This is a genomic window from Flavobacterium muglaense, assembly GCF_014305155.1.
Lineage (GTDB): Bacteria > Bacteroidota > Bacteroidia > Flavobacteriales > Flavobacteriaceae > Flavobacterium > Flavobacterium muglaense.
In genome coordinates this window covers 1-53701 of sequence record NZ_JACRUK010000023.1, presented here as the reverse complement: position 1 = coordinate 53701, position 53701 = coordinate 1, and the positions used below count along the sequence as shown (strand labels likewise).

The window sequence follows — 53701 nt, the reverse complement described above, 5'->3', positions numbered from 1 at the left end:
CCTAATTATTAAGATGATGAAGCATAAACACATTGGATTACAAATAATTAAAATAAGTACATAACTTTACACCTCTATAAATAATTAAAAATGAGATTTAGTAAGAGATCGACGAATTTTGGATTAAAGTACTTTTTTTGAAAAAAAATTAGTCCACCTACTACTCTGGACGCAGTTCCGAAGGTAGTTTTTCATGCTTTTTCTTGAAAGCAGCACTAAATTTACTAGGACTATCATAACCCACTTGGAGGGCAATTTGCTTGACTTGCATGCCTGTGTTCTCTAATAATTGCAAGGCAAGTTCCATTTTTTTATCGATAATGTATTGTAAAATGGAAGTACCGTAAACCGATTTGAAGTCGGTTTTTAATTTGGAAGTCGAGATATGGAGTTGCTCGGCTAGCGCATCGATACCCATAAAAGGTTTGGATAAATTCGTGGTGATTAGCAATTCACATTTTGCTATTTTTTTATAATCAACAGATCCTTTTTCCTGATAATCATCATCACGATTGTCTGCAAAAACATGTTTAAAAAAAGAAGTCAACAAACTCAAAGACTGTGCTTTCAAAACTGTTTTATTTAAAATATCAGTACCAAACGTTTTAAAAGTGTCTAAAATTTCTTGAGATAATTTCACTGCGTTGGGAACAATGTCTTGATAAGAAACGAAGCCTTTATCTGAATCTAAAAACTTCTTAAACGGAAGATTCCTATCTAATTGATTTAGTGGGATATGCTCTTGAAGCCAACTTGGACTTATGTAGTAAATATAAAACAGGCATTTAGAACCCTTATAAAAACAGGCTCCTACATCAACCCCAGGTTTTTTAAAAGCCCAAAATTTATTCTGGAAAGGCATTTTATCAATAAACACATTGTTCAACTGTACTTCACTCTCAAAAACAGAAAAGGTTACAGAGTAATGATCGCTAGGAATATCGGGTGCGTAAACTGACTTAATCACACTATCATGCTTAAACTCTACATTAGTTATTGTGAGCCATAAGCCTTCGTCAATTTTACGGTAACGCATAGACCCTTTGATAAAAGGATTATTTCGCACCACTAGCTGTTCCTTAGCAATATGTTTACTTCCTGGACTTTTTATTGTAGACTCAATGAATAATTCGGGCGTGTTTGCGACAAAGGGGAATTCAAAAAAGCCGTCCCGGTAGAACTTAAAATTAGGAGCAATAAATTGAAACCACTTTGATAAAATCATGATAAAAATTAAAAAAACATTCTTTCACACATTCCTAATACTGCTACAACTAACGCTTGAACCTTAAAAACGAGGCGTTAAATACTTCATTATAAACAAATGAGCAGGTTACAAATAAACAAAAAAATACTAATACAAAAAAAACCGATTCAAGATCAAAACAGGATTTTCATGCCAGGACAAACGTAGTTATCAACAAAAAGGAACGAATACAAAGCCGAAAAAACCTTAACGTACTTAAAATCATGTTGTTAAAAATCAACATCATTAAAACAGCTATTGATAAGATTTAAAACAGACCGATCCTGTTTAACCTTCAGAAAAAACCAAAATGAAAAAGAAATTCCCTTGCTCTTAATTATTTGAACGTCGTAATATTTGAGCAAAAAAAAATAATTCGAAAACAACTTTAAAAAACATTTTTCAACAAAAAAAACCACATATAGAGAAATAAAACCAGAAGGATAAAAGATCAGTATCTAATTAATTCGCAAACAAACAGATAAAACACTTTTTAAACACTAATAAAAAATACAAAAAATACTATAAAATTAAATTATTCTTAAAAAACACTAAAAACCAAATCAAAACATCTAACTGCCACTGCTAGTTAAATAAAAACCGCTCCTATACAAGTTAGAAAACTCATTATAGAAAAACTGAACTACATAACCGAACAAATAAATTTTGGGTATCGTATAAAATCGAATATTGGAATTGACTAATTAGAACCATTTTTTAATTTTGCTGTCCTATTATAATTGACCACAATTATTGGCATTATAAAATTACACTTAAAAAATATTAAAATGAGTACTACATTATTCGACAAAGTATGGGATTCGCACGTGGTGCGTAAAATTGAAGATGGACCAGACGTGTTTTTTATTGACCGCCATTTCATTCATGAAGTGACTAGTCCTGTTGCTTTTTTAGGTTTAAAAGAAAGAGGAATTACAGTTTTATACCCAGAGCGTACTTTTGCTACTGCAGATCACAATACACCAACTATTAACCAACACTTACCAGTTGAAGATGCTTTATCAGCAAATCAATTGAAAGCCTTAGAAGACAATGCTGCTGAATACGGTATATCACACTGGGGATTGGGTCATGCCAAAAACGGAATTGTACACGTAGTAGGTCCTGAAAACGGAATTACTTTACCGGGTGCTACCATTGTTTGTGGAGATTCACACACTTCAACTCACGGTGCTTTTGGAGCGATTGCTTTTGGAATCGGAACTTCTGAGGTAGAGATGGTGCTTTCTACACAATGCATCATGCAACCAAAACCAAAGAAAATGCGTATCAACGTAAACGGAACTTTGAGTAAAGGTGTAGGACCAAAAGACGTTGCGCTTTATATTATTGCTCAATTGACTACTTCTGGAGGAACAGGTTATTTTGCTGAGTACGCTGGAAATGTTTTTGAAGAAATGTCTATGGAAGGCCGTATGACGGTTTGTAACCTTTCTATCGAAATGGGTGCTCGTGGTGGTATGATTGCTCCTGACCAAAAAACATTCGATTTCCTTGAAGGTAGATTATATGCTCCAAAAGGAGAAGCTTGGACAAAAGCAGTTGAATATTGGAAAACGCTAAAAACTGATGCTGATGCCATTTTTGATGCCGAATTAAACATCGACGCAGCAGATATCGAACCAATGATTACTTATGGTACAAATCCAGGTATGGGAATTGGTATTTCTAAAAGCATCCCCAATGCAAGCCAAGTGCAAGGCGGAGCTGAAACTTACAAAAAATCATTAGCCTATATGGGTTTCAATGAAGATGACGTAATGATAGGGAAACCTATTGATTTTGTTTTCTTAGGAAGTTGTACTAATGGACGTATTGAAGATTTTAGAGCCTTTACTGAAATTGTAAAAGGACGTAAAAAGGCAGATAACGTTACAGCTTGGTTAGTCCCAGGTTCACATGTTGTAGAAGCACAAATCAAAGAAGAAGGATTGTTAGATATTCTTACTGAAGCTGGTTTTGTATTGCGTCAACCAGGATGTTCAGCTTGTTTAGCAATGAACGATGACAAAGTACCTGCTGGAAAATATGCAGTAAGTACGTCAAACAGAAACTTTGAAGGGCGTCAAGGTCCAGGTTCAAGAACATTGCTAGCGTCTCCAATTATGGCAGCAGCAGCAGCCGTTACTGGAAAATTGACAGATCCAAGAGAGCTTTTTTAGAAAGGCTATTAGCTTTTGGCTTTTAGCAATTGGCAATTGGCAAAACCAGATAGTTAAGAACCAAAAACTATAAAATGAGAGACTATAAAAATTACACTGTTTGGCAAGATGGACATCAGTTAACAATGATAATTTATAATCTCACTAAGCATTTTCCAAAAGAGGAATTATTCGGATTAACAAGTCAACTGAGAAGAGCCACAAGTTCTGTTCCAACAAATATAGCCGAAGGTTGTGGAAGAGAATCGGATGCAGATTTTAGAAGATTTCTCATCATGGCACACGGATCAGCGACTGAAGTAGAATACTTATTATTTTTAAGTTTTGAATTAGAGTATACTTCAAAAGAAGCTTACGAAGATTTTACAGAGAAAATAGTTGTTCTTAGAAAACAGTTACGAAAATTAATAGAAAAATTAAAATAACCCGCAAACGCTCAATGCAATAACTCCGTTTTTCAACGGACCAAATGCTAAAAGCAAATGCAATAAAATAACCGGCAAACGTTTAATGCAAAGACTCCGTTTTTCAACGAGCCAAAAGCTAAAAGCCAAAAGCCAAAAGCAATAAAAACATGGCATACGATAAATTTAACATCCTTACTAGTAGTGCAGTGCCACTACCGATAGAAAACGTAGATACGGATCAAATCATCCCCGCTCGTTTCTTGAAAGCTACAAAACGTGAAGGTTTTGGAGACAACCTTTTTAGAGACTGGAGATACAATGGAGACGATACTCCAAAAGCTGATTTCGTTTTGAATGATGCAACTTACTCAGGTAAAATCCTTGTTGGAGGAAAAAACTTCGGTTCAGGTTCTTCTCGTGAGCACGCTGCTTGGGCGGTGTACGATTACGGATTCCGTGCAGTAGTTTCTTCTTTCTTTGCAGATATCTTCAAAGGAAACTGTTTGAACATTGGTGTTTTACCTGTTCAAGTAAGCCCTGAATTTGCTGATGCAATCTTCAAAGCTATTGAAGCAGATCCTAAAACAGAATTAGAAATCAACTTGCCAGAGCAAACGATTACTTTGAAAGCTACTGGACAAAAAGAATCTTTTGATATCAATGGATACAAAAAGAACAACATGATCAATGGTTTTGATGATATTGATTACCTACAAAGCATGAAGTCTGAGGTGGTAACATTTGCTGACAAGCTTCCTTACTAAAAAACAACATTTATAATGCAGTTACCCTAGCTCCACTTCATTGTTGCATACGGTAACTGCTTTTATAATTTTACAAAATACCATTACACCATTCTATTCTAGTAGAAAATTCGTGTAAGCATCAAATTTAAAAATGGAAAAAAGAAAAATTGAAATAATGGATACAACACTCCGCGACGGTGAACAAACCTCGGGAGTATCTTTTTCTGCTGCAGAAAAATTAACCATTGCCCAATTATTACTGGAAGAATTAAATATTGATCGAATAGAAATTGCTTCGGCTCGTGTGAGCGAAGGAGAATTTCAAGGCGTAAAAGGCATTATGGCTTGGGCCAAAGAAAAAGGATATACCAACCGCATCGAAGTTTTAACCTTTGTTGATGGCGGATTATCTATTGAATGGATGAATAAAGCAGGTGCCAAAGTTCAAAATTTATTGACCAAAGGTTCAATGAATCATTTGAAGCACCAGTTAAAAAAAACACCTGAACAGCATTTTAGCGAAATTGCACAAACAATAGCGCTTGCCAAAGAAAATAATATTGCGACTAACGTTTACCTAGAAGACTGGAGTAACGGGATGCGCAACTCACCTGACTATGTTTTTCAGTTTTTAGATTTCCTAGTAACACAAGGGGTGAAACGCATTTTACTTCCGGATACTTTAGGAGTTTTGATTCCGTCAGACACTTATAATTTTGTTGCTCAAATAACAGCAAAATATCCAAATATTCATTTTGATTTTCATGCTCACAATGATTACGACTTGAGTATTGCCAATGTGATGGAAGCATTGAAAGCAGGAATAAAAGGACTACACGTGACCGTAAACGGAATGGGGGAACGCGCTGGAAACGCACCTCTTGAAAGTACCGTTGCGGTAATCAATGACTTTATGCCTGAGATTGAAATCAATGTAAAAGAATCGTCATTATACACCGTGAGTAAATTAGTCGAAACATTTACTGGCTATAGAATCCCAGCCAACAAACCTATTGTAGGCGATAATGTTTTTACGCAAACTGCAGGTATTCACGCCGACGGTGATAATAAAAATAACTTGTATTTTAATGATTTGCTTCCGGAACGTTTTGGAAGAAAAAGACAATATGCTTTAGGAAAAACATCTGGTAAAGCTAATATTGAAAAAAATCTGCAAGAACTTGGATTACAACTTAATCAAGAAGATTTAAAGTTAGTTACCCAACGTATCATTGAATTAGGTGACAAGAAAGAAACAGTAACCAAGGAGGATTTGCCTTATATCATTTCAGATGTATTGCACAGTCAGATCTTTGAAGAAAAAATAGTAGTTGAATCGTACATTTTATCTCATGCCAAAGGAATGCGTCCTTCAACAACTCTATCCTTAAGAATCGATGGAGAACTAATTGAAGAGCACGCCCAAGGCGACGGACAATTTGATGCTTTTATGAACGCTCTAGGCAAAATTTACAAAAGCAAAAACTTACAACTACCAAAGCTGATCGATTACGCGGTACGAATTCCACCAGGAAGTAGCTCAGATGCATTATGCGAAACAGTGATTACTTGGACAAATAACGGAAAAGAATTCAAAACAAGAGGATTAGATTCAGATCAAACTGTTGCAGCAATAATTGCTACACAAAAAATGTTGAATGTGGAGTAATCCCCACCCCAGCCCTCCCCCAAGGGGAGGGAGACATTATGAATAAAAAAGTTTAGAACGCACTCCATAATTGCTTTGTATTTCTTCAAAGGAAGAAATACAAAGCAACAAAGAGGGGAATTACAAAATAAAAAAAATATAACCCAATCCAATAACCATCCAGTCTCCCCCTCCTTCGGAGGGGGTCGGGGGGGGAGGAAAACAAAACAATTATGAAATACACTATCGCCCTTTTAGCCGGAGACGGAATCGGACCAGAAGTAATCAATGAAGCAGTAAAAGTTTCGGATGCCATTGCAAAAAAATTCAATCATGAAATCACTTGGACACCAGCACTTACTGGAGCTTGTGCCATTGATGCGGTAGGCGTTCCTTACCCTGATGAAACACACGAAATATGTATGGCTGCTGATGCTGTTTTATTTGGCGCTATTGGTCACCCAAAATACGACAACGACCCAACTGCTCCGGTGAGACCAGAACAAGGATTATTGTTAATGCGTAAAAAACTAGGTTTGTTTGCCAATGTGCGACCTACCTTTACCTTCCCTTCTTTGATTGACAATTCTCCTTTAAAAAGAGAACGCATTGAAGGAACTGATTTAGTATTCTTAAGAGAATTAACTGGCGGAATCTACTTTGGAGAAAAAGGAAGAAGAGACGGTGGAGAAACTGCTTTTGATAATTGTGTGTACACAAGAGCCGAAGTACAACGTTTAGCTAAAAAAGGGTTTGAACTAGCCATGACAAGATCTAAAAAACTATGTTGTGTAGACAAAGCTAACGTATTAGAAACATCTCGTTTATGGAGAGAAACTGTACAAGCTATGGAAAAAGACTATCCAGAAGTAACAGTTAGCTACGAATTTGTAGATGCTGTTGCGATGCGATTAGTACAATGGCCAAACTCATATGATGTATTGATTACTGAGAATTTATTTGGAGACATTTTAACGGATGAAGCTTCGGTAATTTCAGGATCTATGGGATTAATGCCATCTGCATCTGTAGGTGAACATACTTCATTATACGAACCAATACACGGTTCTTACCCACAAGCAACTGGTTTGAATATCGCAAACCCATTGGCTACTGTACTATCTGCAGCAATGATGTTTGAAGACGCTTTTGGTTTAACCGAAGAAGCAGCTGCAATTAGAGCCGTAGTAAACAAATCATTAGAACAAGGAATTGTAACCGAAGATTTAGTTGCTAAAGGCGCTACAGCTTACAAAACAAGCGATGTAGGAGACTGGTTAGTAGCTAACCTATAATTTATGCTCTAGTATATACTTGAACCATAAAACAGCATATGAATCATTAAAAAAAGCGATCAATTGATCGCTTTTTTTAATTTATAATATCAAGAAAACAACTCCTTTTTCACCACCTCATAATAACTATCGCTCACCGGAATAATAACATCTGAGAGTATTAGATCACGACCTTTAAGACCTGTAACCTTGCTTTTATTCACAATAAAAGAACGGTGCACTCTAATAAATTGCGAAGGATCTAATGTTCTTTCTAAAGATTTTAAGGTTTGATAGCTCATGATCTTTTTTCGATTGGCATAAAAAACAACATATTCACTATCGCTTTCGATATGGGTAATCTCGTCTATTTTTACTTTAAAAAAATCATACCCAGATTTAATGGTTAGAGTATCAGGATAAATAGGCGTGTCTGTTTTTATTTTTTGAACAGCCTTCAAAAATCGCTGAAAAGCAATAGGCTTCAACAAATAATCAGCTGCATCGAGTTCAAAACCTTCCAAAGCGTACTCAGAATATGCTGTTGTAAAAATAATCTTTGCCGTTGAAGGGACCAACTTGGCAAACTCTGTTCCTTTAATCTCTGGCATTTGAATATCTAAAAAAACGATTTTAATATCTTCTTTTTTTAAGATCGTCATGGCATCCAAGGGATTTTCAAACGAGCCCACCAACTCCAAAAAATCAACTTTTTCTACGTGATTTTTCAGCAATTCTCTACCTAGTTCTTCATCGTCGATTATAATACATTTATACATTCACCTTCATTTTTAATTCTACTTTAAAGGTATTATTATTTTCTACAATTACAACATTATGTGTATCAGGATAAAGTAATGATAGTCGTTTTTTTACATTTCGAATACCAATACCTCCTACTTTATCTTTATTAACAGGTCCTTTTTTAAAGCTATTCTCCACAACAAAAACAATGGAGTCGTTAGTAGAATGCAAGTTTATTGTAATAAAACCTTCCCCAATGTTTTGAATATTACTGTGTTTAAAAGCGTTTTCAACAAATGGAATCAGGAGCATTGGCGCTACTTGCAACTTCGGGTCATCTACTGTAAATGAAGTAGTAATAGCATACTTTTTACTACTTTTTAAAACATACAACTGTATAAAATCTTCAATATAAGCCACCTCTTTTTCTATAGGCACTAGGGGTTTTTCACAATCGTACAAAACATAACGCAGCATTTCGGACAGGTACAGAATACTTTCCTGAGCCTTAGACGCATCAATGATTGACAGCGCGTATATATTGTTTAAGGAGTTAAATAAAAAATGTGGATTTATTTGTGACTTTAAAAACTTGAGTTCATTCTCTATTGTTTCAGACCTACTTAAAATCAAGGCTTCTTCCTTTCTTTGAGCAAAAGAGAACGTTTCCAGAAAAGTAGCAAAAACATAGGAAACGCTAATCAATAACAGATTGATGAATATAGGTCCTGGGAGATTATTTCGACGCAGTCCAGGTGGTGGCAAATTGTTTTGTCGCAATCCATCTGGTATCGGACCTTCAGCCCCAACATGTCCTCGTATCATTAATGACGAAAGAAATGCACCTACTAAGATCATCACAATCGAAAAAAACACAAACTGTACATATTTCTTTTTGAAGAGAAAATGCGGTGCCAAAAAGTAAATAAGCCCAATAATTAAAACTGCTTGACAAATATAAGCAGCTAAATTTTCGTGTATAAAACGCATGATATTATCTTGGTTTAAACCAATAATAATCATAACTAAAAGCCATAAAACAAGCTGAAAGACAGCTCTAGTAAATTTATTCATGATGCAAATAAATAAAATAAAAATTAACTCAACGGGTAAAACACTACTAAATATCAGACTAAAAAGGTACAGCCATATAGCAAATAATAGCGTTTACTAAAAACATAAGTTCATTCACTGAATACTACTCACTATAAAGTACTTAAAAACACCACACCCCTATCAAGAACAATTCAAAAATTTAATGCCACAATAAAAGACAACTACAATAAAAAACCAAAAAACACAAACAAAAACCTACCCGGCAAGTAAATTACAACTTCCTCTCTTATACAAACTATGTCCAAGATGGATTAAAAGCACGGAACCCACTAGCAACAATCAAACAAAAGCACTTTTACATTTTAAAACTCCTTAAAACCTTATTTACTGAAAACATCAAGCCATTGACTGAAAACTAAAATTTCATATATAAAAATTCCTCAAATTTGTACTCGATAACAACTTAAAGATACAAATACCATGAAAAACAAGATCACTTATACAGCATTTGCAATTTTAGCAACAATAACTTTTAGTTATGCGCAACCGCCTCAAGGACAAGAAGGAAGAAAACAACCAACACCAGCAGAGCTAATTAAAGAATTAGACACTGATAAAGACGGACAATTATCTAAGACAGAAGTCAAAGGGCCTTTAAAAGACGATTTTAGTAAAATAGACACCGACAAAGATGGCTATATCACACTTGAAGAGCTAAAGAAAGCACCTAAACCAAAAGCTAAGAAACAAAGAGATTAATTTTTATTTCACCCACCCAAATCACATAATTTAAATCACCAAAAAAATGAAAAAAGCAAATTTAATTCTAACGGGAATAAGCGCTATAGCAGTGACAATGATGACGTATTCATGCAGTAGCACAGACTCTGAAGAAACTACGACGGAAACATCAGGAACACTTGATCCTGCTTACGCCGCATTTGATACTACGCAAACCGACATTTATTTAAACGGAACAAATGTAGTAATTGAAACTACAGGAAGACCTAATCATAAAAGTACATACTGGGGTACAACAAACGCTTTGTATCTAAGTGAACCAACTGTAGATATGACAGCTGGCGGAGCTACTTTGATCACAGGTTATGATGCATCAGGATCTCTAACTGTTCCTCAAAACCCAACAAATGCAAGTAAAACTACGGCTACATCACTTAACCATGTAGGTATTGCCGTGAGTGGTGCTGCTATCTTTAATGATTCCGAAGGGAATGGTCCATTATCATCTGCAGCAGGTAGTTTAGACTGGTGTGGCGCACACATCGGGCCATCGGTTTACCACTATCATTTAGAACCAAAAGCTTTTTCTTATGATGACAGTAATTTGGTTGGAGTTATTGCTGATGGTTATTTTATCTACGGTAGAAAGTGTAGTTCTACAGGAACTTATCCTACTGATTTAGATGCTTCACACGGGCACACTTCAACAACTCCATACTCTACGACTGCAAAATACCACTACCATATTAGTAGCACTTTGTATTCTACTACAGGAAGCTATGTTGTTTTTGCAGGACCGTATAAAGGAACACCAAGTAGTTTTGTTAAATAAATCATTGATAATAGTACTGATTTTTTGTTTTTTTGGTTGTAAAGACGGCGGTAACGCATCCGTTTCTTACAATCAAAAAGACAAAAATTTGGTGCATAATACTGTAGAGAAAAGCAAACTGGATTTGCACTCAAATGAAGGAAAATGGTATTATAAAGGAAAACCCTTTACCGGAGATGCGGTTAGTTATTATTCTGATAAAAAGAAAAAAGAAGTAGTTCCGTTTTTTGAAGGGCAAAAAAATGGCTTAAGCCAAAAATGGTTTGCTAACGGAAAACTTCAAAAACAAACTTTTTACAAAAATAACAAATTAGAAGGCGAAGGGAAATCATGGTGGGAAGACGGTAAACAAGCCACAAAATCATTTTACATCAACGGAGTTGGAAATGGAGTTCAAAAAGAATGGCACCCTAACGGTAAAATGTCTAAATTAACTACCCTGAAAAACGGAGTTGAAGAAGGATTGCAACAAGCTTGGCTTGAGAATGGTAAAATTTATGTGAACTGCGAAATGAAAAATGGTCGCGCTTTTGGACTCAAAAAAGCGATTTTGTGTTATGAATTGAAAAAAGAAGAAGTGCAATATGAAAAATAGTTTATACCTCCTTGTTAGCCTACTCCTATTGATTGGGTGTAAAAATACAACAGAAGAAAAAGTTGTATCTAGAGTAGATACTTTGCCTTTTTATGAAGACCCAACCTTTACGCCTAAATGGATTTCAAAAGACAGCGATTCATTGAAAAACTTTCATGCAATTGCAAATTTTTCATTGACTGATCAAGAAGGAAGCACGATTACGAATGCTACTTTTGCGAATAAGATTTATATCACCAATTTCTTTTTTACAACTTGTCCTGGTATTTGCCCAAAAATGGCCACTAGCATGACGACCTTGCAAAAAGAATTTCTAAACAACGATGGGGTAGAATTACTATCTCATACAGTTACACCTGAAACGGATTCTGTATCTGTTTTGAAAAGTTATGCTACAGACAACGGAGTGGTTTCATCAAAATGGCATTTAGTCACTGGGACCCGAAAAGAAATATATGCTTTGGGGCGTAAGTCCTATTTTGTTGAAGAAGATTTAGGGAAGAAAAAATCGGATGATGATTTTTTACATACCGAAAATTTTGTGCTAATTGATAAAAATAGACATATTCGCGGGATCTACAACGGATTAAATCCCACGTCAATGCAAGAACTTATTGCAGATGTGAAGCTACTTCAAAAAGAATAATTAAAAAACTGTTATGGTTTTTAAAAAAGGCTGTTCGAAATTAAATCCGAACGGCCTTTTTTATTAAGCTTCTAGATTCGAACAACCTAACAAAACCAATTTAGAGCCTCTGACCCAGATTTTGACACCCAATACAAACCGTTTACTGAAAATAAAACACCTTCTACTGAAAACGTAATGAACATACCAACATATTTATGATATTTGACAACCCTAAAGAATTTCAAATTCATGAAAAAAAATACTCATTATACCGCGTTTGCACTTTTTGGAGCAGTCCTTTTTAGTTATGCACAACCACCTCAAGGACAAGAGGACAGAAAAAGGCCAACCATCGAGCAATTATTCAAACAGATGGACGCCAACAAAGACAGTAAACTTTCAAAAAAAGAAATCAAGGGACCATTAAAAAACGATTTTGATCAAATTGACCTTAACAAGGATGGCTTTATTACGAAAGAAGAATTAAAGAAAGCGCCCAGACCTGAAAGACCTAGACCTGATAACGATAACTAAAAGAAATAAAATGAAAAATTCAAATAAAAAATTTATTGCTATAGTAGGACTTGTGTTGTTAACGACCGTTGCTTGCAGCAGTAGCGACTCAAGCACTGAAGACACTACTACAACTACAGGGACAACTACCACTACAGGTAGCACAACCGTGCCTACAGTATTTACTACTAATTACAAAACAGCAGTAACCTTGTCATCTGATGGTACTTCGGTAACAATGAAGTCAAACGGAACTCCAGATCACGTAACTCCATATTGGGGAACTGGAAATGCTTTGTACGAAGCACAAACAACAGGACAAACTGTAAATCCAGGAAACCTACAGTCGCAAGTTTTTGTAATGACTATTCCTATCAACCCTGTTGCTGCAACATCTAAAGAAGAAACCTCACTTGGACCAATTGGTATGGCGCTAAACGGTGTAGCAATCTACAACGATCGTGAAGGAGGAAACGTACCTGTTGATTCAGGAACATTAAAATCATTTGATAGAGCTGGAGCCCATAGTGGACCTGGAGGATTATACCATTATCACTTTAATGGTGATTTCACATCTGATGATGACGCTAAATTAATTGGTTGGTTAAGAGATGGTTTCCCTATTTACGGTCGTAAAGACAAAGACGGTACTTACCCATCTACATTAGACACAAATGGCGGACATACGGGAGCAACAGCAGATTATCCTAACGGAATTTACCATTACCATTGTTCCAACGTGAATTATATGGATTCAGGATTTTATGTATTAAAAGCAGGAAGTTATAATGGTACAAAAGGAACGTTTACTTTTTAAAACATATTGTTTCATCATTTTTGCAATCGTTTTTTCTAGCTGTAAAAAAACAACCAAGCTAGCAGACATTAATACTGCTACCTTGGTTGTTGATATCTCAAAAATACCACACGACACCATTTCATCTGAAGATAAAAACTTAAAATTAGACAATGGCGTGGTCTATTTAAATAACACAGTGTTTTCAGGATTTGTCAAAGAAAAACACAGCCCCACAAAAGTTAAAGCGGTTTTTTGTTTTTTAAATGGAAAACAACATGGCGAAACCAAAAGCTATTTTTCAAATGGAAAACTAAAGGACTCGCGCACCTACAAAGAGGGCAAGTCCTATGGTAGACAATACGGATATTGGGAAAACGGACATCAAAAATTTGATTTCATTTACATCAATGACAAGCGTGAGGGCCTGCAAAAACAATGGTACGAAAGCGGACAAAAATATGCGTTTTTAACCTTTAAAAATGACCAAGAAGACGGCATGCAAAAAGCGTGGCGTGAAAACGGGAAGCCTTATATTAACTACGAAGCTAAAGAAGGTCATCGATACGGTTTACAAAAATCAAATTATTGTTATACGTTAAAGGATCAAAAAATAAAATTATCAGGAAAATGAGAGCAAAATTTATACTATTTTTTATAGGGTTGTCAGTACTATCTTGCAAGGACGAAACTAGAAAACTTCCGTATTACAACACCTCAGACTACACACCAGTTTGGGAGCTTCCAGATACCGATAATTTTCATAAAATACCTCCATTCCAACTAACAGATCAAGAAGGAAAAATGTTTTCTGAGGAAAGCTTGAAAGGCAAGATTGCTGTCGTTAATTTCTTCTTTACTACTTGCCCAGGTATTTGCCCAAAGATGGCCAATAGCATGTCACTACTACAAAAGGATTTTTTAAATGATAATGCGGTCCTTTTAGTATCACATTCGGTTACACCAGACCAAGACAGCGTTGCTATACTGGCTAAATATGCAAAAAAGAACAAAGTAGTATACAACAAATGGAAGCTGCTCACAGGGCCTAAAGAAGAAATCTATAATCTAGGCCGTAAGTTTTATTTTGTCGAAGAAGATCTAGGCGAAAACAAGGAGAGCTCTATCTTTTTGCATACTGAAAATTTTGTTTTAATAGATAAAAATAGAATGATTCGCGGCATCTACAACAGTCTTGACCCCACTAGTATGGCTTCTTTGAATGAAGACATTAAAGTACTAGAAAAAGAGTAAACGAATTTCTCCTATTTCAATTAAACAAAGAAAAAATGAAAAAAGTAAGCTTATTATTTCTAGCAGCACTTCAGGTTGCGTGCAGTGGCACAGACTCTAGCGATGCAAATGGCTCGACTACTAGTGGGACCGTAGATATAACCACAGTAGTGCAATCCAAATTTTTCAATAGCGCTGTCGTATCTACAAGCGGAACCAGTATTCTAATTAAGAGCAATGGACTTCCGCAACATAAAACGCCCTATTGGGGAGTTGGAAACGATTTATACGAAGACTTTCCAGACGGTTATCATACGAATGTTAACACTAGTATATCGGCACAAAATTATTCCATGACTATTCCAGCAAAGCCTGTTGCATCTACAACACACGAGGAAACGACCTTAGGCGCTATCGGATTAGCATTGAACGGCGTACCCATTTACAATGACAGAGAAGGTGGTAATGTAGCACTTGACGCCTTAACCATAACCACCTTTGACTATTCTGGAGCGCATCCTGGACCAAGCAAAGATTACCATTATCACACAACAGGAAGATACACCACGACAGATGATACCAACCTAGTTGGATTCCTTAGAGATGGTTTCCCTATTTACGGCCGTAAAGACAATAGCGGAACTTATCCTTCGGACCTAGACACTTATGGTGGACATACGGGTGCTACTGCTGATTTTCCCGACGGAATATACCATTATCACGCAAGCAATGTAAACTACCTCAATACCGGCTACTACATCCTAAAAGCAGGGTCTTATTACGGGTCGAAAGGTACATTTACACAATAATAAATCATGTTTTTAAAATTGGGTTAGTAAGCAATTAAAAACAGAAAAACCGTCTCAAAAATCATTTTGAGGCGGTTTAATTTTGCACATCCTTTACTTTGGAAGTTAAAGAAAACAGACTAAATATAGTTAAATAGAAATGCACTGTAACACTAAATTCGAAAATACAAATTGTTATAAACACAAAAAAGGGGACAATTTACATTGTCCCCTTTCTTTATACTTGTAAAAAAGAATATTAATATCCTCCTCTGTTTCCACCACCACGGTTATCTCCACCACGGCTGTTTCCACCATAACCACCACGAGAGTCTCCTCCACGGTTGTTATTAAAACTTCTTCTTTCTCCTTCTGGTTTTGGTTCAGATTTGTTAACCACAATTGCACGTCCTTGAACAGTAGCTCCGTTCAATTCGTCAATCGCTTTTTGAGCGTCGTCATCATTTGGCATCTCAACAAAACCAAATCCTTTACTTCTTCCTGTAAATTTATCAGTGATAATTTTAACTGAATCAACTGCTCCGTAAGCCTCGAAAGACTCTCTTAAATCTGCTTCCTCAATACTGAATGGAAGACTTCCAACAAAAATATTCATATGTACTTATTTATAATAATTGCAACAAATGTAGTCTAAATATTTTCTAATTAACTATAAATTAGCTTATTTATGATTTTATTTTAATTTAAAAAAGAAACAACCACACAAATAAAAAACAATAATCAACTAGAAACCACTGATCACGCCTGATAAATAAATTACTTAGCAGTAACTGGAATCTTGTAAAAAATACCTTGCTGAAAGTTTAAAGTTGCGTCGTCCAACGAATTAGCGTCTGTATTCTTAGCATTAAACTTAAAATTCCCCGAGATGGTTTTATTCACTTGATCATATTCTGTAACAATAATCTGCCCGTCGCCCATATCTAATCCTGTTTCGTACGTAAGCACTCCTGTCAAATCTGTTTTAACATAACTCACCTTGTTCACCACTCCCGTACCTAATATATAGGTATTAGGCAAGGCATTTCCTGTAACAAAATGAACCACTTCATTCCCAGTGTAAGCATCAATATTCAAAACCCCGCTGGCTTGTACCGTAGCTTTCGTTTGAACCGCACGCCAAAAAATATTGTCTTTCAAACCTTGAAAAGACGGATTATTAAACTTAATATCCTCTTCGCAAGACGACAAACCAAAAAGAACTACCAGAAGTAAAAAATATTTTTTCATAAATTATAGCATTGTTACAAACAAAAGTAAAATAATAAAGCCAAAAAACGAGAATTTACAAACTAAAAAGCCCTAAATCATTATCCTTCAAAATAATATACAGCTATTAGTTATTTCAAAAAAATAGTATATCTTTGCACCCTTAATTAACAGAGGTCGAGTACCTCAAAATTTAATCATACAAGATTATGTCAGTAAAAATTAGATTACAAAGACACGGTAAAAAACAAAAACCTTTTTACTGGGTTGTAGCAGCAGATGCTCGCTCAAAAAGAGATGGTAAATACCTAGAAAAAATAGGTACTTACAATCCAAACACAAACCCAGCAACTATCGAGTTAAACCTTGATAGCGCAGTAAAATGGTTGCACAATGGTGCACAACCAACTGATACTGCTAAAGCTATTCTTTCTTACAAAGGTGCTTTATTGAAACACCACCTTGATGGAGGTATTCGCAAAGGAGCTTTGACGCAAGAGCAAGCTGATGCAAAATTAGCTGCTTGGTTAGAAGCTAAAAACGGAACAGTAGACGCTAAGAAAGATGGTTTATCAAAAGCGCAAGCTGATGTTAAAGCTAAAGCATTCAAAGCAGAACAAGAAGTTAACGCTAAACGTTTAGCTGCAGCTGCTCAAGCAGAAGCTGACGCTATCGCTGCTGCAAACCCAGTTGCTGAAGAAGTAGCTGAAGTTGAAGCTTCAACTGAAGAAGCTCCTGCTGCAGAAGAAAACAACGAAGAAACTCAAGCATAATTTACAAGCGACGATGCGCAAAGAAGATTGTTTCTACTTAGGCAAAATCGCCAAAAAATTTAGCTTTAAAGGCGAAGTTCTGATCTATTTAGATACAGACGAACCTGAGTTATACGAAAACTTGGAATCAGTGTTTGTTGAAAACAACAAACACTTGGTTCCTTTTTTTATTGAAAATAGCTCTTTACATAAAAACGACTTTCTAAGAGTTCGTTTTGAAGATGTGAGTACCGAAGAAGAAGCCGAAGCCTTGCTAGGATGCGACTTATACCTTCCTTTAAAAATGCTACCAAAACTTAGTGGTAACAAATTCTATTTTCATGAAGTAATAGGTTTTGAAGTGGAAGACCAACGTCTAGGCGTAGTTGGAAAAATCGAATCTATCAACGATAGCACCGCACAACCTTTATTTGAGGTTTTGAATGGCGAAGTTGAAATTTTAATCCCAATGATTGACCATTTCTTGGTCCAAATTGACCGAGAAAACAAAAAGGTAATCATGGATTTACCAGAAGGTTTAATCGAGATGTACCTTTAATTTATATTTTGAACCATTAAGAAATTAAGGTTCATTAAGTCTTTTTTCTTAACTCCGTTAACTTCTTAAAGGTTTAATCTTTAAAATTTTCGTTTTGTCTAAATTCCAATTCAAACAATTTACCGTAGAACAAGATCGCTCTGCCATGAAAATTGGAACTGACGGTGTATTATTAGGTGCTTGGACTCCAACAGACAACAACCCGTATAGTATATTAGACATCGGAACAGGTACAGGAGTCATTGCATTAATGCTTGCCCAACGAAGTAATGCCGAACAAATTGACGCCTTAGAAATTGACGAACAAGCTTACGAGCAAGCAGTTGACAACTTTGAAAACTCCCCTTGGAGCGATCGCCTATTTTGTTTTCATGCCGGTTTAGATGAATTTATAGACGAGCCCGAAGAAGAATACGACTTGATAGTATCCAATCCTCCTTTTTACAGCGAAGATTACAAAACAGAAAATGAACAGCGAGACCTCGCACGTTTCCAAGACGCCATGCCTTTTGAGGATTTAATCGAAGCCGCGTCAATGTTTTTATCGGATAATGGAATATTCACAGTGATCATTCCCTTCAAGGAAGAAGCAAATTTTTTGGCTTTAGCCAATGAAATGGAGCTTTATCCCATAAAAATCACTCGCGTAAAAGGAACACCAACTACTGAAATCAAACGCAGTCTATTGGCCTTTGGCCGAAAAGAGATTATTGATTTCCCCATTGACGAATTAACAATTGAGACAGCACGTCATATTTACACTCCAGATTACATTGCATTGACAAAGGATTTTTATTTAAAGATGTAATAACCTTTAAATAACACCTTTCACAATCCAAAACTCACATTTTAGCCCTTTATAAATGCTTTTTAGGCTAAGACTCTTGCATTTTACAGCCTCCAAGGAGCACCAAAATGCAATAGTTCATTTCATTTTATCTAACATGTAAAAATATAACAAATAATAATGGTTTTGTTATATTTCTTTATGTAAATTTGTTTTAGAAAATAATGCTTTTCAATCTTCCTTAAAAAAGAGACCCAAAAGCCAGACCAACGCTATACAATTACTAAACAAATAAAAGCTCCTTATGAAACCAGATTTATTTCAAGCGCCAGATTACTATTTACTAGACGATTTATTGACTGAAGAACACAAACTCGTTCGTGATTCTGCACGTGCATGGGTGAAGAAAGAAGTCTCTCCAATCATTGAAGAATATGCTCAAAGAGCCGAATTTCCAAAACAAATCGTAAAAGGTTTGGGAGAGATTGGTGGTTTTGGCCCTTATATTCCCGTTGAATATGGTGGCGCTGGACTTGACCAAATATCTTATGGATTAATCATGCAAGAAATCGAGCGTGGTGACTCAGGTGTACGTTCTACATCATCAGTTCAATCGTCATTAGTAATGTATCCTATTTGGAAATATGGTAACGAAGAGCAAAGAATGAAATACTTACCAAAACTAGCAACAGGAGAATTCATTGGCTGTTTTGGTCTTACAGAACCTAATTATGGATCTGATCCCGGAAGCATGATCACCAACTTTAAAGACATGGGCGATCATTATTTATTAAACGGAGCCAAAATGTGGATCTCAAACGCACCATTTGCCGATATTGCGGTAGTATGGGCAAAAAATGAAGAAGGAAGAATACACGGTCTAATCGTAGAGCGTGGTATGGAAGGATTTTCAACTCCTGAAACCCATAACAAATGGTCATTACGTGCATCCGCTACAGGTGAATTGATATTTGACAATGTAAAAATTCCAAAAGAAAACTTATTACCAAACAAATCGGGACTTGGTGCACCACTTGGATGCTTAGATTCGGCACGTTATGGAATCGCCTGGGGGGCAATAGGAGCAGCAATGGATTGTTATGACACCGCATTACGTTATGCCAAAGAACGCATACAATTTGACAAACCAATCGCAGGAACACAATTACAACAAAAGAAATTGGCCGAAATGATTACTGAAATCACTAAAGCACAATTGCTAACTTGGAGATTAGGTGTACTAAGAAACGAAGGAAAAGCGACTACAGCACAAATCTCTATGGCCAAAAGAAACAATGTAGATATGGCAATAAACATTGCACGTGAAGCAAGACAAATTTTAGGCGGAATGGGAATTACGGGCGAATATTCAATTATGCGTCACATGATGAACCTGGAATCAGTAATTACTTATGAAGGAACTCACGATATTCATTTATTGATCACCGGAATGGATATCACTGGAATTCCAGCATTTAAATAAAATAAACAACTATTAAAGTATTTATAAAATTGATTACAAAAGCTTCTTGGAAACAAGAAGCTTTTTTTATATTTACAAAAAAATAACCCCTTATGACTATTCAACAAATAGAGGACGCCATCACCCCTCAAAAAAAGGCTTTGCTACAACATCCGCTGTACGAAAAAGTAAAAACAATCACTGATTTACATAGCTTTTTAGAAAATCACGTTTTTGCAGTATGGGATTTTATGTCTTTGTTGAAAGCCCTACAATCTAAGCTAACTTGTACAACGACACCTTGGTTTGCATCGCCAAATCCAGAGACACGATACCTAATCAATGAAATTGTTCTTGCTGAAGAATCGGATTTAACCATCGACGGACGCCGACAAAGTCATTACGAAATGTACATTGAAGCGATGCAAGATTGCGGAGCAAATACTATCGAAATAGACACATTTCTATCCGAAGTACATTCGTTACAAAACATTTTCGTAGCAATTAAAACCAGTAATTTACATCCAAAAATTAAAGCATTTCTTGACTTTACTTTTAGAGTAATCGAAGAAGGAAAACCACATGAAATTGCTGCCGCGTTCACCTTTGGAAGAGAAGATTTGATTCCGAATATGTTTACTGTGATTTTAAAAAACTTTCAAACCAACTTTCCTGATACAGACTTAAGTAAATTAATCTATTATTTTGAGAGACATATCGAACTAGATGCCGATGAGCATGGACCGATGGCAATGAAAATGATCACAGAACTTTGCGGTGAAGACGCTCAAAAATGGGCCGAAATCGAAGCCGTATCCATCCTAGCTTTAGAAAAAAGAATAGGTTTATGGGACGCCATCGAAGAAACCATTGCCTTAAAAGAAGAAATGGTCTAAAAACCAGTAGATCCATTATCTCGTAACTAGTATTAGAATTGAAAAACTTCAAGCCTAATGAAACTAAAAAATCTAATACTAGTTATGATTCTACCGCTGATGAATATAACAAGCTGCATCAGCACAAAAAAAACCAATACCACTGTCCCTTTCCGCTATTTAGCACTTGGTGATAGCTACACCATTGGTCAAAGCGTATGCAAGGCTTGCAGCTTCCCTGCCCAAATACAAAGCCAATTACAAGCCAACAATCCGCACAATGCCTACACCAAAGATATCATTGCCCAAACAGGCTGGACAACTACAAACCTACTTAAAGCCATTGATGATCACAATCCAGACAGCAATTATGACCTAGTAACCTTATTAATAGGCGTAAACAATCAATTTCAGAACAAGGATTTCGACATATACCAGCAAGAGTTTCCAGCTCTTGTTCATAAAGCAATCGCTTTTGCGAAAGCAAAAAAAACAAACCTAATCGTGCTCTCCATTCCTGACTATGCCTATACTCCATACGGATTACAAAAAGGCAAGACGAAAAGGATTACAGAAGAAATTAACCGGTATAATGCTTTCGCAAAAGCGTATTGCACCGCCCACAACATCCATTTCATCACTATTACAGATATAACCAGACAAGGACTTACGAATCCAAAACTCGTTACAACCGATGGCTTACATCCTTCAAAAAAGGCTTATTCCTTGATTGCGGATCGTATTTTAGTGCAACTACAAGGGATAAATAAAAACCAAACTAAGCGGCCTTAGACCTCCAAATAAAGCCATCTAGAAAATAATGGGTCAACTGAGGTACCGTGAGTAAAGGAACCACAATAAATTGCCAATTTGAAACAGCAAAATAGGGGGTTGTAAATTTCTCATTCCACACTGCAACTTCCCAAACGTACTCTTCGAAAAAAGCAACTGCAAACAAAAACAACAAAAAAAGCAGCACTCCTTTTAATCCTTTTACATAATTCAACACCCCTAGATCCGTAGCAGACTTTTTTTCAATTTCATTAAGATAAATCAAAGCCATGTACGGAATACCATGCGATACTACATTGAGCAGTGTAAAAACCAAATCGTTGTTAAAATAAACAATCCCCACATACCAAGACAAAAAAGTACCGATAATAATAGCGTGTTTCGGAATATTGAAATACTGGGTTTTTACTGCCATAAAAACAGTTCTAAAGAGATAAATAACCACAACAAAAGCATAACACCATCGCAAGACTTCTAGCAGCAAAATACTTTCGAACTTAAAAAAATCAAATTCCGTGAACCAATTGAATTCACGAGGAGACGATAAAAACCAATACAACATGGGATAACCAGTAGCGGTGTAAATAACCAAATTATCAAAACCACTAGTCCAAGCAGTCTTCCCCTCATTACGGGAATACAATCTCATTATACCATATTGTTGTCTGATGAAATGAAAAACAGCCACATACGCCAGAACAGACCAAAAAACGGCACTACCAAAAGCAAAAAGAACCATCCCTATACCAAAACAAATTATAGGCAAAGTAATTAGCAACGCTTTTCTCTTTTTAAATGCTGACGGGACAAAATAGGTTTTAAACAATGTAGCATAAACGTGCGCTACATCGATAAAAACAATTAAAAAAAGCCATGTATAAAATGAATAATACCTTTCAATAGCTTGTATCGCATCTTGAAAAATAAAAACAATTGCGACTACTATAAAAGAAGGCGCAAGAATAAAAAGACCATCTGTACTTTTTTTATGAATCCACGGTTGTTCCATCCAAAATGGTGTTTACTACATTAATTCCTTGATGAAAAGCTTCTTCAAAAATAGAAATTCCAGACAAATCTGAATGTGCAAAGAAAATACAATCATCAATACTCTTAGCAGCTTGTTTCTTGGCTTGTCCGAATATAAATCCAGGTACAGGGCTTACCATTCCGTGACCCAAAAGATGAATATTGATTTCCTCAGTATTTAACTCAATTCCGGGATGCGCTATATTTAAATCCTCAAATACAAGCTGTTTCCAATGTTCTTGTTTTTTATGATACAACTCTTTTCTACTTTTCTTTAAATCAGCCGATGAAAAACTATAATAATAGGTAATCACTTTTTTAGCCTGTACCTGCGACACTGACTGTTGCTGATCATAGACATATCCCAAGCCTTTGGCACCATGAATTACATTGTCCCAACACAAAGAAAAACTATTATTATCACCCAAATCAGCAACCACCAGGGTAGCTAATAGCCAAGGCGCATAATGAAAATCTTTAGTAAACAGCTTCCTTCCACTAAAAACATACTGGTTCACAAACTGTGGAGTGGCCATAATCACTTTATTAGCAATCACTTCAATAGACTTCTTGTTACCAGCGTCATAGATGGTTGCCAATGCTTTATCACCTTGGGTTTTCACTTCGTATACTAAATGGTTTTTCAATACTTTACCCGCTGTATATTTCTTTAAATGAAAAGCCAATCGTGCATTTCCTTCTGGCCACGTAAGAACAGTGTCTCTTGAACCTGGCGCACTATCTTGCTTCCTTCCGGCAAAATAATGAATTCCGGCCCAAGCAGAAACATAGGCAATACCCAACCCAAAATCGTCACGACAACAATAATCTACATAATCAAAAAGAGGTTTCGAACTAAAACCAGATTCTTCTAGCCATACTTTCATGGTTCGATCATCCAAAGCGCGTACCGCTTCATCATTGGACGAAAGTCCCAAAGGAATATCAAAAAAATAACGACCATCACTCCCTTTTCCTGAACGATACCCATCCATTTTTGTAAAAAAATCGACATACTCATGCTCTTCACTCAGCGCAATTCCATTTCTAGGAACTAATCCTTCTTGCCAACTGTTTTTGTAAAACAAACGTTCGTCTGGTGCAAAAGTGAGCTGCAATTCATCAAATATTGGAAAACCTTTAGCATCAAAACCTACAATAATTTTCTCTTCCACTAGAAACTGCAACAACTCCTTGTCCTTTTTATTAGGTAAAGGGAGGTAATGCGCGCCCAAAGGATACTTCGAGTATTGATTCTCTCCATTAGATGCGTTACCGCCCAAATGGTTTTCTAATTCGACCACTAAAAAATCAGTAATACCTCTTTTTGACAATTGTCTTGCCGCACTCAAACCTGATATTCCGCCACCTACAATTAAATAAGGGATATGAATTTGAGCACTGGGCGTAGGAAAATCTCTGGTACGCAAACGGTGTCCCAAAATATGATTTGTTCCAGATAACTTGATCAATATTGTAATTACTTTTTCTTTGCAAGCCTGCAAAAAAGGAATCACAAGTAATGAAGCTGCTATACCTTTAAAAAAAAGACGTCTTGAATTATTATAATTTTCCCCACTCCTCATCAAAATATCGTACTAGAATTTGATTATCCAATCGATTGACTTCAATGTCATTTGAAATCATATCCTTAGAAAAATAATTAAATTTATCAAACTGATAATTATAAAAACGCAACCCTTTTACCTGCCTATTCACAGTATTAAAAGTAGTACCAAAACCATTAATTGCGATAGAATAGCCCCACTCACCAAAAGAAGGAACATAGGCATGATAAGCATCAACCTGAGGAAAAACAGCCATTAAGGTTTTATTAATACACCAAAAAGATTTGGGTGCAAAATAAGGCGAAGTAGTTTGAACCACTATAACAGCATCAGGCGACAGAATTGATTTTATAGTGGCGTAAAAATTTAGTGAATACAACTTACCTAAGCTATAATTAGACGGATCTGGAAAATCAATAATCACGGCATCATACTTTTTTTTACAACTTTTAGCCCAAACAAAAGCATCTTGATTGTAAACAGTAACCTTAGTATTATTGAGTGAATTGTGATTAAAACCCGTTAGAATCGTATTTGTTTTAAACATCTTAGTCATCCCTTGGTCAAGATCTACTAAGGTAACATCTTGTACATCGTTGTACTTTAGAATTTCTCTAACCGCTAGCCCATCGCCACCACCTAGAACTAAAACGTGCTCTACTTTCTTTGCCATTGCCATTACTGGATGCACTAAAGCTTCGTGGTACCGGTATTCATCTGTGGAACTAAATTGTAAATTATTGTTTAGATACAAACGATAATCACTTTTATTATGTGTTAAAACAATGCGTTGATAGGGTGTGGAATTAGAATAAATAATGTTCTCTCCGTACATTTTCCCCTCAGAATAGGACAAAATAGAACCCGAAAAAATAAAAACAGTCAAAAGAATTAAAAAGGAAACGATCGCTTTTGTACGCAACCAATTCACTTTTTTTAATTCGTTTTTCAACAAAAAACACAACGCTATTGCTATACTGATGTTTATCATTCCGAAAAAAAGTGAAGTACCCATAATTCCTAATTTGGGCACCAAAACTAGCGGAAACAATATAGAAGCAAGCAAAGCTCCAATGTAATCAAAAGTAAAAACATTAGAAACTAAATCTCTAAAAGCTACTTTATCTTTTAAGATATTCATCAAAAGAGGAATCTCTAATCCTACCAAACAACCGGTAATAAAAACAAATAAATACAAAACAAACTGAAAGGAATACACACTTTCAAACAATAAAAAAAGCACCACTGAACTCAAGCCGCCCACGAGTCCCACTAAAATTTCAATCTCTACAAAGGTGTTGAGCATGTTCTTCGTAAGAAACTTAGAAAAATAAGAACCAATACCCATTGAAAACAGGTAAACTCCAATGATAAAAGAAAACTGCTTGACTGAATCTCCCAGCAAATAACTCGCCAGAGTTCCTGCCACAAGCTCATAGACTAGTCCACAAGTTGCAATAGTAAAAACAGCAAATAGCAATAAATATTCAAATTTTAAAAACTTCTTACCCATGAATAGCGGCGCTAATAATCATAGACATCCCAATAATTAAAGCTCCTAGAACAATTGCTACAGCAATATTGTTTTTCTCAGTAACTTCTTTCCAAGTGTTCTCTGGAGTTAATTTTTCGATAATAAAATAAGCAATTAGCAGTATAATAATCCCCAAAAGAGAAAACAATAAAGAGCTCAAAATAGGTTTAAATGAAATTATGTCCATGATATTTGTATTTAAGTGTTATTTATGATAAAAATGAGTTCGCCCACCATTATTAGTTTGAGCTGGTTTATAATTCTCTGTGGTTTCACAATCACACAAGCTATTTCCCGCACTGTTATAATACAGGAATAGCAGATAAAAAAACAAGCCAATAGCAATTGACAAATAGTTGTTTTTTATAAAAAGTTTAAAATCATTCATAAGTTGGTACTTCTACTATTAATTGCGACTGTCTTCCCATCTTTTATTTTCAAAATATTGATCGGCATAAAACATTCCCATGATGACAACAGCCATAAAAATCACGATCATCCAAACATTTCTCATCGAAGGACTGCTCCATACTGCTTTAATCTGGACCGACTTTGTGTTTACATCTTCAGGAGCTTTGGATGGTGTAATGGCTAAATGATATTTACCCTCGGGAACACCGCATAAATTAAAACTTTCAGAATTTGATCCTTCACTCCAACTCTCACCTTCGCTATATCCATGATAATACTCAATATCCTTGCTTGCATATACCTCTTCGCTGGTTTTTTCATTGACTAAAGCAACTTGTACACTAGCCCATGAATTATCGACCCCAGAATATAAGGAAATCGTGAGCGGAGCAGCGCTACCCCTTAACACAAATGAAGGGCTTATGAACTCCTTATTGGCATACGTTTGATAATCAAGACCTGTATTGAGTACTTCATTAGCTACTCTATCCTTATTTAAATACCAATTTGAAAGCAATATCAACAAAGCCACAACACAAAGTGTAATGGCTAAGTTCCCTACGTTGAGATAAAACGGCTGTGCCATCCCTATTCCTCTCCTAACAGGAATACTTGAGACACCAAAAGCTTTTTTTACTTTACGCGCTTCAATATACTTTCCTAAAAAGGCTGTTTGTTCCCTCCCTAGCCTATCAAAGGAAAGCACTAAGGGAGGTTTTATATATTCTATGAGTTCCGCGCTATCAAAAATATCAAAGTCAAAAAAACCTTGAGCAGCTTCGATCTTAGGGAAACACCAATCAAAACGATGAAAAACTTGATTTTCGTAGTCGATTGTTTTAGGGTGATTCCCTACTTTTTTGTCAAAATCAATTTGTTCCAGTAATGTCCAGTGCCCCGCTGATTCGGACAAATACAAATAATCATCAGCTTTGCCTTGTAAAACATACTCTACCCACTCATAACCTTCATTACTTTTAACAATTAATCCTGTTATGGTGTATTGTTTATTATCGAATGTACCAATGCTTCCTAACTTCAGTTTGCCATCAAAGGAATAAGGCTTGAATTTATTAGCGTATTTCAACCCTTCGTCACGCGTTTGTTTATAAACAGTAACGCAGTTAGGGCAAGCAAATGTTTTCACATCAAAATTAACATCTAGATTTGTTGTCGTGTTGCAATTAAAACAGGGAACATTCATATACTAACGGTTTATTTCAAAATTTTTCAATACTTGGGCTTCAAAATAATCAATATAATCTTGGGTAATCGCTCTAACTTTAGCAGCATTGTCTTGTAAATAGTTACACAAATACACATCTAAAGTCAGTTGATTGAATTCCGGCCAAGTATGAATGCATATATGCGATTCTTTTAAACAAACTGCAATTGTAAAACTATCATTTTCAAAATCATGAACATTGATTCCTACTTGCTCTAAACTGTATTTGTCTAAAATTTTATTTGTAATAGCAACAAAGCCTTTACTATCCTTCAATTTCTCGATAGCATCTACCTGAAGCGTTACTAGTTTGTGCAAACCAGGCGAGTAAGAATTTAAATCCATCTAAAAAACAATCAATTGGTTCACTTATTATAAGTTTACGAATGTATGGTATTTATAGTACAAAAAAAAGTCCCAATTAAGGGACTTTCAATTAACTTTCGGGAGCTAGTTCTAATTCTAGTCCTTCGAGACTTTCGGTGATTGGGATTTGACAGCCCAAACGACTATTTGATTTTACGTAGAATGCTTCGGATAACATGGCCTCTTCGTCGTCTCCCATTTCTGGCAAGGCAACATCATTCAGCACATAACATTGGCAAGAAGCGCACATGGCCATACCGCCACAAGTTCCTTCGACAGGAAGCTCGTAAGCTTTGCACAATTCCATGATATTCATAGCCATATCAGTAGGGGCTTGCAGTTCGTGCACGACTCCTTCTCTATCTTTGATTTTTATTAATACATCCATTAATTATAAGTTAGTTAGTTGTGTTGTAGGGTATGCGTGAGGGATAGCAGCAGCCTACCGAAGTAGCGCGTATAGCCCGACGATTTTAAGCAATAAGGCTCATGAGCGCAAACTACAGTAGCCTTATTGCTTAAAAGGGTCACGCCCAAAAAATTTATAGGATATTGACAACGGTTTCTATTTGTGGTGCAAACTTTTTAATGGTTGTTTCTACTCCTGCTTTTAGTGTCATTTGGTTTACACTACAGCTGGTGCATGCTCCTTCAAGACGCACTTTTACGTGTTTGTCGTCTTCAATGGAGATTAAAGTGATATCACCACCATCTGAATTCAAAAATGGTCTAATTTCTTCGAGTGCTTTTTGAACTTCTATTGTTAATTCTTCTGTTGTCATTTTTTTATTTTAAAGATTGAAAAACCAGATCATTGACCGATGAACCATCGCTTCAACTGATTCTAATTTCAATTTATTTTTTCACTGATGAACATCCGGCCATCGTGGTGATTTTTACTGCTTCGGTAGCAGGTAAGTTTTCGTTTCTATTCACCACTTCTTGCACTACATTACGAGTGATTTCTTGGAAAACAGACTCGATTACTGATCCTGTTTGCATAGCAGCAGGACGACCATAATCACCCGCTTCACGGATAGATTGCACGATAGGAACTTCTCCAAGGAAAGGAACTTCTAGATCGGCAGCAAGGTCTTTCGCCCCTTCTTTTCCGAAGATGTAGTATTTATTTTCAGGTAATTCCTCTGGTGTAAAATACGCCATGTTTTCTATAATTCCCAAAACTGGAACATTAATCGCTTCAGACATGAACATTGACACTCCTTTTTTGGCATCGGCAAGTGCAACTGCTTGTGGTGTACTTACGATCACAACACCCGTAATAGGCAATGATTGCACGATAGACAGGTGAATATCTCCTGTTCCTGGAGGTAAATCGATTAACATGAAATCCAATTCTCCCCAATCGGCATCAAAGATCATTTGGTTCAAGGCTTTAGAAGCCATTGGTCCTCTCCAGATTACAGCTTGAGATGGTGATGTAAAAAATCCTATAGAAAGCATTTTTACTTCGTAACTTTCTACGGGTTTCATTTTTGATTTTCCGTCTACATTGATCGAAATTGGTTTTTCGTTTTCCACATCAAACATGATTGGCATTGATGGTCCGTAAATATCAGCATCTAAAATACCAACTGAGAATCCCATCTTAGCTAATGAAACCGCTAGATTTGCAGTAACAGTAGATTTTCCTACTCCCCCTTTTCCAGAAGCGACACCAATGATGTTTTTAATACCCGGAATTGCTTTCCCTTTAATTTCAGGCTTGTCTGGAACCTCTACTTTAGAGTTAATTTTTATTTTTGCTTCAGCAGATACCAACTCCAGAATTGCTTTTCTGATATCGTCTTCGGCGCGTTTTTTAATGTGCATAGCCGGTGTATGTAAAAGTAAATCTACCACAACCTCATCTCCAAAAGTGATTACATTAGCAATTGCTCCACTCTCTACCATGTTTTTTCCTTCTCCAGCAATAGTAATTGTTTCTAAAGCTTTCAGGATAACTTTTCTATCTAATTTCATTGTTAGTTTATTATTTTCCAAAGGCGATTTGCACCTCGATATTATCTTTATTTAAACTGATTTCAGATTACAAAGATAAAGGATTAAGTTCTTATTCTAAAGGATTTTGTATTGCATTTATTGATGCGAGAATCTACTATCCTAATTCCTGAAAAAAACCCGACTCGCTTTGAATAGCCGCCGGGTTTATCTTAAAAAAACTAAAACCGATTATTCGTATTTTAAATACTTCAAAGCATCCATTTTGGTTACTTGATATGCCTTGGCTAAAACTACTAATAAAGTCAAAAACAATAAGCTAAATAGTGCTACAACAAATGGAAATAGTGGAATATCGATGCGAAAGGCAAAATCTTCAAGCCACTTTTGCAATAGCAAATAGGCCGGAAAGATCCCAATTAGAAAACCAACTAAACAAAAGAACACATATTGTATGGACAACTCTTTCAGTAAAGTATTGGTTTCGGCTCCGAGGGTTTTACGAATGGCAATTTCTTTTAATCTTCTCTCCATTGAAAAAGAAGCTAATGCAAATAACCCAAAAATAGCAATCACTATCACAATCAAATTAAGAATAAAAAACAAGTTTTTTTGTTTCAGTTGTTCTAGATAGGTTTTGGCAAACGTTTTATCTACAAATTCGTATTCAAAAGGATAATCTTGATTGATATTCTTGTTCCAATAGGTCTCTAATTCCGCAAGTGTTCCCGCTAAATCATCAGCATTCACCTTGACATATACAAAATGAAAATTACTCCATCCTAATGTTTTTAGATTTACAAAAATCATGGGAGGAATCTTATTTTTTAAACCAGTGATGTTAAAGTCCTTAACTACACCTACTATTTTAAATTTCAACATTCCTTTATCATTTCCCCAACCCGAGGTGATAATTGTATTTATTGGCTTCTTGAGATTCAATGTACGTACGCAAGTTTCATTCATCAACATATTACTCACCGTGTCTGAAGCAAATTCTGGCGATAAATCCCTTCCTTCCAATATTTTAATTTTCATCATATCCAGAAAACCAAAATCCATATTCACATTATGTCCCTGAACAAAAATACCATTGTGGGTAAATCCAGAAGTAGAATTAGTATCATCACCAAAAGATCCTTCAAATGTTGAAACATCTTGAACACCTGACATCTTGAGTAGTTCCTGCTTAGTCGTCTCGTACTTTTTTAATTTGGTTTCCCAATCATCATACCTAAACCTAATTCGAATAATTTGATCACCACTAAAACCCAGGTCTTTATCGCTCATATAACTTACTTGCTGGTACACTACCAAAGCTCCAATGATAAAAAAAGCAGCTATCGAAAATTGAAAAACCAACATTGAATTTCGCATCCAAATTCCGCTTTTACTTCTAGAGAAATTCCCTTTCAGCACCTTTAAAGTTTCAAATTTCGATATATAAATTGCTGGAAATATCCCTGCAAAAACAATTACTAGGACAAAAATTAATACGATTTGTCCATAAAAATCACTCCCATTTAAAGTTAGATCTTTATTCAAAAAATCATTGTAAAAAGGCAATGTAAGCTCCACTATCGCTAATGCAAGAATTACCGCAAAGGAAATTACAATAGCCGTCTCAAAGATAAATTGCATAACAATCAATGATTTACTAGCCCCTACTACTTTTCTAACCCCTACTTCTTTTGCTCTTTTTATAGCTGTGGCTGTCGCCAAATTAATATAGTTAACAATGGATAAAACCAATATCAAGATGGACAAACCCATCATTATATAAACCAACTGTAAATTACCCTGTCCTTCTGGAAAATTAATTCCTATAGATGCTTTTGTACCCTGCAATCGCGCCGTTTTTAGTTGGTCTAGAATAATCTTAGACTCCCCATTTTCCTTAATAAATTGAGCAACAGTTTGACCACTTTCTTTAGCATTTTTTTGCGTTATATTCTCAAAAACGATCTTTTCCATTTTTTTTACAACAGCTGCAATAGCAACGTCTTTTTTAACTTTAATCATCAATCCATAGTTGAAGTTCCCCCAACTCTCGCGGTCTCCTTCCTTGATTAGTCCATTAAATACATAATCCGGTTCTACTGCCGATGGTTGTATTATTTTATAAACTGCTCTTACTGTATAAAATTCATTCTCAAAATTGACTGACTTGCCAATAGGATCTTCCTCATTAAATAGCAATTTTGCACTTGCGTCAGAAATAGCGACACTATTTTTTTCTTTTAGAATAGCCGTTTTTGCCCCCTTGACAATAGGAAAAGGGAAAATATTAAAAAACTCTTCATCAGAAATGACTGCTTTTTTTACAATCAATTTTTTAGACTTATATTTTAAAAGCCCCCCATCATACCTATTGCCGAAAAAGCAAATCGATTCTATTTCCGGAATAGTGGCCTTACAGGCAAGTCCAAAAGGAGTTGAGTTAGACGCCCAAATTTCTTTCTGCGGCCCCATTTGGTTCAAGACCTGGTACACATTCTCATTGTTTGGATTCCAAACGTCATAAGAATGCTCATTATTCCAATACAAGGTTGCAAAAACCAATCCCGCAATACCAATACTCAACCCCAAAACATTGAGAAATGAGAACAGTTTATTTTGCTTGAGATGGTAAATAAATATTTTGATCCAGTTGTATAACATAATTTTTGATTTGTTGATTTTGATTGATGATTGAAATCGTAATTTATTGAAAAAGAAGGTTGTCAAGCAACTCAAAAACGAATTGGATAATTGACAGTATTAAAAGTATCATGATGATTATATTGTAAAAACATCTACATTTCTTTGATTCATTTTTTCAGAGAAAACAACGCCATCTTTCATAAGAATGGTTCTTTGAGAAAATGACGCATCATAATCAGAATGGGTAACCATCAAGATCGTTGCACCTTTAGCATGTAAATCAGTTAGCAACTCCATTACTTCATTTCCCGTTTTACTGTCCAAATTTCCTGTAGGCTCATCGGCCAAAATGATTTTAGGATCGTTTATCAGCGCTCTAGCCACAGCCACACGTTGTTGCTGTCCACCAGAAAGCTGTTGAGGATAATGTTTTAATCGATGCGCAATATTTAATTTTTCGGCAATTGCTTCTACTTTTACTTTTCTTTCCGAAGCCTTTACTTTATTGTAAATTAAAGGCAACTCGATATTATCATAAACCGAAAGCTCGTCGATAAGGTTAAAATTTTGAAAAATAAATCCGATGTTTTCCTTACGAACACTCGAACGTTCTTTTTCTTTTAGTCCAATCATTTCTTGGTTCAACAAGGTATAACTACCGCCTGAAGCACTATCCAATAGCCCAACAATATTGAGCAATGTTGATTTTCCGCAACCCGAAGGCCCCATAATAGAAAGAAAATCTCCTTCATTGATTTGTAAATTGATGCCGCTTAAAGCGGAAGTTTCTAACTCTTCTGTTCTGAAGATCTTGGTTAGGTTTTGAATTGTTATCATCCTTTTATAGTTTTTTAAGTTTTTTGATTTAATATTATTCCTATTTACAAAACCGTCTAATGGTTATTTCCACAGGAGTCGAAAACAACTTGTATATCTCGACTCCGCTCGACATGACAAAAATCAGACTAGATTACACTTACTATTAGCATAAGACCTTAATACAGCTGCACGCTATTTCTATTGTATATTTAGCTCTTCGACTTCTTTATAGTCCGCATAAGACGATGTTATTACTTTCTCGCCCTGTTTCAATCCTTCTAACACTTCATAATAAGAGGGATTTTCTCTGCCTAATTTTATATTTCTTCTTACTGCTCTACTTCCATTGACAACAAACAGCCACTTTCCAGCGGTTTCTTGATTGAAACTTCCTTTTGGAATTACTAAAATTTTATTCTTTTCAGATAAAATAAGTTTTATCCCAAAGCTCAATCCATCTTGCAGTGCCAAATCTTCTTTAGAATCAAAAAGCAATTCCACTTGAAAACGACCACTTTTAACCTCTGGAATCACTTTTGCAACAGATACGCTTACTGTCCTCCCCTTATATTCAATCTGTCCTTTTAAACCCACACGAATTTTCTCCAAGTAAAATTCATCCACTTGCGCACTCAACTTGTAGCCTTCGCGAGAATCAATTCTACCAATACTTTCTCCGGCTTGAAATGTTTTTCCTAAAATAGGTTCAAATGAAGTTAATCTTCCTGAAACTGGTGCCGTAATCAAGAAGTTTTTTTTATTGCTCCTTAGAATATCCAGACTCATTTCCATCGTATGAATCGAACGATTAATCTGCGAAATCTGTACCTGATTGGTTTGTTTCTCCTTTTGAATACTAGTCCGAATATTGCTTTTACGTTCTTCTTGAAAACGCAGACTTTCCTTTATTAAATTCCAGTCGTTTCTGGAGATAATATCTTTTTCAAATAATTTTGAATTCATATCATATACCCTCTTCGCATCATTGTAATCATGTTCTATTAACGCAAGATCTTTCGTTAAGTTCAATTCTTGGTTTCTAATATTAAGTTTTCCGGTATTCAAATTATTGATTTGCTCAATGATTGCGGTTTCCTGCGTCAGGTAATTCAATTCTGTATTCGGATTGTACATGCGTGCTAGCGGTTGCCCTTGCGTCACGATAGCGCCATTTTCTACAAAAATTTCTTTGACTGAACCGCCTTCAATAATATTGACCAATACCAAATTCAACGGCTCCACTTTGGCTTGAAAAACAATGAAATCTTCAAAAAATTCTTGGCTTACTTCTTTTACCAATAGTTCATCCGCTTTTACATTTAGACTTCGCTTTTTAGATACCGAAGCATAAACAACTGCTCCAGCGACTAAAAAACTCACAAATCCTATTGTTAAGTACCTAAATTTTCTATTTTTACGGGGAATAACCTTGTCCATTTTTTATAATAATTTACTGGTTATCAACATACAAAAGCATGCCAAAGGATTTAAAATTCCTAAACCCATGGTTTTCAACACGGTTGCAAAAAATCAAAAAAATAAAGTGTTCGAAAACGGACAGTACCCTGTTCAAAAGTGAACAAAAACAAATAATGATGCGAAAAAAACAAGCCAAAATACTTATTGTTGACGATCAAGAAGAAATTCTTTTTTCGGCAAAAATGATCTTGAAGAAGCATTTTGAGGAAATTTTCACAACAAATGACCCAAAAAAAATAATTACAATTCTTGGCGAAAATCAAATTGATGTTGTTCTATTGGACATGAACTACCGCATTGGTTTTGAAGATGGACGCGAAGGCATTCATTGGCTGAAAGAAATAAAAATTTTATCTCCAAAAACAGTCGTACTATTAATGACCGCTTTTGGCAAAATAGAAACAGCCGTAGAAGGCATGAAAATGGGCGCTTTTGATTATATATTAAAACCTTGGGATAACGACACATTACTCTCAACTATAGACAAAGCCGTTGTGGAAAGTCGAAAACTCAGTCGAACATCGAACTCGGAAACCGTTCCTAAAAAACATTTTATTGGGAATTCTCAAAAAATAAAACAGGCGTATTCTATTGCTGAAAAAGTAGCAAAAACAGATGCCAACGTCCTTATTTTAGGAGAAAACGGAACAGGTAAATTTGTCTTTGCCGAGCATATTCATCAACATTCTAATCGAAAAGACAAACCATTCATTCATATTGATTTGGGTTCGTTAAGCGAAAATTTATTTGAAAGCGAACTTTTTGGCTATGCCAAAGGCGCTTTTACCGATGCCAAAACCGATACTCCGGGACGATTTGAAATAGCTAATAATGGCACCATTTTTCTAGACGAAATAGGCAATATACCTTTGCATTTGCAATCAAAACTACTAAATGTTTTACAAACAAAAAAAGTCACCCGATTAGGAGAAAGCAAACCGAGACCACTAAATGTAAGAATTATATCAGCAACCAACAGTGACATTAAAAGTGAGGTCGAAAACAAAACTTTCCGAGAAGACTTGCTGTATCGCATTAATACCATGGAAATAAACCTGCCTCCTTTGCGCGAGCGAAAAGACGATATTGTACCCATGGCGCAATTCCTTCTAAAGCAGTTAGGCGAAAAATACAATCAAAGCGAAGTCATTTTTGACACCAACGTGGCCGAATATATGATACGTTATCCTTGGAAAGGAAACATTAGAGAACTAGAAAATAAGATTGAGAGGGCATTGATCATGTCCGATGACAATACGATTTCGCTAACTGATTTAGACCTACTCAGCTTTGAATATAGTGAAACCGCTGAGGAATATCCGTTATTAGAAATGGAAAAAAATGCTATCGAAAGAGCTCTTTTTAAAAATAACGGCAACATTAGTAAAACCGCCGAAGAATTGGGTTTATCCCGAGCCTCATTGTACCGTAGACTTGAAAAATTCGACATTAAAAACAACGACTAATGAATAGCTGGAAATTTTACAATGCTCTTTTTGCAAGAGTTTTTATTGTCATTATAACACTCGCTTTTTCACTTTACCTATTTGGAAACGGTTATTTGTATAGTGGAATTTTAATAATGCTATTTGCTATTTTGATCTGTGCCGAAATGTATTCGTACATCAAAAACAAATTGACTTTTTACGACAAAACCCTACTTTCGATACTTAATAATGATTTTTCTGCTAGTTTCCCAGCCGCCTACAAAGAAGGGGATTATAAAAACTTATGCCTTTTATATGACACTTTGAAAGAGAAACAACACGACCTCAGTTCAAAAGAATTAATCTACCGTTCGATAATAAACAATATTGATACCGCTGTTTTAATTTTAGAAAAAGAAAATGACAGCTGGACTATTTTCTTGATGAACGATTGTTTTTCCACCCTTTTCAGCGTACCGAAAGTGACTAATTGGGACTATCTTAAAAATTACCTGCCGTCACTTTGTCAAGAAATTGAAAATACTGGTTTTAACGAATTAAAGACGAGCATTAACATCAAAATCGAGCAACAAGAAGCGCAGACATTTATGTTACAAACTTCGTTGACAAAATCGTTTAACAAAGAGTACTTTATCATCCTATTGGACAGCATCCAACGTGTCATTGAGAAAAAAGAAAAAGAAGCCTGGATTAATTTGATGAAAATCATCTCTCATGAATTAATGAATTCCTTGACACCTATTCGATCGCTTTCGCAAAATTTACTACAAATTGTAGATCAAGAACATTTAGAAGCCGAAGATTTTGAAGATATCAAAAGCAGCATTTCGACCATTATAAACCGAAGTGATCATTTGCAGTTTTTTGTAGAGAATTATCGAAAGCTGGCTGCGCTTCCTACTCCAAACAAAAAACCAACACCAATCCATTTGCTGTTTGAAGATTGTCTTAAAATGATGTCGCCCCTTTTCGCATCCGAAAACATAGTCATCATCAACGACATAGCAAAAAATAAAATACTTGACATTGACAAAAATCAAATAGAACAGCTGATTATCAACTTAATTACCAATAGCGTTTTTGCCTTAAAAAACAAGCAAGAAAAGAGCATACATTTAACTACTTCAACAAAAAATAATCGTTTTTACATCACGATATCAGACAATGGAGGAGGAATTGAAAACGAAATTAAAGACAAAATATTCCTGCCTTTTTTTACGACTAGAAAAGACGGCGCCGGCATTGGACTTACGCTTTCGAAAAATATTATAGAAGCACACGGCGGTTATTTGAGCCATCAAACTGATGCTGACCTAGCAGGAGGCGCAACGCATTTCACGATCTGTTTTATTGAAGGAAGCAATTAAATGTACTTTGTTATACTAAAAATTGGTACATTATTGGACAAACCTAATTGTTCTACCATCGATCACAAAGGAGATGCAATAGTGCTTCTCGCATCAGTTCCACCTGATAATTTGTACTCTGTTTAAATAATAGTACTAAGAAAACAATGTACTAAAGATGCTACTACCAAGACCGTTTTTTATATTTTCACTTGACTCCAATTTTCGCCTGATTTAATTCGTCTTATTTGCATTTCGCTTACGCCAAATTGTTTAGCAATCATCTTCAATCTTGTGGTTTGTCCCGGTTTTGATAATATTTTTTTTATCAGCATCACTTTAGTAATCGTCAGTTTCCTTCCGTTTGATTCTAAATTGTGTTTCACTAAGTTCAATTGCGCCTCTTTCACATAGGGACTTTCTCTTCTATGTTGAGCCATTTCTTCTTTAGTTGCCCATTTTAAGTTTCGGTAGTCATCATTATCACGTTTGCGATCTAAATGTAAAACGTGAATTTGTTCCTCCGAAGTTTTCGGGATAAAATATTCTGCTACAAGTTTGTAAATAAAAAGATGTTTATTTTTAACTTGCCCATCACTGTACAGCTTATACCGGAACATTCTGTATCCATCAGTCATCGCTCCTTTTAATTCTCTTGCACATTTCATGTTATCTACAAAGCTAATTAGTCTTCCTTTGTTTGAAATTGCGTAGCGTAGTTTTAGTTTATCCTCAATAATTATTTCTTTAAACTCCTCATTTGGATAAAGTCTAATCATTTTCATTTTTTCAAGTTTCATAAGATAAAATATTTTAAAGATTATACATTTAGAATTTTTTCATCCGAAAAACCGAAAATCATTCCTTCATTGGCGGTTCCCAAAAATGCTTCTCAAAGTCTATTATTTGATTGTCTATAACTACAATTCCTTCACTTTCCAGTAACTGTTGCATGAGATTTGTACCATCAAAATGAAATTTTCCGGTAAGCAATCCTTTTCTATTGACCACTCGATGTGCAGGAACGTCCTCCATATTGTGCGAAGCATTCATTGCCCAACCTACCATTCGTGCCGATCGTGCCGCACCTAACGCTTTTGCAATAGCGCCATAAGAGGTAACCTTACCATAAGGAATTTGCCTTGCAACTGCATAAACACGTTCAAAAAAGTTATCATTTGACATATCGGTAAAGGATAAAAAGTAAAAACCTCAAAGAGACTTTTTTTTTAATTTTCTAAATAATACCTAACAATGTTAAAAAGGGTAATAAGAGATACTACTCCCGTAATACTACCAATTATTGTATTCATGTTTTTTAACATACTATCGGCTTTGTTTTCAATTTTTTGAAAGAAACGAATGTAAAAATAAAACACAAGTGCCGACCCTAAACCAACACCGCTTACAAAAGTAAAAACAGACAAATTATCAAATGAAAACAGTTGATACGATGACAAGGTTACACTGATAAATACGTAATACGGAATAGGAAAAAAGTTCAAAGCAGACAACAACATTCCTAAAAAGAACCGTTTTTTGGTACTTTTTTTATCGATTTTGGCCTTCTTGATTTTTGGTTTTTTGGCAATCCACAAAAAATAAATCGTTAAAGCTCCAAAAATTCCAAATCCTATTTCGCGTAATAGAATAACAATATCGGGACGCGTATTGATGATAGTGGCAAATAATATCGCCAAGTACGCTTGCAGAAAAATTATAATTATTGCTCCCAACACAAACCAATAGGCGTTTTTCCTACCCTCTTTTAGATTCACTTTGGCAGCAGTCATATTGATTAATCCAGGCGGAACAATCCCTACAACTGCGGTAATAAATCCTAAAAATAAAGGTAAGATAAAATTCATTTACTGGTTTTCAAAGATTGAAAGCAACTCCATTAATTGCGCTAGATAGCGTAATTAATCTTTAATTTTAAATCGAATATACGTAATTGCTTTGTTAACTTGCAAATATTGTTTTTCGTAAAAGGTCTGAAAAGCAGTTACTTCCTCAGGACTTCCTTCATTCACGTATACATTATGATTAGCATACAAAACTTCGTGACCTTCCCCATGAAGCAATCCTAAAGTGTATCCGTGCATGAATTCACTATCTGTTTTTAAATTTACAACTCCGTCTTTTTTAAGGATTTTTTTATACAATTGCAAAAATTCCGAATTGGTCATACGGTGCTTTGTACGCTTGTATTTAATTTGAGGATCTGGAAAAGTAATCCAAATTTCATCGACTTCATTTTCGGCAAAAACGTGATTGATCAATTCGATTTGAGTTCGAATAAAAGCCACATTATTTAATCCAGTTTCCACAGCCGTCTTAGCACCACGCCAAAAACGAGCTCCTTTAATGTCAATTCCAACAAAGTTTTTATTTGGATATCTTTCGGCAAGACCAACTGAATATTCTCCTTTTCCACAACCTAATTCTAAGACCAATGGATTGTCATTTTTAAAAAATTCAGTGTTCCATTTTCCTCTTAAAGGAAATAAATCACCTACTACTTCTTCTCTTGTTGGTTGAAAAACATTTACAAATGTTTCGTTTTCCATGAATCTCTTTAATTTATTTTTGCTTCCCACGATTTTCTCAATATTTTACTACGTACAATTTGACCTAAAAGGTCTCAAGCAGCAAAATTAAGGAAATATATAAGACCGAAGCGCATCGTCAAGGATTATTTAACAGCAACGGTAGCAATAACAAAAAAACTTCCCGATACCTTTTTTACTTTTCTCCATTATTACAAGAACAATTTTAGTAAAAAAATAAAACAATGACAGCTGTAAACTACAATTACAATCAAAGTCACAATTTGACTTACGATAGGTAAATACGACAAAAAACCTAGGCTGTATCGAGAAGTTGGGTTATAAAACCCCTTATTATTCTGTGCACTCAATAGGAAACAAGGTTTCATCGTGTTGCGACAAATCCAATCCTATAATTTCTGATTCTTCAGAAACGCGCATTGGTATGATTCTATTGGTGATTTTAAACAAAAGATAAGCACCAAAAAAAGTAAAAATAGACACTAAGACCAAGGCAATCATATGGTGTCCAAAAACACCCCACCCACCATGCATCAAACTCGCATTTTCGCCATGAGCAAAAACAGCTGTTAAAATCATTCCCATTATTCCGCCTACACCATGACAAGCAAATACGTCTAGCGTATCGTCAATTCGGTTTAAAAACTTAGCATGTACCACAAAATTAGAAACGATAGCTGCAATAAACCCAAAGAACATACTCTCTGGAACCGATACATAACCCGCAGCTGGCGTGATTGAGACCAATCCAACCACAGCACCAATACAAGCACCAAGCGCCGATACTTTTCGTCCGTTAATTCGATCATAGAAAATCCATGTTAGCATAGCCGCCGCCGAAGCAGTAGTTGTCGTTGCAAATGCCATAGCAGCAACACCATTAGCCTCTAATGACGAACCCGCGTTAAAACCGATCCACCCAAACCAAAGCATTCCTGTTCCCAATAAAACAAAAGGAATATTAGTAGGCACATGATTGCTATTGTTTCTCTTACCCAAAACAATAACACCCGCCAAAGCCGCAAAACCAGCACTCATATGCACTACAGTTCCACCAGCAAAATCTTTTACTCCAAAAAACGAACCTAAGATTCCCGTAGGGTACCAAACAGCGTGACACAAAGGAGCATATATAAATAATGTAAAGAGACAAATAAAAAGTAAATACGAAATAAAACGAACACGCTCTGCAAAAGAACCGGTGATAATGGCCGGTGCAATCACAGCAAATTTCATTTGAAACAAGGCGTACAACATAAAAGGGACTGTTGACGCTAACTGTTTATGTGGCAACATACCCACATAATCCATAAAAGCAAAACTGGTAGGATTACCCACAAAACTATAAAAACCTGTTCCAATGTGTATTCCCATAGGCTCACCGAAGGCCAAACTAAAACCAACCACTACCCATAGCAGTGTTACCACACCCAAACAAATAAAACTTTGCAACATGGTCGAAATCACATTTTTCTTGCCCACCATTCCTCCATAGAAAAAAGACAAGCCAGGAGTCATGATCAACACCAAGCAGCAAGAAGTTAACATCCAAGCCACATCAGCAGGAATAATTTGATCTACTGAACCAAAATTGGCCAAAATAGGATTTAATTCTGACACAGCTGGCCATAACACTCCAGCAATACAAACAATACTTATAATTACAAAGGCAATAATCCAGCGACTCTCGGTTTTCATATTTAATAATTTTACCCCATTAAAACAGGGGGCAAAGTTAAAAAAAAATTATATTTTATAAAAAAACCAACCCATAAGAAGGGAGTATCTCCAAATTATAATCAAATTAGCAACCATCATAACGATATAATAACAGAACCCTATTTTATACCAACGATCTGAACCTATTTTTGAGAATTATGTTTTAATATTATTCTTACTTCAATTTACAACTTACTGTTTTGACTTAACTTTTAGTTTATTTATAACAATATCCTCCAAGGGTGTTTTAATCTTAATGACTTCATTTGCATTTTCATTAGGGATGGTCATTGACAAAACGTATTGTTGTATTTTCCATTTCCCTCCCGTTTTAACTAGTACACCAGAACCGCGACACACCTTCATTTGCGTACTTAATAACTCATCAAACCAAGCAAATTTTCCTGTCTTGTCAAAAAACACATGACGCTCAATGGCTGTAAAGCTCCACGCTTTTCCTTTATCGAAATGCGGTTTAGCATACGCTTTAAAATTTATTTTATTCCAATTTTCTGAAGCATCCGTTCCTATAAAAATTGCATCCGGACTCATCAAATCAAAATAAGTTTCAAACTGCGCATCGGCAGCAGCTTTGTGCCAAGCATCTAGCACTGTATTTACTTGTAGTTCTTCTTGTTTAGTACGATTTTGTGCAACTGCACAGGAAGAAAAAAACAGTAATAAGAAAATAGAAAGAAATGTATTTTTCATAAAAAACGAATTAAGTAAGGGAATAAAAAACAGTTAAAAATCTTTGAAAGTCAGCGTAATTAGCACTAAAATCGTACTTATTATTAGTTAATTTTTATATATAATCCTAAATTGCAGTTTATTAACTTTTTAATGTATTTTTACACCGATTTAGTTTTTAAGTCTAATATATGAAAAAAATTTACACTGCTTTATTCTTTTTTACAATTGCCTTTGCTGTCTCCATTAGCGCTAGCTCCTGCAAAAAAAACAATGTTCTAGCATCCATAGAAGACATATGGCTTCATGACTTATCCGCAACTCCATTTGACAGCACTGAAGTTGCCTACTTTTTTGGCAAACACCCTTTACTACAAAAATACCAGGTTGATGTAAAAAACCTTTATCGCAAACACGAGTTCAAGTACGTTTGGTACAATGAAAATGGCATCAATGAGTTTGCCAATGTTTTATACAATAAGATCATCAACCTACCGGAAGAAGGCATTATCAAAGCGATTCCATATAAAACAGAATTTGACTTAATATATGAAGGACCAAAAGACAGTAAAACACCCAATGTTAATTCGGAATTATTAACTACTGCTTTGTATTTCTTTTATATTGACCAAGTTTATCATGGTATAGACGCAGCAAAATCAAATGAGATGGAATGGTTTTTACCGCGTGAAAAACAAACTTATGGCACTTATACCGACTCGCTACTCATTGACCCATCACTAATCAAGAAGGATAAAAAAGCACTCTTTAGTCAATACTATTTATTAAGAGATCAATTAAAAAAATACCGCCAAATTGAAAAAAAGGGAGGTTGGGACAGCATCACACTTCCAGCTGGTGTTAAAACATTAAAAATTGGTGATAGTGTACAAGCGATAGGACAAGTACGCAAAAGATTATTCCTTGATGGGTTTTTAACAACCGATTCTGAAAGCCGTATTTATGACGAAGCACTAGCAGATGCCGTAGTAGCATTCAAAAAAACACGTGGCATCAAGGGTGACAAATTACTTTATGGCTCTACCTTGAACTACCTAAGCACACCTGTTAACTCACTTATAGAAACACTGGTTGTTAATATGGAACGCTGTAGATGGGTTACCAAAGATATTGCTGAAGCAAATGAAGTCATAGCTGTCAACATCCCATCGTACGAATTGAATTATTTTAAAAGCGGCAAAAGCATCTTGAACCTCAACGTGGTTGTGGGCAAAACACTAAACAAAACCGTTATTTTTAGTGCACCGATGAAGTACATCGTTTTTAGCCCGTATTGGAACATTCCAACAAGTATTATTAAAAAAGAAATTTTACCTGGAATAGCGAATAACAGCAACTATCTTGCCCAACATAATATGGAATGGAACAACGGAAGAGTGCGTCAAAAACCGGGTTCTCGCAACTCATTAGGTCTCGTTAAATTTTTGTTCCCTAATTCGAATGCTATTTACCTGCACGACACTCCGTCGAAATATTTATTTAGCAAAGACAAAAGAGCATTTAGTCATGGATGCATACGTGTCCAAAATCCAGAGTTGCTTGCCGAAACAATTTTGAAAAGCGACCCAAAATGGGATGCCGAAAAAATACAAGAAGCAATGCACAACGGCAAAGAATCATGGTACACTCTTAAAAACAAAATACCCGTATACATAGGCTACTTTACCAGCTGGGTAGATGAAGAAGGTGTTTTGCATTTTTATGACGATGTTTACAAGAGAGACGCTGCACTTGCTGCTTTATTATTCGAAAAATAAAATACGGTTTGAACCCAAAAAAAAGAACACTTTCGCCAATAACGAAAGTGTTCTTTTTTATATATGATAAACTACCTGATATTGAAATCCTAGTGCTCTTTTTGTTTTTCGAAAGTAGTAGATAGTGATTTTTTAATTTTATCTAAAGCAAGGTGAAACGCTTTCTCGACTGAATCAGCGTGAGCTGTAACCGCCATAGGTTGTAAATTAGCTGGACGAGCTTCAATCATGCAACGTTTATCATTTACACCTGATTTATCACTGTTTTCATCTCCTATATGCACCTCGATCCTGGTGATTTTATCATCAAAACGCGCTAATGATTTTTCCATTTCACCTGTAAAATAAGTTTCTAATCTTTGGTGTCCTTCTATGTTTTTGTCTGTATTGAATTGTATTTTCATCTTTTAAAGTATTTATGATTGTCTCTCAAAGTTAACGAACGAGAAGCCAAAAAACGAATGAATTAGTAAAAAATTATGAATTAAAATAGCAATACAGTCGCTCAGAGCCACTTAGACTCGCTCGTATTGTTAAATCGTGTTATCACAGTGGTATTGGACTATCCTGCCTTTATTTTTAGCCTGATCTACTACATCTACTAATAAAAAAAACGCTATTCTTTCGAATACCGTTTTCAATTTAATCTATGGTTATTTGAGTACCGATTGTCCTAGCCCTGATGGAAGCGGCATCCTTTTCCTTTTTTCTTTAAAAAGGAAAAGATACAGCGAACAGCAGGAAATAGCTCCTAACTCTTATTTTGGCAAAGTTGTAATTCCCATATTGTATAGCGTAAATGCTTGAATATCGACATTTTCTTGAATGCTTGCCGCTACGGATTTCCCTGCTCCGTGACCTGCTTTTACATCAATGCGAATTAAGGTAGGATTTGATCCAGTTTGTTTTTCTTGCAACTCGGCTGCAAACTTAAAACTGTGCGCTGGCACTACTCTATCGTCATGATCACCTGTGGTTACCATTGTTGCGGGATAATGCGTTCCTGCCTTCACGTTTTGCACTGGCGAATAGCCTTTAATGTATTCAAACATTTCTTTGCTGTCTTGAGCGGTTCCGTAATCGTACGCCCAACCTGCTCCTGCAGTAAACGTATGGTAACGCAACATATCCATCACACCCACGGCCGGTAAAGCGACTTTCATCAAGTCAGGACGCTGTGTCATGGTTGCACCCACAAGCAAACCACCATTTGACCCACCACGAATGGCAAGAAAATTGGTCGAAGTGTATTTTTGAGCAATTAGATATTCGGCTGCAGCGATGAAGTCATCAAATACATTTTGTTTTTGCATTTTAGTACCTGCATCGTGCCATTTTTTACCGTATTCACCACCACCACGCAAGTTAGGCACGGCATAAACGCCTCCGTTTTCCATCCAAACAGCATTGGCAATACTAAAACTTGGCGTCAAGCTTACATTAAACCCACCGTAACCGTAAAGCATGGTTGGGTTTTGTCCGTTTAGTTTTAATCCTTTTTTGTAGGTGATGATCATTGGGATTTTAGTCCCGTCTTTTGAAGTATAAAAAACTTGTTTTGACTCGTAATTTTCACTTTTGAAATCTACATTAGGTTTTGCATAGACCGTTGATTTTCCTGATTTTGGTTCTAAAGCATAAACCGTTACTGGCGTAGTATAATTGGTAAACGAATAATACAGCGTTGTATCGTCTTTCTTTCCGCCGAAACCTCCAGCAGTTCCTACGGCTGGCAATTTGATTTCGCGAATCATTTTTCCTGTATAATCGTATTGTTGCACTACTGAAACGGCATCTTTCATATAGTTAGCAAAGATAAAACCCGCTCCTGTTGAAGGAGATAACACATTAGTCGTTTCTGGAATAAAATCAACCCAATTCGCTGGCGATGGAGTAGCAAAATCGACAGTAACAATACGCTTGTTAGGCGCGTGCAAGTCCGTCTCTATAAACAATTTGCTTCCTGCGGTTTCTATGATACTGTTGTCACTATTAAAATTGTCAACGATGGTAATAATAGGGCTATTGGCTGTTTTTAAACTTTTAATGTACAATTCGTTTCCGTAAGTAGAGTTAGCCGCAGATATCACGAGATACGCATCATCCTCGGTTACATAACCACCTACGTAGCGGCGTTTTTGGTCTGCGCCAAAGATCACTTGATCGTCCTTTTGCGCCGTTCCTAGTTTATGGAAATACAGTTTATGCTGATCCGTTTTAGCAGAAAGCTCGCTCCCTTTTGGTTTTTCATAGCTTGAGTAGTAAAAACCTTCGTTACCTCTCCATGACAGCCCGCTGAATTTAACATCAACAATGGTGTCTTCAATCACTTTCTTAGACAAAACATCCATGATGATTACTTTACGCCAGTCGCTACCACCTTCGGAAATGGCGTAAGCTACTTTAGAACCGTCTTTGGAGAAATCCAACCCACCCAAAGAGGTTGTCCCGTCTTTAGAAAAAGTATTGGGGTCTAAAAAAACTTCTTCTTTACCAGCTCCGTCTTTTCTATAAACAACAGATTGATTTTGCAGTCCATTGTTTTTTGAAAAATAAGTAAAGCTCCCTTCTTTTGAGGGCGCTCCTATTTTTTCGTAATTCCACAATTTCTCCATGCGGTTTTTTAGCGCATCGCGAAAAGGGATTTTATCTAAATAACCGTAAGTAACTTCATTTTGTGCTTTTACCCAAGCAGCAGTTTCATTCGAACGATCGTCTTCTAGCCAGCGGTAAGGATCGCTAACAGCGGTATCAAAATACGTATCGACTACAGTCCCTTTTGTGGTAACCGGATATTTTATGGGTTCTTGTTTTTGTGCAGTTGCAACCATTGTTGGGAGTATTGCCATTATCAGAATTAATTTTTTCATTAGTATCTTTTTATTGGTTTAACAAAACTATCGCGTTCTTTGAATAAGAGAGCTATGGTGTATGTGTCGTTGAAAGCGGTGTTTTGTTACTTGATTGTGATGAATAATTACTACGCAGAGGTGCACGGAGGTAACACAGAGCATCGCAAACTGTTTTTTAATAGATTTCGAGTAAAAATTGTTACGCGGAGGCGCACGGAGGTAACGCAGAGCATCGCAAACTGTTTTTTAATAGATTTCGAGTGAAAATTGCTACGCAGAGAGGCACGGAGGAAACGCAGAGCATCGCAAAGTGTTTTTTAATAGATTTCGAGTAAAAATTGTTACGCGGAAACGCACGGAGGGAACGCAGAGCATCGCAAATTTTTTTTAATAGATTTCGAGTAAAAATTGTTACGCGGAAACGCACGGAGGGAACGCAGAGCATCGCAAAGTTTTTTTAAACAGAATGCGGGTAAAGTTTGTTACGCGTAGGCGCACGAAGACAGCACAGAGCATCGCAAATTGTTTTATTTCACCATTAAGAAATCAAGAAAATTAAGCGGAATACTTAATTTACCTTAATCCCTTAATGGTTTTTAAAAATCAAACTTATTATTTGTTTAAAAAAATCGGAGAATTTCTACGTTCCACTCTGCGAAACAAAAAATTAATTTTCCAGCAACCACAGTTTACGGAATTCACCGTCTTTATCATAATCCTTAGCCTGTTTTTCGATGTTGAAATAACGGTGTTTTCTTGGGTCGTTGCCTACACCTGCGAGGTAAGCCCAGTTACCCCAATTGCTACACACATCATAATCGATTAATTGCGATTCAAAGTAAGCAGCACCCATGCGCCAATCCATTTGTAATTCGTTACAGAAATAGCTGGCTACATTTTGGCGTCCGCGGTTGCTCATGAATCCTGTTTTTTTCAATTCCAGCATATTCGCATTGATAAAATCAGAATCGGTTTTTCCGTTGATCCATTGTGATAGTGCGCTTTCGCTCGCTTTCTTAGAAATGGGTTTTTCAGGTTGAATTCCGGTATAGAGAAAAAATTTGGTTTGGTATTTCTTGAACATAAAACGAAAGAAATCACGCCACAACAACTCAAAAACCAACCAATAGGTCGAATCATTAGCTCCATTTTCTTTTTCATACTTTTTAATTTGATCATAAATCGCTCTTGGCGAAATACACCCCATGGCCAGCCAAGCAGAGAATTTAGACGAATAATCTGCGCCTACCATTCCGTTGCGGGTTTCTTTGTATACTGACAGTTGTTTGGTTTCAAAAAAGTAATAATGCAAACGGTTCAGCGCAGCGGTTTCTCCTCCTTTGAATTGTATCGCGGCACGAGATTCTTTTTTAGGTTTTTTTAAATCTAAATCTTTCCAACTCGGTATTTCCATTGGCGCGATTTCAGGCGAAGTTATCGCTGTAGGAACTTCAAAAATGGGTCTGATAGTCGCGTCAAATTCGGTTTTCTTTCTAAAAGAAGTAAACACATCTGGAATGTCTTTGATTGAAAAAGGCAGATCCTCAGCATGATACAATGTACTTGTACTAAACGTTTCTAGTTCACAACGCAATTTAAACAAAGCGTCCTGTACCTTTTTTTCGGTTTGTTTTTCTTCATAAGCCACTTCTCGCTTTGCAAATACTTTTTGGGCACGATATTGCAACACAATTTTAGCAATTTCCTCTTCCGGTTTTCCTTTTAAAACCACTAAACCAGAGCCTAATTTTCTCAAATTAGCGTCTAAGTCTTGTACCGATTCTAATAAAAACTGGGCGCGATAATTGCCCGTTTTATTAAACCCATACGTTGTGGTTTCAAACTGCGCCTCATCAAAACAATACACAGGAACCACTTGATCACTTTGAGCAATCGCTTTTACTAATGCTTCATTATCTAGTAATCGTAAATCTGTTTTAAACCAAACTATTGCCGTTTTCATTATAAGTTGTTTATGTTGTTTAAATAATAATTTGCTTGTTCGAGTAACGCTGCTTTATCATCTACTTTCATTTTCCTCCAAACATTGTACATCATGCCTATGCGAGGATTTTTCCCTAATTTATCTTCCTGTTTGTCATAAAAGTTCCAGTACAAACTATTAAAAGGACAGGCTTTATCACCCGTTTTTACTGCTTTTTTGTAATAACAAGAGCCACAATAATGACTCATTTTATCGATATACGATGCGGAACTGACGTACGGTTTTGTACCTACGATGCCGCCATCAGCAAACTGACTCATTCCTCGTGTATTGGTAATCTCGACCCATTCAATAGCATCGATATAAATACCAAGATACCAAGCGTCTATTTCATCAGGATGCACTCCGGCTAAAAGCGCAAAGTTTCCCGTTATCATCAACCGCTGGATATGGTGTGCATAGGCAAAATTCAAAGATTGATTGATGGCGTCTTTTAAACAATTCATTTTGGTCTTTCCTGTCCAAAACCAATCAGGTAACTTTTCTTCATTATTAAAAAAGTTCATCGTTGCATATTCGGGCATTTTTAACCAATAAATACCGCGCATGTACTCGCGCCAACCTATAATTTGCCTCACAAAACCTTCTAGCTGATTGTATTCTATTTTATCAGGGTTGTCTCGCCAAGCTTGAATTGCTTTTTCGATCACCTCTTGTGGGGAAATCATCTTGATATTCATCGAAAAAGACAATCTAGAGTGATACAACGACCACTCATTTGGCGTCATGGCGTCTTGATAGCTACCAAATAAACACAGGCATTCGTCGATAAAAAAATCTAATAATTCTAGTGACTGTTCTCTATTTATAGGCCAAACAAAATTAGCTGCATCTATTGTTCCAATGGTTTTAACATCTGTCTTGTTAACTTCCGCAAGAATATCCGTCACATTATTGGAAAAAACTAAAGGTGTTGTTGGCTTGTGATTTTTGGGTAATTTTTTTCTATTTTCGCTATCGTAATTCCACTTTCCTGTCAAGGGCTGATCGCCTTCCATTAGCACATTGTGCTTTTTACGAAGCATGCGATAAAAATTCTCCATAATAAACGTTTTTTTTCCTTCGAAAAAAGTCCCCAGTTCCGTTCTTGAAGTAAAAAAATGTTCGCTATCAACCGCTGCTGTTTCGATAGCAAGAGAATTGGCAAAATCCTTCAACATTTGATCTACTCGAAATTCATCGGGTAACTGGTATTCAAAATGCGTAAACTGATGTTCATCAATTAACACCATTAAATTTTTATCGAATGCTTGCAAGTTAGCTGGATCATTCAGCTGTAAATAAATAACGTTATGATTATTGGCTTTTAATTCTTTGGCAAAAGCCTGCATGGCAGCAAAAAAACCAACAATTTTCTGGATGTGATGCGTGGCGTAATCCGTTTCTGTGCGCACTTCCATCATCACATAAGTCACCGACTCCTCATGGGTTTGAAACCAAGAATGATTGCTATTGAGCTGATCTCCTAAAATTAATCGTACTGTTCTCTTCATTTTATTTATTCATTCGGCATTTATCACTACAATATTTGACTTCGTCCCAGACTTTTTCCCATTTCTTGCGCCAACTAAACGGTCTTTGACAAACCACACAAATCTTTGAGGGTAGGTGTTGTTTTTTAGTGTTTTTCATGCGCAAAATTGATTCGGTTTCTTTTCCATTCAATCGCTACTGCTGAACCTTCGGCAATAAAAACAGCTTCAGGTTTGGTTTGGTTCAAAACCGAAAAGGCATTTCCATACATGGCTTTAAAGTCGCAGTCAATTTTATAGTCCAATACTTCATTTACCAACCATGACGGGTGTTGTAATTTGTATTCTTCGGTATTATTTTGATCCACTTTGGTATAGCCGTAATAATGTTCGAATATGAATTTTTCTAAGGATCCTTTTGCCATCATTTTCGAGTTGGTTGCCGCATTGACTGCTATACTATTCCATCTGTTGTTTAAAAGCCACTCAAATTGTACATCCTTGTGAGGAGCATCTGTTTTTATTTTATGTTTTGTGGGCACCACCGTATAATGTTCTTTATACAACTTATTAGCCATCCAAGCCACAATAGGATACGGAATGGTTTCATTGATAAAAACCACTCCTCGTTTTACGGTGTTTCCCTCTTTTCGAGCCACATAAAAACGCAAATTGATTTCTTCAAATGTTCCAAAATAAGGAATTGGAACACCAAATAATTTTGTATCCTTGAACATAAATCCCACCAGACTGACATAGCATTTACCATCAAACAAGTCTAATTCTACTCCCTTTGGCACAAACGGTTTTAATAGTACAGGATCAATAACATAATTGGCCATAATGATGTTTTCCCAATTTGCTTTTAAAAAAATAGTCATCTTGAATTTGTCTTTTTAGTTCTTTTATTAGGATTCGAAACATGCTTTTTTAAAATCCGTTGTCCTTCTAGTTTGACTTCGTCTTTTTTTCTAAAACTCCAGACGATATCGCTGGCATATTTTCTCGTTTCTTCAATATTAACGATGGGCTCCGGATAGTCCTTCCCAATTTCGCAGTTGTAAAATTGTTGTTCGATGGGATTTAATTTCCAAGGTTCATGTATTAAATTAACAGGAACCTCAGCTAGTTCAGGCAACCATTGTTTGATAAAAACACCTTCAGAATCGTGATCTTCGGAGTTTTTTATGGGGCTGTAAATCCGAATGGTGTTTATCCCAGTTGTACCAGACTGCATCTGGATTTGTGGATAATGAATTCCAGGTTCATAGTCTAGAAATTGCCGCGCCAAAAAATGCAATTCACGCCAATCTTGCCATAGATTAAAGGTAAAGAAAGAAACCACCATGGCCCGCATCCTAAAATTGATATAACCCGTGGCCACCAAACAGCGCATGCAAGCATCAACAATAGGCACACCTGTTTTTCCTTCTTGCCAAGCTTTGATGTAGGTTTCGTTTTTTGGTTTAACCAAAGCGTCATAAGCACTATTGACGTTTTCAAATTCCATGCGGCATTCGTCTTCAAATTTTTGAATAAAATGACAATGCCAATGCAGTCTGGAAACAAAATTAAGAATGGCGCGCTTGTTCTTCGACCCTTCATAATGTTGGTTCGTGTACTGGTAAATCATTCGCATGCTGATATTGCCGTACGTTAAATAGGGCGACAACCGACTGCATCCTTTACGGCTCAAAGCTGGTTTTGAAATGTGCTTACTGTAATTGACATAGCGCTCTTTTACAAAACTATCCAAATAACGCCAAGCCAAGTTCTCGCCCCCTTTTTGGAAGTTTTTATTAGGATTCACCATTTCCTCCAACAAGGGTTCGCCTCGTAATTCCTGATACAAACCACCCTCTAACTGTGCCAACTTTAAATCCTGAACCGCAATCATTTTGGGTTCGCCACGCATGACATCTTCCCAGCGTTTGTCCCAATGTTGTCTTGATTTTAATCTGCGAATCACACCATGCATTTGCGATTCTTTCCATTCAATATTGTTTTTTATAAAAAAATCCTGCATGGCTATATCCCGATCAAAAGTGATTTTGTTACCAATTTCTTGATGGGAGAACACCGTTTTTATAGCGTAGTTTTTTACTAACTCTGTAAAAACAGTAGTTGCTTCATTATGGAAGTGATAAAAAGTTCCGTTGATGGCATTCAGTTTTAACTGTAAATCCTGAATCGATTCGAATATAAAACGCCAATGACGCACATCGGCATCCGGATAACGCATCACCGAAGGTTCAAAACAATAAACAAAAAGCAAGGGCAAACCTGAATGATGAGCAGCAAATAGCGCTTCGTTGTCTATAAATCGAAGATCTCGCTTGAACCACACAATATTTACAGTAGGTCTACTCACAGTTTTTGGATTATTGTTTAACCTTTTTAAATTAAGATTAAACAAATATACAAAACAAGTTTTAAACAGCGTCGCATTTTTAGAGATATCTATGATCGAGTTGCTTTTAAAAGTTGTTACACAGAGATGCGCGGAGGTACAACAAAGACACACAGAGATTTTTTTAAACATAAAGAAAATGATGAGCAAAACTTAAATGACCTTAAATAGTTAAAATGGTTAAAAGTCTTTATCCTTCTCTGCTTTTACTTTGAGAATCGCTGCGAAACATAAAAGCATAAAAAAACCATTAAGAAATTAAGAAAATTAAGCGCAATTCTTAATGAACCTTAATCCCTTAATGGTTGGTAAAAATTAAACTGCTTGTTTCTCTAAAAAACACTGCGGAACTATGGGGCTTCGTCAATACCTCTCTGTGAAACATAAAACGTAAATGACTTATATGTTAAAAATAAAAAAACCATTAAGAAATTAAGAAAATTAAGCGCAATACTTAATGAACCTTAATCCCTTAATGGTTGGTAAAA

53 protein-coding genes are annotated in these 53701 nt (G+C 35.9%); 23 read left to right on the top strand and 30 right to left on the bottom strand.

Annotation, left to right across the window (positions count from 1 at the left end; genetic code table 11):
* Positions 1 to 160 precede the first annotated feature (160 nt).
* Positions 161 to 1225, bottom strand: coding sequence for a helix-turn-helix transcriptional regulator (locus tag H8R24_RS10665; protein ID WP_187018730.1), 1065 nt, complete (start codon positions 1223 to 1225; stop codon positions 161 to 163).
* Positions 1226 to 2034: 809 nt separating this feature from the next.
* On the opposite strand from H8R24_RS10665, the gene leuC reads away from it, so the two are divergent.
* The 5 genes from leuC to leuB all read left to right on the top strand — a co-directional run bounded on the left by leuC (position 2035) and on the right by leuB (position 7525).
* A complete protein-coding gene (gene leuC, locus H8R24_RS10660) occupies positions 2035 to 3429 on the top strand; it encodes a 3-isopropylmalate dehydratase large subunit (protein WP_187018732.1) in 1395 nt (464 codons plus the stop codon).
* A gap of 74 nt (positions 3430 to 3503) precedes the next feature.
* Entirely contained in the window at positions 3504 to 3854 is a 351-nt protein-coding gene (locus H8R24_RS18070; protein ID WP_222617393.1) for a four helix bundle protein, read from the top strand.
* 149 nt (positions 3855 to 4003) lie between these two features.
* Entirely contained in the window at positions 4004 to 4600 is a 597-nt protein-coding gene (gene leuD / locus H8R24_RS10655) for a 3-isopropylmalate dehydratase small subunit (protein WP_187018734.1), read from the top strand.
* A gap of 133 nt (positions 4601 to 4733) precedes the next feature.
* A complete protein-coding gene (locus H8R24_RS10650; protein ID WP_187018736.1) occupies positions 4734 to 6251 on the top strand; it encodes an alpha-isopropylmalate synthase regulatory domain-containing protein in 1518 nt (505 codons plus the stop codon).
* Positions 6252 to 6463: 212 nt separating this feature from the next.
* Entirely contained in the window at positions 6464 to 7525 is a 1062-nt protein-coding gene (leuB, locus tag H8R24_RS10645) for a 3-isopropylmalate dehydrogenase (RefSeq protein ID WP_187018738.1), read from the top strand.
* An 89-nt stretch (positions 7526 to 7614) separates the two neighbouring features.
* Here leuB and H8R24_RS10640 read toward each other — a convergent pair whose 3' ends face one another.
* Both H8R24_RS10640 and H8R24_RS10635 read right to left on the bottom strand, forming a co-directional pair.
* Positions 7615 to 8283, bottom strand: coding sequence for a LytR/AlgR family response regulator transcription factor (locus H8R24_RS10640; protein ID WP_187018740.1), 669 nt, complete (start codon positions 8281 to 8283; stop codon positions 7615 to 7617).
* Positions 8276 to 9322 (bottom strand): sensor histidine kinase, encoded by a 1047-nt coding sequence (locus H8R24_RS10635; protein ID WP_187018742.1) that lies wholly within the window; start codon positions 9320 to 9322, stop codon positions 8276 to 8278. The genes H8R24_RS10640 and H8R24_RS10635 overlap by 8 nt, the downstream gene beginning before the upstream one ends.
* 462 nt (positions 9323 to 9784) lie before the next feature.
* Here H8R24_RS10635 and H8R24_RS10630 point away from each other — a divergent pair, with 462 nt between their 5' ends.
* The 9 genes from H8R24_RS10630 to H8R24_RS10590 all read left to right on the top strand — a co-directional run bounded on the left by H8R24_RS10630 (position 9785) and on the right by H8R24_RS10590 (position 15451).
* Positions 9785 to 10063, top strand: coding sequence for an EF-hand domain-containing protein (locus H8R24_RS10630; RefSeq protein WP_187018744.1), 279 nt, complete (start codon positions 9785 to 9787; stop codon positions 10061 to 10063).
* A gap of 46 nt (positions 10064 to 10109) precedes the next feature.
* The gene (locus H8R24_RS10625) at positions 10110 to 10877 is read left to right on the top strand and encodes a YHYH protein (protein WP_187018746.1); all 768 of its coding nucleotides are present in this window, start codon (positions 10110 to 10112) and stop codon (positions 10875 to 10877) included.
* Positions 10878 to 10881: 4 nt separating this feature from the next.
* Complete coding sequence (locus H8R24_RS10620) at positions 10882 to 11472, top strand: toxin-antitoxin system YwqK family antitoxin (RefSeq protein WP_225876803.1); 591 nt, start codon at positions 10882 to 10884, stop codon at positions 11470 to 11472.
* The gene (locus H8R24_RS10615) at positions 11462 to 12118 is read left to right on the top strand and encodes an SCO family protein (protein WP_187018750.1); all 657 of its coding nucleotides are present in this window, start codon (positions 11462 to 11464) and stop codon (positions 12116 to 12118) included. The genes H8R24_RS10620 and H8R24_RS10615 overlap by 11 nt, the downstream gene beginning before the upstream one ends.
* Before the next feature lie 231 nt (positions 12119 to 12349).
* The gene (locus H8R24_RS10610) at positions 12350 to 12634 is read left to right on the top strand and encodes an EF-hand domain-containing protein (protein ID WP_187018752.1); all 285 of its coding nucleotides are present in this window, start codon (positions 12350 to 12352) and stop codon (positions 12632 to 12634) included.
* A 10-nt stretch (positions 12635 to 12644) separates the two neighbouring features.
* Positions 12645 to 13430 (top strand): YHYH protein, encoded by a 786-nt coding sequence (locus tag H8R24_RS10605; RefSeq protein WP_187018753.1) that lies wholly within the window; start codon positions 12645 to 12647, stop codon positions 13428 to 13430.
* On the top strand, positions 13402 to 14043 hold the full coding sequence (locus H8R24_RS10600; RefSeq protein ID WP_187018755.1) for a toxin-antitoxin system YwqK family antitoxin: 642 nt from the start codon (positions 13402 to 13404) through the stop codon (positions 14041 to 14043). Before H8R24_RS10605 ends, H8R24_RS10600 begins: the two co-directional genes overlap by 29 nt.
* Positions 14040 to 14663, top strand: coding sequence for an SCO family protein (locus H8R24_RS10595; protein ID WP_187018757.1), 624 nt, complete (start codon positions 14040 to 14042; stop codon positions 14661 to 14663). The genes H8R24_RS10600 and H8R24_RS10595 overlap by 4 nt, the downstream gene beginning before the upstream one ends.
* A gap of 35 nt (positions 14664 to 14698) precedes the next feature.
* The gene (locus H8R24_RS10590; protein WP_187018759.1) at positions 14699 to 15451 is read left to right on the top strand and encodes a YHYH protein; all 753 of its coding nucleotides are present in this window, start codon (positions 14699 to 14701) and stop codon (positions 15449 to 15451) included.
* Between the two features lie 238 nt (positions 15452 to 15689).
* On the opposite strand, the gene H8R24_RS10585 is transcribed toward H8R24_RS10590, so the two are convergent.
* Together H8R24_RS10585 and H8R24_RS10580 are read right to left on the bottom strand one after the other, a co-directional pair.
* A complete protein-coding gene (locus tag H8R24_RS10585; RefSeq protein WP_026707763.1) occupies positions 15690 to 16046 on the bottom strand; it encodes an RNA recognition motif domain-containing protein in 357 nt (118 codons plus the stop codon).
* 161 nt (positions 16047 to 16207) lie between these two features.
* The gene (locus H8R24_RS10580) at positions 16208 to 16681 is read right to left on the bottom strand and encodes a DUF6252 family protein (protein ID WP_187018762.1); all 474 of its coding nucleotides are present in this window, start codon (positions 16679 to 16681) and stop codon (positions 16208 to 16210) included.
* A 188-nt stretch (positions 16682 to 16869) separates the two neighbouring features.
* On the opposite strand from H8R24_RS10580, the gene H8R24_RS10575 reads away from it, so the two are divergent.
* From H8R24_RS10575 to H8R24_RS10550, 6 genes are all read left to right on the top strand, one after another.
* Positions 16870 to 17433 (top strand): 30S ribosomal protein S16, encoded by a 564-nt coding sequence (locus H8R24_RS10575; RefSeq protein ID WP_187018763.1) that lies wholly within the window; start codon positions 16870 to 16872, stop codon positions 17431 to 17433.
* Between the two features lie 13 nt (positions 17434 to 17446).
* Entirely contained in the window at positions 17447 to 17971 is a 525-nt protein-coding gene (gene rimM, locus H8R24_RS10570; RefSeq protein ID WP_187018765.1) for a ribosome maturation factor RimM, read from the top strand.
* A gap of 145 nt (positions 17972 to 18116) precedes the next feature.
* Entirely contained in the window at positions 18117 to 18779 is a 663-nt protein-coding gene (locus H8R24_RS10565; protein WP_187018822.1) for a tRNA1(Val) (adenine(37)-N6)-methyltransferase, read from the top strand.
* Positions 18780 to 19062: 283 nt separating this feature from the next.
* On the top strand, positions 19063 to 20241 hold the full coding sequence (locus tag H8R24_RS10560) for an acyl-CoA dehydrogenase family protein (protein ID WP_187018767.1): 1179 nt from the start codon (positions 19063 to 19065) through the stop codon (positions 20239 to 20241).
* Positions 20242 to 20333: 92 nt separating this feature from the next.
* Positions 20334 to 21116 carry a DUF3050 domain-containing protein gene (locus tag H8R24_RS10555; RefSeq protein WP_187018768.1) on the top strand — a complete coding sequence of 261 codons (783 nt, stop codon included), beginning with the start codon at positions 20334 to 20336 and terminating at the stop codon, positions 21114 to 21116.
* 84 nt (positions 21117 to 21200) lie between these two features.
* Positions 21201 to 21887 carry an SGNH/GDSL hydrolase family protein gene (locus tag H8R24_RS10550; RefSeq protein ID WP_225877618.1) on the top strand — a complete coding sequence of 229 codons (687 nt, stop codon included), beginning with the start codon at positions 21201 to 21203 and terminating at the stop codon, positions 21885 to 21887.
* On the opposite strand, the gene H8R24_RS10545 is transcribed toward H8R24_RS10550, so the two are convergent.
* The 12 genes from H8R24_RS10545 to H8R24_RS10490 all read right to left on the bottom strand — a co-directional run bounded on the left by H8R24_RS10545 (position 21874) and on the right by H8R24_RS10490 (position 34824).
* On the bottom strand, positions 21874 to 22896 hold the full coding sequence (locus H8R24_RS10545; protein WP_187018772.1) for a hypothetical protein: 1023 nt from the start codon (positions 22894 to 22896) through the stop codon (positions 21874 to 21876). The two genes, H8R24_RS10550 and H8R24_RS10545, sit on opposite strands and share 14 nt — an antisense overlap.
* A complete protein-coding gene (locus tag H8R24_RS10540; RefSeq protein WP_187018774.1) occupies positions 22874 to 24502 on the bottom strand; it encodes a flavin monoamine oxidase family protein in 1629 nt (542 codons plus the stop codon). The genes H8R24_RS10545 and H8R24_RS10540 overlap by 23 nt, the downstream gene beginning before the upstream one ends.
* Positions 24480 to 25997 carry a polyamine aminopropyltransferase gene (locus tag H8R24_RS10535; protein WP_187018776.1) on the bottom strand — a complete coding sequence of 506 codons (1518 nt, stop codon included), beginning with the start codon at positions 25995 to 25997 and terminating at the stop codon, positions 24480 to 24482. Before H8R24_RS10535 ends, H8R24_RS10540 begins: the two co-directional genes overlap by 23 nt.
* Positions 25990 to 26205, bottom strand: coding sequence for a DUF350 domain-containing protein (locus H8R24_RS10530; protein WP_187018778.1), 216 nt, complete (start codon positions 26203 to 26205; stop codon positions 25990 to 25992). Before H8R24_RS10530 ends, H8R24_RS10535 begins: the two co-directional genes overlap by 8 nt.
* Positions 26206 to 26424: 219 nt before the next feature.
* Complete coding sequence (locus H8R24_RS10525; protein WP_187018780.1) at positions 26425 to 27633, bottom strand: DUF4178 domain-containing protein; 1209 nt, start codon at positions 27631 to 27633, stop codon at positions 26425 to 26427.
* Between the two features lie 3 nt (positions 27634 to 27636).
* Positions 27637 to 27999: an S-adenosylmethionine decarboxylase family protein gene (locus H8R24_RS10520; protein WP_187018781.1), complete on the bottom strand. Its 363-nt coding sequence runs from the start codon at positions 27997 to 27999 to the stop codon at positions 27637 to 27639.
* 91 nt (positions 28000 to 28090) lie between these two features.
* On the bottom strand, positions 28091 to 28408 hold the full coding sequence (locus tag H8R24_RS10515) for a 2Fe-2S iron-sulfur cluster-binding family protein (protein WP_187018783.1): 318 nt from the start codon (positions 28406 to 28408) through the stop codon (positions 28091 to 28093).
* A gap of 154 nt (positions 28409 to 28562) precedes the next feature.
* Positions 28563 to 28802, bottom strand: coding sequence for a NifU family protein (locus H8R24_RS10510; RefSeq protein WP_187018785.1), 240 nt, complete (start codon positions 28800 to 28802; stop codon positions 28563 to 28565).
* A 73-nt stretch (positions 28803 to 28875) separates the two neighbouring features.
* Positions 28876 to 30003: an Mrp/NBP35 family ATP-binding protein gene (locus tag H8R24_RS10505; RefSeq protein WP_187018787.1), complete on the bottom strand. Its 1128-nt coding sequence runs from the start codon at positions 30001 to 30003 to the stop codon at positions 28876 to 28878.
* 210 nt (positions 30004 to 30213) lie between these two features.
* On the bottom strand, positions 30214 to 32643 hold the full coding sequence (locus H8R24_RS10500; protein ID WP_187018788.1) for an ABC transporter permease: 2430 nt from the start codon (positions 32641 to 32643) through the stop codon (positions 30214 to 30216).
* Positions 32644 to 32760: 117 nt separating this feature from the next.
* Entirely contained in the window at positions 32761 to 33462 is a 702-nt protein-coding gene (locus H8R24_RS10495; RefSeq protein ID WP_187018790.1) for an ABC transporter ATP-binding protein, read from the bottom strand.
* A gap of 180 nt (positions 33463 to 33642) precedes the next feature.
* Positions 33643 to 34824 carry an efflux RND transporter periplasmic adaptor subunit gene (locus tag H8R24_RS10490; RefSeq protein ID WP_317173676.1) on the bottom strand — a complete coding sequence of 394 codons (1182 nt, stop codon included), beginning with the start codon at positions 34822 to 34824 and terminating at the stop codon, positions 33643 to 33645.
* 215 nt (positions 34825 to 35039) lie between these two features.
* On the opposite strand from H8R24_RS10490, the gene H8R24_RS10485 reads away from it, so the two are divergent.
* Entirely contained in the window at positions 35040 to 36389 is a 1350-nt protein-coding gene (locus H8R24_RS10485) for a sigma-54-dependent transcriptional regulator (protein ID WP_187018824.1), read from the top strand.
* Positions 36389 to 37738 carry a sensor histidine kinase gene (locus H8R24_RS10480; RefSeq protein ID WP_187018794.1) on the top strand — a complete coding sequence of 450 codons (1350 nt, stop codon included), beginning with the start codon at positions 36389 to 36391 and terminating at the stop codon, positions 37736 to 37738. The genes H8R24_RS10485 and H8R24_RS10480 overlap by 1 nt, the downstream gene beginning before the upstream one ends.
* A gap of 179 nt (positions 37739 to 37917) precedes the next feature.
* Here H8R24_RS10480 and H8R24_RS10475 read toward each other — a convergent pair whose 3' ends face one another.
* The 6 genes from H8R24_RS10475 to H8R24_RS10450 all read right to left on the bottom strand — a co-directional run bounded on the left by H8R24_RS10475 (position 37918) and on the right by H8R24_RS10450 (position 42717).
* Positions 37918 to 38517 carry a phage terminase small subunit-related protein gene (locus H8R24_RS10475; protein ID WP_225876805.1) on the bottom strand — a complete coding sequence of 200 codons (600 nt, stop codon included), beginning with the start codon at positions 38515 to 38517 and terminating at the stop codon, positions 37918 to 37920.
* A gap of 58 nt (positions 38518 to 38575) precedes the next feature.
* Complete coding sequence (locus H8R24_RS10470; RefSeq protein WP_187018796.1) at positions 38576 to 38902, bottom strand: MGMT family protein; 327 nt, start codon at positions 38900 to 38902, stop codon at positions 38576 to 38578.
* A 44-nt stretch (positions 38903 to 38946) separates the two neighbouring features.
* Positions 38947 to 39585, bottom strand: a complete 639-nt coding sequence (locus H8R24_RS10465) for a LysE family transporter (protein ID WP_187018798.1) — start codon at positions 39583 to 39585, stop codon at positions 38947 to 38949.
* Positions 39586 to 39639: 54 nt separating this feature from the next.
* Positions 39640 to 40317 carry a tRNA (guanosine(46)-N7)-methyltransferase TrmB gene (gene trmB, locus H8R24_RS10460; RefSeq protein WP_187018800.1) on the bottom strand — a complete coding sequence of 226 codons (678 nt, stop codon included), beginning with the start codon at positions 40315 to 40317 and terminating at the stop codon, positions 39640 to 39642.
* Positions 40318 to 40620: 303 nt separating this feature from the next.
* On the bottom strand, positions 40621 to 41985 hold the full coding sequence (locus tag H8R24_RS10455) for an ammonium transporter (protein WP_187018802.1): 1365 nt from the start codon (positions 41983 to 41985) through the stop codon (positions 40621 to 40623).
* 213 nt (positions 41986 to 42198) lie between these two features.
* Positions 42199 to 42717: a nuclear transport factor 2 family protein gene (locus tag H8R24_RS10450; RefSeq protein ID WP_187018804.1), complete on the bottom strand. Its 519-nt coding sequence runs from the start codon at positions 42715 to 42717 to the stop codon at positions 42199 to 42201.
* 170 nt (positions 42718 to 42887) lie between these two features.
* Between H8R24_RS10450 and H8R24_RS10445 the strand changes: the two genes are divergently transcribed.
* Positions 42888 to 44474: a L,D-transpeptidase family protein gene (locus tag H8R24_RS10445; protein ID WP_187018806.1), complete on the top strand. Its 1587-nt coding sequence runs from the start codon at positions 42888 to 42890 to the stop codon at positions 44472 to 44474.
* Between the two features lie 89 nt (positions 44475 to 44563).
* Here H8R24_RS10445 and H8R24_RS10440 read toward each other — a convergent pair whose 3' ends face one another.
* The 7 genes from H8R24_RS10440 to H8R24_RS10410 form a co-directional block, all read right to left on the bottom strand.
* Entirely contained in the window at positions 44564 to 44878 is a 315-nt protein-coding gene (locus H8R24_RS10440; RefSeq protein WP_187018808.1) for an HPF/RaiA family ribosome-associated protein, read from the bottom strand.
* A 354-nt stretch (positions 44879 to 45232) separates the two neighbouring features.
* Positions 45233 to 47323 carry a prolyl oligopeptidase family serine peptidase gene (locus tag H8R24_RS10435; protein ID WP_225876806.1) on the bottom strand — a complete coding sequence of 697 codons (2091 nt, stop codon included), beginning with the start codon at positions 47321 to 47323 and terminating at the stop codon, positions 45233 to 45235.
* Between the two features lie 670 nt (positions 47324 to 47993).
* The gene (locus H8R24_RS10430) at positions 47994 to 49289 is read right to left on the bottom strand and encodes a DASH family cryptochrome (RefSeq protein ID WP_187018812.1); all 1296 of its coding nucleotides are present in this window, start codon (positions 49287 to 49289) and stop codon (positions 47994 to 47996) included.
* Entirely contained in the window at positions 49289 to 50824 is a 1536-nt protein-coding gene (locus H8R24_RS10425; RefSeq protein WP_187018814.1) for a cryptochrome/photolyase family protein, read from the bottom strand. The genes H8R24_RS10430 and H8R24_RS10425 overlap by 1 nt, the downstream gene beginning before the upstream one ends.
* 1 nt (position 50825) lies before the next feature.
* The gene (locus H8R24_RS10420; protein ID WP_187018816.1) at positions 50826 to 50963 is read right to left on the bottom strand and encodes a DUF2256 domain-containing protein; all 138 of its coding nucleotides are present in this window, start codon (positions 50961 to 50963) and stop codon (positions 50826 to 50828) included.
* Positions 50950 to 51684, bottom strand: a complete 735-nt coding sequence (locus tag H8R24_RS10415; RefSeq protein ID WP_187018818.1) for a YqjF family protein — start codon at positions 51682 to 51684, stop codon at positions 50950 to 50952. Before H8R24_RS10415 ends, H8R24_RS10420 begins: the two co-directional genes overlap by 14 nt.
* Complete coding sequence (locus tag H8R24_RS10410; RefSeq protein ID WP_187018820.1) at positions 51681 to 53174, bottom strand: cryptochrome/deoxyribodipyrimidine photo-lyase family protein; 1494 nt, start codon at positions 53172 to 53174, stop codon at positions 51681 to 51683. The genes H8R24_RS10415 and H8R24_RS10410 overlap by 4 nt, the downstream gene beginning before the upstream one ends.
* Between the last annotated feature and the right edge of the window lie 527 nt (positions 53175 to 53701).

Bases quoted from the DNA above. Each gene is read 5' to 3' on its own strand.
- H8R24_RS10665 (WP_187018730.1), bottom strand. From the start codon at position 1,225: ATGATTTTATCAAAGTGGTTTCAATTTATTGCTCCTAATTTTAAGTTC.
- leuC (WP_187018732.1), top strand. From the start codon at position 2,035: ATGAGTACTACATTATTCGACAAAGTATGGGATTCGCACGTGGTGCGT.
- H8R24_RS18070 (WP_222617393.1), top strand. From the start codon at position 3,504: ATGAGAGACTATAAAAATTACACTGTTTGGCAAGATGGACATCAGTTA.
- leuD (WP_187018734.1), top strand. From the start codon at position 4,004: ATGGCATACGATAAATTTAACATCCTTACTAGTAGTGCAGTGCCACTA.
- H8R24_RS10650 (WP_187018736.1), top strand. From the start codon at position 4,734: ATGGAAAAAAGAAAAATTGAAATAATGGATACAACACTCCGCGACGGT.
- leuB (WP_187018738.1), top strand. From the start codon at position 6,464: ATGAAATACACTATCGCCCTTTTAGCCGGAGACGGAATCGGACCAGAA.
- H8R24_RS10640 (WP_187018740.1), bottom strand. From the start codon at position 8,283: ATGTATAAATGTATTATAATCGACGATGAAGAACTAGGTAGAGAATTG.
- H8R24_RS10635 (WP_187018742.1), bottom strand. From the start codon at position 9,322: ATGAATAAATTTACTAGAGCTGTCTTTCAGCTTGTTTTATGGCTTTTA.
- H8R24_RS10630 (WP_187018744.1), top strand. From the start codon at position 9,785: ATGAAAAACAAGATCACTTATACAGCATTTGCAATTTTAGCAACAATA.
- H8R24_RS10625 (WP_187018746.1), top strand. From the start codon at position 10,110: ATGAAAAAAGCAAATTTAATTCTAACGGGAATAAGCGCTATAGCAGTG.
- H8R24_RS10615 (WP_187018750.1), top strand. From the start codon at position 11,462: ATGAAAAATAGTTTATACCTCCTTGTTAGCCTACTCCTATTGATTGGG.
- H8R24_RS10610 (WP_187018752.1), top strand. From the start codon at position 12,350: ATGAAAAAAAATACTCATTATACCGCGTTTGCACTTTTTGGAGCAGTC.
- H8R24_RS10605 (WP_187018753.1), top strand. From the start codon at position 12,645: ATGAAAAATTCAAATAAAAAATTTATTGCTATAGTAGGACTTGTGTTG.
- H8R24_RS10600 (WP_187018755.1), top strand. From the start codon at position 13,402: ATGGTACAAAAGGAACGTTTACTTTTTAAAACATATTGTTTCATCATT.
- H8R24_RS10595 (WP_187018757.1), top strand. From the start codon at position 14,040: ATGAGAGCAAAATTTATACTATTTTTTATAGGGTTGTCAGTACTATCT.
- H8R24_RS10590 (WP_187018759.1), top strand. From the start codon at position 14,699: ATGAAAAAAGTAAGCTTATTATTTCTAGCAGCACTTCAGGTTGCGTGC.
- H8R24_RS10585 (WP_026707763.1), bottom strand. From the start codon at position 16,046: ATGAATATTTTTGTTGGAAGTCTTCCATTCAGTATTGAGGAAGCAGAT.
- H8R24_RS10580 (WP_187018762.1), bottom strand. From the start codon at position 16,681: ATGAAAAAATATTTTTTACTTCTGGTAGTTCTTTTTGGTTTGTCGTCT.
- H8R24_RS10575 (WP_187018763.1), top strand. From the start codon at position 16,870: ATGTCAGTAAAAATTAGATTACAAAGACACGGTAAAAAACAAAAACCT.
- rimM (WP_187018765.1), top strand. From the start codon at position 17,447: ATGCGCAAAGAAGATTGTTTCTACTTAGGCAAAATCGCCAAAAAATTT.
- H8R24_RS10565 (WP_187018822.1), top strand. From the start codon at position 18,117: ATGAAAATTGGAACTGACGGTGTATTATTAGGTGCTTGGACTCCAACA.
- H8R24_RS10560 (WP_187018767.1), top strand. From the start codon at position 19,063: ATGAAACCAGATTTATTTCAAGCGCCAGATTACTATTTACTAGACGAT.
- H8R24_RS10555 (WP_187018768.1), top strand. From the start codon at position 20,334: ATGACTATTCAACAAATAGAGGACGCCATCACCCCTCAAAAAAAGGCT.
- H8R24_RS10550 (WP_225877618.1), top strand. From the start codon at position 21,201: ATGATTCTACCGCTGATGAATATAACAAGCTGCATCAGCACAAAAAAA.
- H8R24_RS10545 (WP_187018772.1), bottom strand. From the start codon at position 22,896: ATGGAACAACCGTGGATTCATAAAAAAAGTACAGATGGTCTTTTTATT.
- H8R24_RS10540 (WP_187018774.1), bottom strand. From the start codon at position 24,502: ATGAGGAGTGGGGAAAATTATAATAATTCAAGACGTCTTTTTTTTAAA.
- H8R24_RS10535 (WP_187018776.1), bottom strand. From the start codon at position 25,997: ATGGGTAAGAAGTTTTTAAAATTTGAATATTTATTGCTATTTGCTGTT.
- H8R24_RS10530 (WP_187018778.1), bottom strand. From the start codon at position 26,205: ATGGACATAATTTCATTTAAACCTATTTTGAGCTCTTTATTGTTTTCT.
- H8R24_RS10525 (WP_187018780.1), bottom strand. From the start codon at position 27,633: ATGAATGTTCCCTGTTTTAATTGCAACACGACAACAAATCTAGATGTT.
- H8R24_RS10520 (WP_187018781.1), bottom strand. From the start codon at position 27,999: ATGGATTTAAATTCTTACTCGCCTGGTTTGCACAAACTAGTAACGCTT.
- H8R24_RS10515 (WP_187018783.1), bottom strand. From the start codon at position 28,408: ATGGATGTATTAATAAAAATCAAAGATAGAGAAGGAGTCGTGCACGAA.
- H8R24_RS10510 (WP_187018785.1), bottom strand. From the start codon at position 28,802: ATGACAACAGAAGAATTAACAATAGAAGTTCAAAAAGCACTCGAAGAA.
- H8R24_RS10505 (WP_187018787.1), bottom strand. From the start codon at position 30,003: ATGAAATTAGATAGAAAAGTTATCCTGAAAGCTTTAGAAACAATTACT.
- H8R24_RS10500 (WP_187018788.1), bottom strand. From the start codon at position 32,643: ATGTTATACAACTGGATCAAAATATTTATTTACCATCTCAAGCAAAAT.
- H8R24_RS10495 (WP_187018790.1), bottom strand. From the start codon at position 33,462: ATGATAACAATTCAAAACCTAACCAAGATCTTCAGAACAGAAGAGTTA.
- H8R24_RS10485 (WP_187018824.1), top strand. From the start codon at position 35,040: ATGCGAAAAAAACAAGCCAAAATACTTATTGTTGACGATCAAGAAGAA.
- H8R24_RS10480 (WP_187018794.1), top strand. From the start codon at position 36,389: ATGAATAGCTGGAAATTTTACAATGCTCTTTTTGCAAGAGTTTTTATT.
- H8R24_RS10475 (WP_225876805.1), bottom strand. From the start codon at position 38,517: ATGAAACTTGAAAAAATGAAAATGATTAGACTTTATCCAAATGAGGAG.
- H8R24_RS10470 (WP_187018796.1), bottom strand. From the start codon at position 38,902: ATGTCAAATGATAACTTTTTTGAACGTGTTTATGCAGTTGCAAGGCAA.
- H8R24_RS10465 (WP_187018798.1), bottom strand. From the start codon at position 39,585: ATGAATTTTATCTTACCTTTATTTTTAGGATTTATTACCGCAGTTGTA.
- H8R24_RS10455 (WP_187018802.1), bottom strand. From the start codon at position 41,985: ATGAAAACCGAGAGTCGCTGGATTATTGCCTTTGTAATTATAAGTATT.
- H8R24_RS10450 (WP_187018804.1), bottom strand. From the start codon at position 42,717: ATGAAAAATACATTTCTTTCTATTTTCTTATTACTGTTTTTTTCTTCC.
- H8R24_RS10445 (WP_187018806.1), top strand. From the start codon at position 42,888: ATGAAAAAAATTTACACTGCTTTATTCTTTTTTACAATTGCCTTTGCT.
- H8R24_RS10440 (WP_187018808.1), bottom strand. From the start codon at position 44,878: ATGAAAATACAATTCAATACAGACAAAAACATAGAAGGACACCAAAGA.
- H8R24_RS10435 (WP_225876806.1), bottom strand. From the start codon at position 47,323: ATGGCAATACTCCCAACAATGGTTGCAACTGCACAAAAACAAGAACCC.
- H8R24_RS10430 (WP_187018812.1), bottom strand. From the start codon at position 49,289: ATGAAAACGGCAATAGTTTGGTTTAAAACAGATTTACGATTACTAGAT.
- H8R24_RS10425 (WP_187018814.1), bottom strand. From the start codon at position 50,824: ATGAAGAGAACAGTACGATTAATTTTAGGAGATCAGCTCAATAGCAAT.
- H8R24_RS10420 (WP_187018816.1), bottom strand. From the start codon at position 50,963: ATGAAAAACACTAAAAAACAACACCTACCCTCAAAGATTTGTGTGGTT.
- H8R24_RS10415 (WP_187018818.1), bottom strand. From the start codon at position 51,684: ATGACTATTTTTTTAAAAGCAAATTGGGAAAACATCATTATGGCCAAT.